The organism is Kosakonia sacchari SP1 (assembly GCF_000300455.3).
Taxonomy (GTDB): domain Bacteria; phylum Pseudomonadota; class Gammaproteobacteria; order Enterobacterales; family Enterobacteriaceae; genus Kosakonia; species Kosakonia sacchari.
The window spans coordinates 3,849,727-3,907,397 of record NZ_CP007215.2 but is presented as its reverse complement, the minus strand read 5'-3'; the positions used below and the strand labels follow the sequence as shown (position 1 = coordinate 3,907,397).

Below are 57,671 nucleotides of genomic sequence, written 5' to 3'. Positions count from 1 at the left end.
TACGCTTCCCTGGTGTACCGATCCGCATCGGTTATTGCAGGAAGTGGATCGTGTGTTAATTGACGACGGCTGGCTGGTGATGAGCGGTTTTAACCCGATTAGCCTGCTTGGGCTTTGCAAAGCGGTTCCTTTTGCGCGCCGATCACCTGCGGTAAAAAGCCGAATGTTCACCCTGATGCGCCAGTTTGACTGGTTATCGTTGCTCAATTTCGAGGTGTTACATTATAGCCGCTTTCGCGTCCTGCCCTGGACGAAACAGGGCGGGAAACTGCTTAGCACGCATTTACCGGCTTTAGGGTGTATGCAGCTTATTGTTGCGCGCAAACGCACCATTCCGCTTACATTAAACCCCATGAAATCGAGCCTCAGCAAACCCCGGGTTCGCCAGCCCGTGGGCGCAACCCGCCAGTCTTAACTCTCGGGCTGATAGCCCACATCTTCCTGAGTTGGGTTCATCGCGGCGGCGCGCGCCAGCTCATCGCAGCGTTCGTTTTCCGGGTGGCCTGCGTGGCCTTTTACCCATTCCCAGCGGATTTGATGTTGGCTGAGCGCCGCATCGAGCCGCTTCCAGAGATCGACATTTTTAACCGGTTTTTTTTCCGCTGTTTTCCAGCCGCGTTTTTTCCAGTTGTGGATCCACTGCGTGATCCCCTGGCGTACATACTGGCTGTCGGTGCTGAGCACCACTTCGCAATGCTCTTTTAACGCTTCCAGTGCCACAATAGCCGCCATCAGTTCCATCCGGTTATTGGTGGTGAGACGGTAGCCTTCGCTAAACAATCTTTCATGCTGACGATAGCGTAAAATCGCCCCGTAACCGCCCGGACCCGGGTTGCCAAGACAAGATCCGTCGGTGAAAATTTCTACCTGTTTAAGCATCTCTGGTAGACTTCCTGTGTTTAAAACGACAAGTCTGACATAAATGGCCGCTATGAGCACAGCAATTACACGACAGATCGTCCTCGATACCGAAACCACCGGTATGAACCAGATTGGCGCCCACTATGAAGGGCACAAGATTATTGAGATTGGTGCGGTGGAGGTGATCAACCGCCGCCTGACCGGTAACAACTACCATATTTATCTCAAGCCCGACCGGCTGGTGGATCCTGAAGCGTTTGGCGTTCACGGCATCGCTGACGAATTCCTGCTTGATAAACCGACGTTCGCCGACATCGCCGATGAGTTTATTGAATATATTCGCGGTGCGGAGCTGGTCATTCACAACGCGTCGTTTGATATCGGCTTTATGGATTACGAGTTCAGCAAGCTGAACCGTGGGATTCCAAAAACCGAAACGTTTTGCAAAATCACCGACAGCCTGGCGCTGGCACGTAAAATGTTCCCCGGCAAGCGCAACAGCCTTGATGCGCTCTGCTCGCGTTATGAAATAGATAACAGCAAACGTACGCTGCACGGCGCATTACTCGACTCCCAAATCCTTGCTGATGTCTATCTGATGATGACCGGCGGCCAGACATCAATGAAATTTGCGATGGAAGGCGAAGGGCAAACGCAAACAGGCGATGCGGGGATCCAGCGTGTTGTTCGTCAGGCAAACCGCTTGCGCGTGGTTTTAGCCAGTGATGAGGAGCTGATGGCCCATGAATCACGGCTTGATTTAGTGCAGAAGAAGGGCGGAAGCTGCCTGTGGCGTGGGTAAAATCGTTTTGTTAACGCAGGAAAATCACCGCACGGGTGATTTTTGCAGCAAACAATTCAAAACGATGGAAAAAACGTTGACGGCACCAGGTGCAATCCGTAATATGCGCCTCGTTCCCTAACAGGAACACAACGCGGAGCGGTAGTTCAGTCGGTTAGAATACCTGCCTGTCACGCAGGGGGTCGCGGGTTCGAGTCCCGTCCGTTCCGCCACTATTCAGAAGGCCTGAATCAGCAATGATTTAGGCCTTCGTCGTTTCTACTCCTTTGCCACCACGCGTTGGGCGGTAAATGATGTGCTGCTCACATCTTCACGTTCGTTACGCGCCAGAAAGCGGTAGCATCCCGCCCCGAGGAACGCGCCAATAAACCAGCTAAAATTGGCCACTTCATGCAGCGCCGGAATAAAGCTAATAATCAGCCCAACCGCCACCGACGGCACCAGCGCAGCAATTGCTTTCGGGTTAAAGCCGTTTTTGTACCAGTAACGCCCGTTTGGTGAGTCGGTAAACAGATCGTCGACAAACACATTTCCGCGTTTAATCAGATAAAAATCGGTCAGTAAAATACCGAACAACGGGCCAATAAACGCGCCGAGCACATCCAGCGTGTAGTGGATCAACTCCGGAGACTGGAACAAATTCCACGGTGTTAGCAGTACCGAGCCGACCGCCGCGATCATCCCACCGGTACGGAAACTGATTTTCTGTGGGGAACAGTTGGAAAAATCGAAGGCCGGGGAGACGAAGTTCGCCACAATATTGATACCGATGGTGGCGGTGATCATCGTCAGCAGCCCAATTGCCATTGCCAGGCTGCTGCCAACATGACTCACCGTTTCGATAGGATCGGTGATCATCTTGCCAAACAGCGATTGGGTGCCGGAAACAATCACTACTGTGACAATGGAAAACAGCAGGAAGTTAAACGGCAGCCCCCAGCGGTTGCCGCGGCGGATCTCCTGCATGCTTTTACCGTAACGGGAAAAATCGCCAAAATTGAGCAGCGGGCCGGAGAAGTAAGAAACCACTAACGCTGTCGCGGTGATCATCTGCCAGGTTTGCTCGCCTGCTGTGAGCTGTTTGCTGGCGAGCGTGAAAGAGATGCCGTCAATACCCGTTTGCCAGAGGATCCATCCCGCCAGCGCCATCATCACCACGTATACCGCCGGGCCGGCGATATCGATAAAACGTTTAATCGCGCTCATCCCGTGCCAGAACACCAGCGCTTGCAACACCCACATAATGCCGAAACAGATCCAGCCCAAATGCGACAGGCCCAGAAAGTGACCGTTGGTCAGGGGCGTAAGGGCAGGCCAAAATTTCAGGATCACCAGCATTAACGCGTTGGCTGCCAGATAGGTCTGAATGCCATACCACGCAAACGCAATCAGCCCGCGGATCACCGCCGGGATATTCGCGCCGAACACGCCAAATGCCTGACGGCAGATCACGGCATATGGCACACCGGCCATTTGGCTCGGTTTCGCCACCAGGTTTGCGCACAGCTGCACAATACAGATCCCCAACAACAGGCAAAGTAGCACCTGCCAGCTGGCAAGCCCTAAGGCGAAGAAGCTGGCGGCAACCACATAGCCGCCCATGCTATGCACGTCGGACATCCAGAAAGAGAAAATATTGTACCAGCTCCAGGTCTGATGGCGGGTCGGCGCCAAATCTTCATTGGTCAGGCGTGGGCTGTAGCGAGCATCGTAATTTGGTTCAAGGTTTGGCATGGATTCTGCTCCTCTGAATACAGATAGTGACATGTTGTCTGCTATCCCTCGTTGCATTAACCAGGCCAGGTTTTAATTTTTTTGTATACAAAATAAATTAACAGTGTATACAAAAATAGATGAATTGAGTAACAAAGGAATTGCGTTATGAACCAGCAAATAGGGCTGCGAACCCCTGCAGATCTGGAAGATAAAGAGCATCTCATTTGGCAATCTTTAATGACCGCCATCGTTGAACATCAATTGCCGCCGGGGAGTAAATTGCCGGAAGAAGCGCTGGCGGAGGTTTTTGGCGTCAGCCGTACCGGTATCCGCAAGGTATTAACCCGCCTTGCAACGGTGCAAATGATCACCATGACGCCCAGACGTGGTGCATTTGTCGCCAATCCCGGCGTTGAAGAGTCAAAAGCAATCTTCACTACCCGGAAAATGATCGAATGCGCCAACCTGCCGCTGGTGCTGGAACATCTTCAGCCGCCGCACCTTGCGGGGCTGGAAAAGATCATCGCGCAGGAAGAAGAGGCGCATCAAAACCATGATGGCGCGGCGGCTATTCGGCATTCTGCGGCGTTTCATATCCAGTTGCAGGCCATTTCCGGTAATGCGGTGGTGACCGACATTATCACCACACTGGCGCAGCGTTCATCGCTGGTAATAGCAGCCTGGGGTGCGCCCTGGCAGCGCGGTTGCCGCTGTGACGATCATGACCAACTGATTACGCTGTTGCGTAAAAAGGATCTATCAGGGCTTAGTGAGGCGATGGCTCACCACTTTGATCATGTTGTTTCCAGTCTGCGCTTCGAGCGCAGCGGCGAAACATTACCGGATTTTGCCCGCCTGTTTGGTGCGCCAGGAGAACACTGATGAGCCAGTTTTGTATACAAGTTATCAATCCCAATACCAGCCCTGAAATGACCGACACCATCGCCAGCGCGGCGCGCAGTGTGGCGGCGCCCGGCACCACCATTCTCGCCAGTTGCCCCTCGCAGGGAGTGGAATCCATCGAAGGGCATTTTGATGAAGCCATTGCGGCGATTGGCGTGCTGGAGCAAATCAAACAGGGCAAAACTCAGGGCGCACAGGGGCACGTAATTGCCTGTTTTGGTGACCCTGGATTACTGGCCGCACGCGAGCTGGCGAGCGGGCCGGTCATCGGTATTGCTGAAGCGGCTATGCACGTGGCAACGCTGGTGGCGACGCGGTTTTCAATTGTAACCACGCTGCCGCGTACGGTGATTATCGCCCGTCATTTACTGCGTCAGTATGGCTTCGAACACCACTGTGCCGCGCTGCACGCGATCGATTTACCGGTACTGGCGCTGGAAGATGGCACGGGTCTTGCTCAGCAAAAGGTACGCGAACGTTGTATACAAGCCAAACGGGAAGATCACAGCGGTGCCATTGTGCTGGGTTGCGGCGGTATGGCGAACCTTGCCAGCGAGTTGACGCAAGAGCTGGGCATGCCGGTGATCGACGGTGTAACGGCCGCGGTGAAGATGGTGGAATCTCTTCTCGCGCTGGGGCTTGGCACCAGCAAATACGGCGATCTCGCGTATCCCAATAAAAAGCCGCTTTCAGGATGTTTCGAACAGCTTTGCTGAAAGCGGCACCGTAAAGAGGTCGAATCAGCATGCAATCAGCAACGGACAAACCTTTCTGGCATTTCACCGCCAACTACCCCCGCGATATGGCAGGCTATGCGGGAAAACCGCCGCATGCCCGCTGGCCGGACGGCGCGCGCATTGCCGTCCAGTTTGTCCTTAATTTTGAAGAGGGCGGCGAGAACCATGTGCTGCATGGCGACGCGGGTTCAGAGCAATTTTTGTCGGATATTATTGGCGCGGCCAGCTATCCCGCGCGGCATATGTCGATGGACTCGCTGTACGAGTATGGGTCGCGCGCCGGATTCTGGCGTATTCATCAGGCTTTTCAGCAGCGTGGCCTGCCGCTCACGGTTTTTGGCGTAGCAATGGCGCTGGCGCGCAACCCGGAGATTGTCGCGGCGATCAAAGCGGCTGATTACGATGTAGTAAGCCACGGCTGGCGTTGGATCCATTATCAGGATCTCGATATCCAAACTGAACGCCAACATATGCAGCAGGCGATTGAAATCCTGCAAACGCTGTTTGGCAAAAAGCCGCTTGGCTGGTACACCGGGCGCGATAGCCCCAACACCCGCAAGCTGGTGGTCGAGCAGGGCGATTTTCTCTACGACAGTGACTATTACGGCGATGATTTACCCTTCTGGACCACGGTAGAAGGGAAGCCTCATTTGATTGTGCCGTATACGCTTGATGCCAATGATATGCGCTTTGCCACGGCGCAGGGTTTTAACACCGCCGAGCAGTTTTATACCTACCTGAAAGACAGCTTCGATGTGCTGTATGAAGAAGGCGAGCATGCGCCAAAGATGATGTCGATTGGCATGCACTGCCGCCTGCTCGGGCGGCCTGGGCGCTTTCGCGCACTGCAACGTTTTCTTGATTACGTGCAAAGCCACAGTGACGTCTGGATCTGCCGTCGCCAGGATATCGCCGAACATTGGCTGAAGCACCATCCGTATAAGGGCTAAAGAGAGGCGAAAAGCCCGCCACCGTGCGGGCTTTGCTCAGCGTGTCAGACGTAGCTGTTGTAAGTTGCCGTTCAGTTGCAGATCTGTTTGCAGACGCGCGACATCTCGACAGGTAAAGGCCATTGCTTTATGCGCTTCCAGTTTTTGCCGCCACTTTTCCGGCACGTCCGTGAGGTTCTCGTACAACGCTTCCAGCGTCGGGAAGGTGTTTAACAGTTGGGTGGCGCTTTTCGGGCCAATGCCAGCAACGCCTGGCACTTTAGAACTGCTGATCCCCGCCAGCCCCCAGTAATCCGGCAATTGCTCTGGCGTGACGCCATACTCCTGCGCGATAAAGGGCGCATCCAGCCAGCGTTTCTGGAAATAGTCGCGGATGCGAATGGTCGGGGAAAGCAACTGGCAATAGCCTTTGTCCGTGGAAACAATCGTCGCCTGCTGCCCGGCCTGCGCCATTTTCACCGCCAGCGTCGCGGCGAGATCGTCCGCTTCGTTACCCGGCGTTGCCCAGCAACGAATGCCGCGCTGCTCAAAGGCGCTGCGCAATGCGGGCATCTCGGCATGAAGTGTCTCCGGCATAGGAGGACGCCCGGCTTTATAGTCGGGCAATAACTGGTGACGCCACCCCTGGCTGCGGGCCTCATCATCGAACACCGCCACGGCGTGAGTCGGCTGGCTGTGAACCACAAGCTGTTCCAGCGCGTGCAGGCAGGTGTCTACACAGGGCGATCCCTGCACCGCGTGGATCCGGCGAATAAGATTAAGCGCGTCGACAATTAACAGATGAGCCACAGATACCCTCCTTGAAATCGTGCCTAAGGGTAACATCGCGTGCGGTGTGAGGCTATGAAGCGGGGGATAATCAGGAAGATGCCTCGCAAAACGAGGCATCTGGCACGGCTTAATCGCAGGTTACGATCTTCATCGCCAGGCCACCGCGTGAGGTTTCGCGGTACTTGGCGTTCATGTCTTTCCCGGTTTCGTACATGGTTTCGATGACTTTATCCAGGCAGACGCGCGGCTCGCTGGTACGGCGCAGCGCCATACGCGCGGCGTTCACCGCTTTCACCGACGCAATGGCGTTGCGCTCAATGCACGGCACCTGTACCTGGCCTGCGACCGGATCGCAAGTCAGACCGAGGTTGTGTTCCATACCGATTTCCGCCGCGATGCAGACCTGCGCCGGGCTTGCGCCGAGCAATTCCGCAAGGCCTGCGGCAGCCATCGAACAGGCAACACCCACTTCGCCCTGGCAGCCTACTTCCGCGCCGGAGATGGAGGCGTTCATTTTATAGAGCGAGCCAATCGCGCTGGCGACCAGCAGATAACGAGCCAGTGAATTCGCGTTCACCTGGCGAATAAACTTGTCGTAATAAGCCAGTACTGCCGGAACAATGCCGCACGCGCCGTTGGTTGGCGCGGTCACCACGCGACCACCGGCGGCGTTCTCTTCGTTAACCGCCAGCGCAAACATGTTGATCCAGTCGACGACCTGCATCGGATCTTTACTGGTGTTATCGCTGCTGACCAGCATGCGGCGCAGCGCGGCAGCGCGGCGCGGAACGCGTAATTTGCCCGGCAAAACGCCTTCGGTGGTAATTCCACGCTCAATACCGCCCTGCATCACTTCCCAGACGCGCGCGAGATGCTGTTCCAGCTCCTCTTTGCTGTGTAGCGCCAGTTCGTTCTTCATCATCAGGCCAGAGAGCGACAGCCCGCTTTCCTGGCAGTGACGTTGCAGATCCGCCGCATTTTTGTACGGGTAAGGTACGTCGACAGGCGCGTTGTTGGTCTGGCCAAAATGTTCTTCGTCGACAATAAAACCGCCGCCGATGGAGTAATAGGTCTGGCTATAGAGAACCTTGTCGCCCGCGAGCGCGGTAATACGCATGCCATTTTCATGTAGGGAGAGGTTATCGGCATGGAAGTTCATGCATTGATCGACCGGAAACTCGACTTCATGCTCGCCGTTAGCCAGCAGCAGACGACCGTGCGTATTTACGTCCTGAATAAATCCCGGGATGGCATCGATATCGACGCTATCCGGCAAGTTACCCGCCAGACCCATAATGATAGCGATATCGGTGTGGTGCCCTTTACCGGTCAGAGAGAGGGAACCGTAAACGTCTACCACCACACGGGTCACGTCGTGCAGCATGCTGCGAGTAATCAGATCGTCAGTGAATTGTTTACCGGCTTTCATTGGGCCAACGGTGTGCGAGCTGGAAGGGCCAATGCCGATTTTGAAAATATCGAATACGCTGATCATGACGCATTTTCCATTGCAATGAGAGTCGCGCCGCCCGTGGCGAGCGGCGCGAAAGAGATTAGCTGAACAGAGAGAAGAAGATCGCGGAGATAGCGATAAGGCCCATGATAACAATGAAGATATTGCTGATTTTACCGCTGTATTTACGCATTGCCGGTACTTTGGCGATAGCGTACATCGGCATCAGGAACAGGATCATCGCGATAATCGGGCCACCCAGGGTTTCAATCATTCCCAGGATGCTCGGGTTCCAGGTCGCCACAGCCCAGGTGGTCAGCAGCATAAACAGCGCGGTAATGCGGTTCAGCTTGTTGATTTCGATGCTTTTGCCTTTACCACGCAGAGACTTAATAACCATACCGTTGAAACCTTCACGCGCCCCCAGATAGTGGCCGAGGAAGGATTTGGTGATGGCGATCATCGCGATGATCGGCGCCATCCAGGCGATAATCGGTGCGTTAAAGTGGTTTGCCAGGTAAGAGAGAATCGAAATGTTCTGCTGTTTCGCCGACGCCAGATCAGCCGGAGAGAGGCTCAGTACGCAGCTGAACACGAAGAACATTACCGTCAGCACCATCATGATGTGTGCGAACGCCAGAATACGTGAACATTTGCTCTCTGCTTCGTTGCCGTACTCTTCACGTTTTGCCACCGCAAACGAGGAGATGATCGGCGAGTGGTTAAAGGAGAACACCATTACCGGAATGGCCAGCCACAGGGTCATCCACAGGCCGTTGCCGGTCGCAGACGTGCTGCTTAAAGACAGGGTATCGAGTGCCGCACCGTTCCACTGCGGGATCAGGTAAACCGCCAGCAACATCAGGGCGATAACAAACGGGAACACCAGAATACTCATCGCTTTTACGATCATCTGCTCGCCAAAACGCACGATGGTCATCATGCCGACAATCAGGATCAGCGACAGAATGGCGCGCGGCGGCGGCGTCATGCCCAACTGGTGGGTCATGAAGCTGTCAACGGTGTTGGTGATCGCCACGCTGTACACCAGCAGGATCGGGTAGATAGCGAAGAAGTAGAGCAGGGTAATCAGTTTACCCGCGCCGATACCAAAGTGCTCTTCAACCACTTCGGTGATGTCTTCGCCTGGGTTTTTACCCGACAGCACAAAGCGAGTCAGACCGCGGTGTGCAAAATAAGTCATTGGGAAAGCGAGGATAGCCATAATGATCAGCGGAATTAAACCGCCGACACCGGCGTTAATTGGCAGGAACAGTACACCAGCGCCGATGGCAGTACCGTACAGGCCCAGCATCCACATGGTATCCGTTTTGCGCCATGAACTTCGTGTAGCCGATGTGGCCAGCGTACTGGTTTGAGTGGTTTCCATTTATAAATCTCCTGGGAAAAGCAAAATGCTGGCATGACGGGCGAATACAATGCCTGACAGGCTGGCGGTAATATTAAATTCGGTCAATCACGGTTTTTTTATAATTTCTTTCCGCAATTATTTGCGGCGGAAAGATACATTTATGTTATGACTCTATCAGTGATCGGGATCGCAATTGCAATAAATCACTTTTTATGTGGATATATTTAGACCATCTATCTACTTAATGATCGAGAGATGAAATTTATGGGCGCGAAGGCTATCACCAGCAAGATTTGCGATCAAACGCACACCGTTGAAAGACGATAAATACCCTGTAAAAAAGCGCTATCGCAGTGATTTATCGACGTTTAAAGGCAACTGAAACGTAAGAATATGCTGGCGATATTGCTGAGTGTCAGACGGGGGAAAAGCCGAGGTATAAGGGCGACTTATGGGTCGCCCTGGAAGATCAGGCGCAGATTTCGTAGCAAGGAATGTACGCGCTGCCTGGCAGTTTCATACGATGCTGGGCGACAAAGCCCTGTAGCAGGTCATCCATACGGCGCATCATGTCGCTATCGCCATGAATTTTATACGGGCCGAACTCCTCAATCGCCCGAATGCCGTGTTCTTTCACGTTACCCGCCACGATGCCTGAGAACGCCCGGCGCAGATCCGCGGCTAACGTTTCTACCGGCTGATCCGGATAAAGTTTCAGGTTAGCCATATTTTCGTGCGTCGGTTCAAACGGCACCTGCAGATCCGGCGCGATACGGATAGACCAGTTGAAACTATAGGCATCCCCGGTTTCACGACGGTTCTCTTTCACGCGCGGCATCGCTTTTTTCATCTGCCGCGCCACTTCAGCCGCATCATTAATGATGATGGTGTAGTGTTGTCGCGCGGCTTCGCCCAGCGTGTTGACGATAAATTCGTCCAGCACACGGAAATAGTCCGCACTCTCTTTTGGCCCGGTCAGGATCAGCGGTAGTACCTGGTTTTTGTTGGCCGGGTTCATCAAAATCCCCAGCAGATACAACAACTCTTCCGCCGTGCCTACGCCACCCGGGAAGATGATGATGCCGTGCGCGATACGGACAAACGCTTCCAGACGTTTTTCAATATCCGGCATGATGATCAGTTCGTTGACCAGCGGGTTTGGCGGTTCAGCGGCAATGATCGACGGCTCGGTCATGCCAATAAAACGGCCCTCTTTATAACGTTGCTGCGCGTGACCGACGGCGGCACCTTTCATGGGCGCTTCCATCGCGCCCGGGCCGCAGCCCGTACAGATATTTAGCTCGCGCAGGCCAAGCTGGGTTCCCACGCGGCGAGCGTACAGGTACTCGGTTTCGTTAATGGAGTGACCACCCCAGCAGACCACCATGCTCGGCGCTTCGCCGACATGCAGCGCGCGGGCATTACGCAAAATGGAAAAGACCAGGTTGGTGATATGAATGGAGCTTTCCAGATTTAAATGCTGGACGCGTCCGGCGTTATGAATCTGCCCATTAACGAAGAGAATATCGCGCAGAACAGCAAACAGGTTGGCCTGTAGCGAGCGAATAATACGCCCGTCGACAAAGGCCTCTTCCGGTGGGTTGATCAACTCCAGCTTTACACCGCGTTCACGGCGTAACACGTTGATATCAAAACTTTCGTTACGGGAGAGCAGCTCTTTGCTGCTGTCGGTCTGGCTCCCTGAGTTCAGTACAGCGAGCGAGCAGTTGCGAAACAGTTGATACAGGTCGCTGCTGGCCGTGCGTTTAAGCATATCGACTTCCAGCTGCGACAGCATATCCATTGAGCCAAGCGGGCTAATATGTGTAATCAAGTGAACTCCTTTACGGGACGAAAATTTTATCTTTCCCGTGATTACAATAGCCCTGGCTTATGACGTTTAACAACCTGTCGCGTGGGATCTTCTACGCAGAGTCGTAAAATGTTGTGTTTTACTGACGTACTAACCGTCCGGTGGCCGGAACAAAGTCGGTGTTGGTACGCCAGGGGTTGATATCCAGCCCGCCGCGTCGGGTATAGCGCGCGTAAACGCTCAGTTTTTCCGGCTGGCAGAAACGTTGAATGTCCGTGAAAATGCGCTCGACACATTGTTCATGAAATTCATTGTGATGGCGGAAAGAGACCAGGTAGCGCAGCAATTTTTCACGGTCGATTTTCGCGCCACGATACTGGATTTGTACCGAACCCCAATCCGGCTGGTGGGTGATCAGGCAGTTCGATTTTAATAAATGGCTAACCAGCGTCTCTTCGACAACTTTACCGCTGGCGGCATCGGTTAACAGCGTGGCGTCAAAGTCGTAGTTATTGACCTCAATATCCTGATCGTCGATACAGGTGCCGTGAAAATGGGCGACCGGCTGCCCTTCCAGCTCATCAATACGGTACAGCACCACGCTGACGTCACCCTGGGCGCAGGCGCTCAAATCGCGCTGCAGCGTGTCGCGCACCTCTTGCCAGCTGGTAAAACGTGTCTGGTTAAAACTGTTGAGATAGAGCTTGAAGCTTTTCGATTCCACCAAATTGACGCTGGCGTGATCCAGCTCAACGTGGCCAACCGCCACCTGCGGCAAACCTTTCGCGTTGAGCCAGGAGAGCTCATACAACGTCCAGATATCCGCGCCGCGAAAAGGCAAGTTCTCAGCGTTTAAGCCTAACGGATCGCGGTTTAACGAACGGGGAACGCCCTGCAACAAGCTGGCGTCGTAGGTGTCGCGGTAATCGGTGGTTTTGCCAAGCGTCAGGCCAGCCAGCGCCTGGTGGTTATCATAAGAGGACATGTTTCATCGCCATTTTGCAGGTAAACTATGACGCAGAGTTTATCCTGGCTTATGTGAAGAGAGAAATCGGTGGAAAAAGAGACGGCGCATGCCCTGAAAGCCTTTACGGAACGTTACTGTAATGCGTGGCACGCAGAGCGAGACAGCTGGCCGCAAAGCGAAGAACTTTACGGTATTCCCTCGCCGTGCATTATTTCTTCCACTGATAAATACGTTATCTGGCAGCCAAAACCGTTCGTACCGGAACGAAATGTAAACCCCATTGAACAGGCCATGGAAATTGTGGTACAAACGCCGCTCCATACCTTTTACACCACACAATTTGCCGGTGATATGACCGCGCGTTTTGGCGAATTGACGCTGACGCTGCTGCAAACGTGGAGTGAAGATGACTTCGTGCGTATGCAGGAAAATCTGATTGGTCACCTTGTGACGCAGAAAAGACTGAAGTTATCACCTACACTTTTTATTGCCACGCTCGACAGCGAACTGGATGTGATTTCGCTGTGTAACCTCAGCGGTGAAGTGGTGAAAGAGACGCTGGGTACACGTCAGCGCACCGTTCTTGCCCCAAGCCTCGCCGTATTCCTCGACCAGCTCGAACCCGTTGTGTAATCCTCTATACTACTCATCTTGTGAGAGATCTCTTACACGACCTGTAAGAGATCGCCAGGTCTTTTTCCATACTTCTGATGCGCCTTCTCATTCATAATTAATATAAATCATGAGGTTAATCTAAAACCTTTCATCTTTTATAACTTCATTCAAAGGCGAATTTGCGTTAAGTATTCTTGTAAGACGCCACGTAATCGGTAATTCTATTTGAGTCGACACGGAGTCTGACAACGAAGCGTACATCAGGATGATGTTGTTTCGAGGACTCACCAGGATGGTGCTGCAAGGAAAGGCTTCAGGACGAAGCAAGGGGACATCGCTGGAATGCGTTAACGGACACCTCCAGGACGGAGAATGAGAGCCGGTAAGGATACCCGGCAGATCAGGAAGATCCAGGACACGCTTTACGGATGAGGCCATGTCACATCGGGGTGGTGTGAGCAAGATGCGCTGTTTAAGGATGAACGGGTCAGGAGACCGCAGGAAAAGTTTTCATGGATGAGCAGGGAGCACACGAGTAGCGGGACTGCTGCGAAACGAACCGGGAGCACTGTTTTTACAGTGCTCCCTTTTTTTATTTGTTCCGCTCTTTGGTATGCTGCGCGCCAGTCTGATTATTCCGGGGGGTTATATGACTCAACATCAACGCGTGCGCGAGCAACTTCATCTTCTCGAAGCGCAACTGCGCGAACAGAATCTTTGGCAAACCAGCGCGCCAGCGGCAAGCGCTTTCGAAAGCACACAGCCTTTTTGCATGGACACCCTTGAGCCGTTCGAATGGCTGCAATGGGTGCTCATTCCTCGCATGCACGCTCTGTTGGATGGTCAGCAGCCGTTGCCGCAGGCGTTTGCCATTGCGCCATACTATGAAATTGCCCTGGATGCGACCCATCCGTCCCGTGATGTGATGCTGGTGCATTTACAGCAACTTGATGCGCTGTTCAGCGACGAAAACGCCTGATGCTGGAGATTATTTACCAGGATGAGTGGCTGGTGGCGGTGAATAAACCGTCCGGCTGGCTTGTACATCGCAGCTGGTTGGATCGCGATGAAAAAGTGGTGGTGATGCAAACTGTGCGCGACCAAATCGGCCAGCACGTTTTTACCGCCCATCGCCTCGACAGACCCACTTCCGGCGTGTTGTTAATGGGCTTATCCAGCGAGGCCGGTCGCCGCTTATCGCAGCAATTTGAGCAACATCAGATTCAAAAACGCTATCACGCGATTGTGCGCGGCTGGCTGATGGAAGAGGCATTGCTTGATTATCCGCTGGTCGAAGAGCTGGATAAAGTGGCCGACAAGTTTGCCCGCGCCGATAAAGAGGCGCAGCCTGCCGTAACCCACTATCGCGGGCTGGCAACGTGCGAAATGCCGGTGGCGACGAGCAAATTTCCCACCACGCGCTATGGCCTGGTCGAACTGGAACCGAAAACGGGCCGCAAGCATCAATTGCGTCGCCATCTGGCACATTTGCGCCATCCGATTATTGGCGACAGTAAACACGGCGATTTGCGGCAAAATCGTAGTGCGGCGGAACACTTTGGCTGTAACCGCCTGATGCTGCATGCCAGCCAGTTAACGCTCACGCATCCATTTACCGGCGAACCATTAACGATTCGCGCCGGGCTGGATGAAACCTGGATGGGCGCGCTGTCGCACTTTGGCTGGCGCGGGCTTCTCCCTGAAAATGAAAGGGTTGAGTTCTTGCCAGTGAGCCGCCAGGATGAGGGCAATCAGGAATCACGCAAGGAGTGATGAGCATGGCGAAGGTCGGAATTTTTGTTGGCACCATGTACGGCAATTCGCTGCTGGTGGCGGAAGAAGCGCAGGAGATCTTACAGGCGCAGGGCCACAAGGCGACGGTATTTGAAGATCCCGAAGCCAGCGACTGGGAAAACAACAAAGGCAATTACGCGCTGATAGTGACCTCCACGACCGGTCAGGGCGATTTGCCGGAAAGCATTGCGCCGCTGTTCCACTATCTGCGCGACACCGTGGGTTATCAGCCCGATCTCCACTATGGCGTCATTGCCCTGGGCGATAGCACATACGCCCATTTCTGCGGCGGGGGTAAGCAGTTCGATGCCTTGCTGCAAGAGCAAGGTGCGCAGCGTATCGGGGAAATGTTGCTGATTGACGCCAGCGAAGACCCGGAACCGGAAACCGTTTCAAATCCGTGGGTTGAGCACTGGGCGACCCTGCTGAAATAACCTGTCTTCCTCTCCGTTCGCGGGGAGGAAACCTCTCTTTTTGCCGCGTCAAGCGACGCATTTCACACTCTTTAACGCTGCCTCTCTTTTGACCGCCTTCGGTCATGCTCCATTTTCATTTCCGTGAAGTACTCCCCATCCGCCTGGGCTAATGCCTTAAAGGGCATAGCCGCGCCCGGCGAATGTTGTGTTGTTGCACGGTGAGAGTTCAAAAGGCGCTCCATATACTTTTTCTTGCCAGTTAAAAAAACGCGGCCCGCCGGGTAGGGCAAACCCGGCAGGAGCAGCAAAAACACAATGACATCATCCTGTCTTCCCCTACAGGTTGCGCCGTACAGGATGAATGGACAAAAGAACATTTATGCTTCGGGAGTACAACCATGAGTACATTTAGCCAGGCGGCGAGCGGCGCTGAAAAGCGTACCAACGCCCGCTACTGGATAGTGGTGATGCTGTTTATCGTCACATCCTTCAACTATGGCGATCGCGCAACGTTGTCGATTGCCGGTTCGGAGATGTCCAAAGCGATAGGTTTGGATCCAGTCGGTATGGGTTATGTTTTCTCCGCGTTTTCATGGGCTTATGTGATTGGCCAGATACCGGGCGGCTGGTTGCTTGACCGCTTCGGATCAAAACGCGTCTATTTCTGGTCTATTTTCACCTGGTCACTGTTTACCTTGCTGCAAGGTTTCGTCGACATCTTTAGCGGCTTTGGCATCATCGTTGCGCTCTTCACCCTGCGCTTTATGGTCGGTCTGGCCGAATCCCCTTCCTTCCCTGGCAACAGTCGCATCGTTGCGGCCTGGTTCCCGGCGCAGGAGAGGGGCACGGCGGTGGCGATTTTTAACTCCGCACAATACTTCGCGACAGTGATCTTCGCGCCGATCATGGGGTGGCTGACGCACGCTGTGGGCTGGTCACATGTGTTCTTCTTTATGGGCGGTCTCGGCATTTTCATCAGCTTCCTGTGGCAGAAAATGATCCACGAGCCGAACCAGCATCCGGGCGTTAACAAAAAAGAGCTGGAGTACATTGCTGAAGGTGGCGCGCTGATCAACATGGATCAGGCGAAAAGCGCGCAGCATGTTCCGTTCTCAGAAAAATGGGGGCAGATCAAACAGCTGCTGGGCTCCCGCATGATGATCGGCGTCTATCTGGGCCAGTACTGTATTAACGCCCTGACCTATTTCTTTATCACCTGGTTCCCGGTTTACCTGGTACAGGCGCGCGGCATGTCGATTTTGAAAGCAGGCTTTGTTGCGTCAATCCCGGCGATCTGCGGCTTTGTGGGGGGCGTACTGGGCGGGATTATTTCCGACTGGTTAATGCGCCGTTACGGCTCGCTGAACGTGGCGCGTAAGACGCCAATTGTATTGGGAATGCTGCTCTCCATGAGCATGGTGTTCTGCAACTACACCGACTCCGAAACGCTGATTATCGCTTTCATGGCACTGGCTTTCTTCGGTAAAGGTATCGGTGCGCTGGGCTGGGCGGTGATGGCAGATACCGCGCCGAAAGAGATCAGCGGCCTGAGCGGCGGTCTGTTCAACATGTTCGGTAACATCTCCGGCATCGTGACGCCGATTGCCATTGGCTACATCGTCGGCACAACCGGCTCGTTTAACGGTGCGCTGATCTATGTCGGTATCCATGCGCTGGTGGCGGTACTGAGTTACCTGGTTCTGGTGGGTGATATCAAGCGTATCGTGCTGAAACCTGTGACAGGACGTGAATAATGAACACACAAGCAAGCCCCATTATCACAGAGATGAAAGTCATTCCCGTGGCCGGGCATGACAGCATGCTGATGAATATCGGCGGTGCGCATAACGCTTACTTTACCCGCAACATCGTGGTGCTTACCGATAACGCCGGAAGCACTGGCGTTGGTGAAGCGCCGGGCGGCGAAGTGATCTACAAAACGCTGGTCGACGCCACGCCGATGGTGGTGGGGCAGGAAGTGGCGCGGTTGAATAAAGTGGTGCAGCGCGTACACAAAGGCAACCAGGCGGCGGATTTCGACACCTTCGGTAAAGGCGCCTGGACCTTTGAACTGCGCGTGAACGCGGTGGCGGCGCTGGAAGCTGCCCTGCTGGATCTGTTAGGCAAAGCGCTGAACGTCCCGGTGTGCGAGCTGCTTGGCCCCGGTAAACAGCGCGATGCGGTGACGGTGCTGGGTTATCTGTTTTATGTTGGCGATCGCACCAAAACCGATCTGCCCTATCTGGAAGCGACGCCTGGCAGCCATGAGTGGTATCACCTGCGTCATCAGGAAGCGATGAACAGCGATGCGGTCGTGCGCCTGGCGGAAGCGTCGCAAGATCGCTACGGCTTTAAAGATTTCAAACTCAAGGGCGGCGTGCTGCCCGGCGAGAAAGAGATCGACACCGTGCGGGCGCTGAAAAAACGCTTCCCGGACGCGCGCATCACGGTTGATCCCAACGGGGCCTGGCTGCTCGACGAAGCCATCAGCCTGTGCAAAGGCCTTAATGATGTGCTGACCTACGCGGAAGATCCGTGCGGTGCGGAACAGGGCTTCTCCGGGCGTGAAGTGATGGCGGAGTTCCGCCGTGCCACCGGCTTGCCGGTTGCCACCAATATGATTGCCACCAACTGGCGTGAAATGGGCCATGCGGTGATGCTAAACGCGGTGGATATCCCGCTGGCGGATCCGCACTTCTGGACGCTTTCCGGCGCGGTACGCGTGGCGCAACTGTGCGACGACTGGGGCTTAACCTGGGGTTGTCACTCCAACAACCATTTCGACATATCACTGGCGATGTTCACCCACGTTGGCGCGGCAGCACCGGGAACGCCAACCGCCATCGACACCCACTGGATCTGGCAGGAGGGCGATGCGCGCCTGACCAAACAGCCGCTGGAGATCCGCCAGGGAAAAATCGCCGTACCCGATGCGCCAGGCCTTGGCGTAGAGATCGACTGGACGCAAATCGAAAAAGCGCACGCGGCATACAAGAAGCTGCCTGGCGGCGCGCGCAATGACGCAGGCCCGATGCAGTACCTCATCCCAGGCTGGACGTTTGACAAAAAACGCCCCGTTTTTGGACGTCATTGATAGACCAAAAGGATTAAAAAATGAGCACATACAGTTCGACACCCATTGTCTCCTCCATGCAGGTTATCCCGGTTGCGGGCCACGACAGCATGCTGATGAACCTGAGCGGCGCACACGCCCCGTTCTTCACCCGCAATATCGTGGTGATTAAAGACAATGCTGGTCACACCGGTGTCGGTGAAATTCCCGGCGGCGAGAAAATCCGTCAAACGCTGGAAGACGCTATTCCGCTGGTGGTCGGTAAGACGCTGGGAGAGTACAAAAATATCCTCAACACCGTGCGCAGTAACTTTGCCGACCGCGACGCTGGCGGCCGTGGCCTGCAAACTTTCGATCTGCGTACTACGATCCACGTGGTGACCGGCATTGAAGCGGCGATGCTTGATCTGCTCGGTCAGCACCTCGGTGTGAACGTCGCTTCCCTGCTTGGCGAAGGCCAGCAGCGCAGCGAAGTCGAGATGCTCGGTTATCTGTTCTTCGTTGGCGACAGCAAAAAAACGCCGCTGCCGTACCAGAGCCAGCCGGATGACAAATGCGACTGGTATCGCGTGCGCCACGAAGAGGCGATGACGCCAGATCGCGTGGTGCGCCTGGCGGAAGCTGCGTATGAGAAATACGGTTTTAACGATTTCAAACTGAAAGGCGGCGTGCTGGCGGGAATGGAAGAGGCCGAAGCGATTTCCGCGCTGGCAAAACGTTTCCCGCAGGCGCGCGTGACGCTCGATCCGAACGGTGCCTGGTCGCTGGATGAAGCGATCAAAATCGGTAAGCACCTGAAAGGCGTGCTGGCGTACGCGGAAGATCCGTGCGGCGCGGAACAGGGCTTCTCCGGTCGTGAAGTGATGGCGGAGTTCCGCCGCGCGACCGGCCTGCCGACGGCGACCAATATGATCGCCACCGACTGGCGTCAAATGGGCCATACGCTGTCACTGCAATCAGTGGATATCCCGCTGGCGGATCCGCACTTCTGGACCATGCAGGGTTCGGTACGTGTGGCGCAGATGTGCCACGAGTTCGGTCTGACGTGGGGCTCGCACTCTAATAACCACTTTGATATTTCGCTGGCCATGTTCACCCATGTTGCTGCTGCGGCACCGGGCAATATCACCGCTATCGATACACACTGGATCTGGCAGGAGGGCAACCAGCGCCTGACTAAACAGCCGTTCGAAATCAAAGGCGGGATGGTGCAGGTGCCGAACAAACCGGGTCTTGGCGTGGAGCTGGATATGGACCAGGTGATGAAAGCCAACGAGCTGTATCAAAAACACGGTCTCGGCGCGCGTGACGATGCAATGGGAATGCAATACCTGATCCCAGACTGGAAATTTGATAACAAACGTCCGTGCATGGTGCGTTGATGAAATTGCCAGTCCTTGCGGGGGCTGGCATTTCCTCATCTTTGCTGGGTGTATGCTTAAAGCCGTGAATATGCGTAAGGATGGCTTATGAAAATTGTGATCGCACCAGACTCTTACAAAGAAAGTTTAAGTGCCCTGGATGTGGCGACCGCGATTGAGAGCGGTTTTCGTGAAATTTTCCCCACGGCGGAATACGTCAAAATACCGGTGGCGGACGGTGGCGAAGGGACGGTTGAAGCCATGGTCGCCGCTACCGACGGGCGTATCGTTAAGGTCACGGTAAAAGGCCCGCTCGGTGAGCAGGCGGAAGGGTTCTACGGGATTTCTGGCGACGAACAATCCGCTTTTATCGAAATGGCCGCCGCCAGCGGGCTGGAAATGGTGCCGCCGGCCAAACGCGATCCGCTCATCACCACGTCGTGGGGCACCGGCGAGTTGATTCGCCATGCGCTGGATGCGGGCGTAAAACATATCATCATTGGCATTGGCGGCAGTGCGACCAATGACGGTGGTGCTGGCATGGTGCAGGCGCTTGGCGCAAAGCTGCTGGATGAGAACGGCCAGCAGATTGCGCTGGGTGGATCAGCGCTGGAAACCCTGGCGCGAATTGATACTGCACAACTGGATAAACGCCTTGCCGAGTGCCGTATTGAAGTGGCGTGTGACGTGACCAATCCCCTCACCGGAAAAGAGGGGGCGTCGGCGGTGTTTGGCCCGCAGAAAGGGGCGACGCCGGAGATGATCGCGCGTCTGGATAAAGCGCTCGGACATTATGCGCGGATCATTGCCCGCGACCTGGACCTGGACGTGCTGCACCTGGCGGGCGGCGGTGCGGCAGGGGGGATGGGGGCGGCGCTGTATGCGTTTTGCGGCGCTGAGTTGCGCCAGGGTATCGAGATTGTCACCGATGCGCTGGCGCTGGATGAGTACGTGATTGGCGCTGACCTAGTGATCACTGGCGAAGGCCGTATCGATAGTCAGACGGTGCACGGCAAAGTGCCAGTGGGCGTGGCGAAAGTGGCGAAGCGACATAATATTCCGGTGATCGGCATTGCCGGCAGCCTGACCGCCGATGTTGGCGTGGTGCACCATCACGGCATCGACGCGGTATTCAGTGTGATCTACAAGGTCTGTTCGCTGGAAGACGCGCTGGAAAATGCCGGAGAAAATGTCCGCATGACCGCACGCAACGTGGCAGCAGTGCTGAAAGCAGGGCAAAAGCTGTAGCCGCAAACCGCCCGATAGCATGCACGCTTATCGGGCTTGTTCTAACGCGTTCTCACTGGCCTGGTGGTGGCGTGTTGAGTGGATAATCAATGTGTCGTTTATCCACTCGCGGATAAACCGCGTCTAACCTCAATTCCCGTCATCGGTTATGCGCCTGACTACCCCAGCAATTTGTGTGCTTCGCGGGTGACGTTATCCATCTCATCGAGCAGTTCCAGAAACTCCGGCTCCAGCTCTTCGGCCGCAACGCCACTACGTAACTGCTGTTCAATCAACTGGCAGAGGTTTTTCAGCCGCGGTACGCCGCTGTAACCGCAACTGCCGTGCAACTTATGGATCCCTTCAGAAAGCCCTTGCGGCGCTTCGCCAACCAGCTGTTCTTCCACCATATTGCGGATCTCCGGCAGGAACTCGACCAGCATATGAAGCATCTCGCGCGCCAGATCCGTTTTCCCTGCCGCCTGACGCAGCGCCAGTTGCCAGTCGAGCGTGGTATCGGCGTCAACCACGATATCCGCAGGCGCTACTGCCTGTTCCGGTGGCGTCAGCCAACTGCCGATATCCGGGCCGGGTTTATAACGGCGTAGCAGACTGCGCAGCTTGTTCTCTTCAATGGGCTTCGCCAGATAGTCATTCATCCCGGCGCTGAGCAGTTTCTCTTTTTGTCCGGCCATTGCATGGGCAGTAACGGCGATGACCGGCGTTTGCTGCTGGTGCGGCAACTGGCGAATCAGCTCACAGGCGCGAATGCCATCCATGTCCGGCATCTGAATGTCCATCAGGATCAGATCAAACTGTAGCTGCCGGGCGCGCTCAATGGCCTGTATACCGCTTTCACACAGCTCGACATGCTGCACCTGATCTTCCAGCAACGCGCCGATGAGCTTCAGATTGGCCGGGTTATCGTCCACGGCCATTACCGTCATCGGCAGTTTTGTTTCATCTGGCGGCTGAGCCTGCGTAATGCGAGTCGCACGGCAATATTCCGTGAGCGCGGGCAGCAGGCGGGTGGTGGTCAGGGGTTTCAGCAGGCAGGCCGCCGCACCGTCTTGTTTCAGCTCCTCGGCATTCACCTGCGCATGGCAAGGCAGCGCTAACAGCAGGTAGTCAGTCATGGCGGCGGCTCGTGCGAGGCGGTCGTGCTGCATGTTGAGCGGCTCACGCACCGTCACCGGAATCGCCATCAGCAGAATGTCGTAATGCGCCTGCGGCAGCGCCGAGAACGACGGGCTGTAAATCACCTCCAGCGGCGTTTCGTGCAACACGTCCAGCGTGCTTTGCGCGGCTGTCGCATTGGGCTCGACATAGGCAAGGCGTTTGCCCGCCAGACAGCCGGTGGCTGGCGCTTCGCTGATGGCGTTTGGATTGAGATCGAGATTAATGTGGAACCAGAAGGTGGAGCCGCGATTCGGCTGGCTATGGAAGGAGATATCACCGCCCATTTCATTGACCAGTCTTTGGGTTATCACCAGCCCCAGCCCGGTACCGCCGTGGCGGCGAGAGATGCTGGCGTCGGCCTGACGAAACGCCTGGAACAACCGCGACTGATCGCGCTCGGGGATGCCGATGCCGGTATCGCGGATCTGCATCTCAACCTGCACTTTGTTGTTACTGATGGCGCGCTTCTCGACCACAATGTCGATATTGCCATGCTCGGTGAACTTGATGGCGTTGCCGACAAGATTGGTGATCACCTGTTGCAGACGCAGCGGGTCGCCAATCACGTTATCCGGCACATCGTTTTTGATGTTCAGCGTCAGTTCCAGCCCCTTGTCGTGCGCCGAGTGGGCCAGCAGGATAACCACTTCATCGAGCGTATTGCGCAGCGGGAACGGGATGCTTTCCAGAATTAACTTGCCCGCCTCGAGCTTGGAGAAATCCAGCACGTCGTTAATGATCGCCAGCAGGTTGTTCGCCGAACGTTCAATCGTCAGCAGGTGATCGCGCTGCGTAGGGTTAAGCTCAGATTTCAGCGTCAGGCGGGTAAAGCCAATCACCCCGTTCAGCGGCGTGCGCAGCTCATGGGACATATTGGCGAGGAACTCAGACTTGATGCGTGCCGCTTCCTGGGCGCGTTTTTTCGCCAGATCCAATTCGACGTTCTGGATCTCCATCTGCTCCAGCGTTTCGCGCAGATCGGAAGTGGACTGGTCAATGTTGTGCTGCATCTCTTCGTGGTAGGCCGCCAGCGACATCGCCATCGAGTTGATGCCGTTTTTCAGCATATCCAGCTCGCCGAGCATAAAGCCTTCAACACGGCTGTCGAGCTGCCCGCGTCGAATGCGGTCAACGGTGTTCACCATATTACGAATCGGGCTGGTCACGTCGCGCATTAAGCGCCAGCCGAAAATCAGCGCAATGCCAATACAGAACAAAATCATCAGGCTGGAGATAAAAATCTCTTTGTACTGCTGTAAACGTACCGATTTGAGATCCAGCTCCAGCGCCACATAACCGAGCATGTTGCCGGTAATTTTATCCGCCGGTAGCGCCGTGTTGGTTTGCGTAAACCCTTCGGAGAGGATGGGGGTGCGCAGGATCATCACATCGCCGCGCCGGGAGACGCTGAGCCTGCGCGGAAAAGGTTGCCCTTCCGCCAGCCGGAGATTATCGCCATCAAGCTGGAAATTAGAGGAAACGAATACGTTATTCTGCCCATCGTAAATGGAAATTGCCCGCACAATATCGGAATGACGGCGATGCAAAACGCTCACCAGTTGGCCTATCGCATCTTTGTCCTGCAACGTCATGCTGTATTCGCTCGAGACCGCCAGCGGCTCAATGATACTGGCTCCGGCGTCTTCCAGTTGACGCTGCAAATCGTTATAGCGGTGAACGACAAAGAAGATGCTGAGAAGCACACCGATAAGCACGGTGGGCGCCAGAATCAGGATCATCATGCGTGCGCGCAAGCTGTAGTTGGTCATGGAGTTCCGTTATGGGAGAATTAGGCCATTAATCTGTAAATGAGATAAATCCCTGCAATGGCGCAATTCTACTCTGCAAAACGACGTGTGACGACTAGTCAAAAAGTAACCGTAACCGTAACCGTAACTGATCTTGATCCCTTTGGGCAGGGGGTTGCGCGCCATAACGGGAAAGCGCTGTTCATCCCTGGGCTGTTACCCGGCGAAACGGCGGATATTGTGCTGAAAGAGGATAAGCGGCAGTTTTCACGCGGTGAGGTGAAACGCCGCCTGAATGATAGCGACGAGCGCGTTACGCCGCTGTGCCCGCATTTTGGCGTCTGCGGTGGCTGCCAGCAACAGCATGCCAGTATTGCCCTGCAACAGCGCAGCAAAAGTGCGGCGCTGGCGCGTTTGATGAAACGGGACGTCGATGAAGTGATTGCGGGCGAACCCTGGGGGTATCGCCGTCGCGCGCGGCTCAGCCTGAGCTGGCAGCCCAAAAGCCAGTGTCTGGAGATGGGGTTTCGCAAAGCGGGCGGCAACGACATTATTAATGTCACCCGCTGCCCGGTGTTGGTGCCCCGTCTTGAGGCATTACTGGCGCCGCTGCGCGAATGCCTGAGCGGGTTGCAGGCAGTGCGTCAACTTGGCCATGTTGAACTGGTGGAAGCCGATAATGGTCCATTAATGGTTTTGCGTCACACTGCTGCATTAAGTGCAACAGACAGAGAAAAACTGGAACAGTTTTCGCATTCTCAGGAACTCTCTCTGTATCTCGCGCCACAAAGCGAGATACTAGAACAGGTTAGCGGAGAATCTCCCTGGTACAGCTCTGACGGGCTACGCTTAACGTTCAGCCCGCGGGATTTTATTCAGGTTAACGATGGTGTTAACCAGCAGATGGTGGCGCGAGCGCTGGAATGGCTCGATGTGCAGCCCGGCGACCGGGTGCTGGACCTGTTCTGCGGCATGGGCAATTTCACGCTGCCACTGGCGAAACGCGCCGCCAGCGTGGTCGGTGTGGAGGGCGTCGCCGATCTGGTGGCGAAAGCGCAGGATAACGCGCAACAGAATGGCTTGCAGAATGTGACATTCTTTCATGAAAATCTGGAGGAAGATGTCACGAAACAGCCCTGGGCAAGCCGTGGTTTTGACAAAGTTTTACTCGATCCGGCACGCGCAGGCGCTGCCGGAGTGATGAAACATATTCTAAAATTGTCGCCGGGCAGAGTGGTGTACGTTTCTTGTAACCCCGCCACCCTTGCCCGCGACAGTGAAGCGCTATTGGATGCGGGTTACCAGATCCAGCGGCTGGCGATGCTGGACATGTTCCCGCACACTGGCCACCTGGAATCGATGGTGTTGTTTGTGAATCACAAATGATTAATTTCGGCTTGTCGAGTTCGACAGGCCCGGTCCCTGAAAGGAGAGGACAATGGTTGCGGTACGCAGTGCGCATTTGAACAAAGCGGGTGAATTCGATCCGGCCAAATGGATCGCGAGTCTGGGGATCACCAGTCAGCCGTCGTGTGAACGCTTAACCGAAACCTGGGCATATTGTCTGCGACAAACACAGGGACACCCGAACGCGGAATTACTGCTGTGGCGCGGTGTGGAGATGGTAGAGATCCTCTCCATGCTGAGCATGGATACCGACACGCTGCGTGCGGCGCTGCTGTTCCCGCTGGCCGATGCGGAAGTGGTCAGCGAAGAGGTGCTGCGTGAAAGCGTCGGCACGTCGGTGGTCAACCTGATCCATGGCGTACGCGATATGGCGGCTATCCGCCAGCTGAAAGCTACCCATACTGATTCCGTCTCCTCCGAACAAGTCGATAACGTTCGTCGTATGCTGCTGGCGATGGTGGATGATTTCCGCTGTGTAGTTATCAAGCTGGCGGAACGTATCGCCCATCTACGTGAAGTGAAAGATGCGCCGGAAGATGAGCGCGTACTGGCGGCGAAAGAGTGTACCAATATCTACGCGCCGCTGGCGAACCGGCTGGGAATCGGGCAGCTCAAATGGGAACTTGAGGATTACTGCTTCCGTTACCTGCATCCGGCGGAGTACAAACGCATCGCCAAGCTGCTGCACGAACGCCGTATCGATCGCGAACACTACATTGACGAATTTGTTGGGCATTTGCGTGCCGAAATGAAGACCGAAGGCGTCAAAGCGGAAGTGTATGGCCGCCCGAAACACATCTACAGCATCTGGCGCAAAATGCAGAAAAAACACCTCGCCTTTGATGAGCTGTTTGATGTGCGCGCCGTGCGTATCGTCGCTGAGCGTTTACAGGACTGCTACGCTGCGCTCGGGATCGTACACACCCATTACCGCCATCTGCCGGATGAGTTTGACGATTACGTCGCGAACCCAAAGCCGAACGGTTACCAGTCTATCCACACGGTGGTGCTTGGGCCGGGCGGTAAAACCGTTGAAATCCAGATTCGTACCCGCCAGATGCATGAAGATGCAGAGCTTGGCGTCGCTGCACACTGGAAATACAAAGAGGGCACGGCTACAGTTGGCGGCCCGCGTTCGGCGCACGAAGACCGCATTGCATGGCTGCGTAAACTGATCGCCTGGCAGGAAGAGATGGCCGATTCCGGCGAGATGCTCGACGAAGTTCGCAGCCAGGTGTTCGACGACCGTGTGTATGTCTTTACCCCGAAAGGCGATGTGGTGGACTTGCCTGCAGGTTCGACGCCGCTGGATTTTGCGTACCATATTCACAGCGATGTCGGGCACCGTTGCATTGGCGCCAAGATTGGCGGGCGCATCGTACCGTTCACTTATCAGTTGCAGATGGGCGATCAGATCGAAATTATCACCCAGAAGCAACCGAACCCAAGCCGCGACTGGCTGAACCCTAACCTGGGGTACGTGACCACCAGCCGTGGGCGCTCGAAGATCCACGCCTGGTTCCGGAAACAGGATCGCGACAAAAACATTCTTGCGGGGCGTCAGATCCTCGACGATGAGCTGGCCCATCTTGGCATTAGCCTGAAAGAGGCAGAAAAATTCCTGCTGCCGCGCTACAACTTTAACGAGCTGGACGAGTTGCTGGCGGCAATCGGCGGTGGGGATATCCGTCTCAATCAGATGGTGAATTTCCTGCAGTCGCAGTTCAATAAACCGAGCGCCGAGGAGCAGGACGCCGCCGCGCTGAAGCAACTGCAACAGAAAACGTACACACCGCAAAGTCGCAGTAAAGACAATGGCCGCGTCGTTGTCGAAGGCGTAGGCAATCTGATGCACCATATCGCGCGTTGCTGCCAGCCGATCCCGGGGGATGAAATCGTCGGTTTTATCACCCAGGGCCGCGGGATCTCCATTCACCGCGCCGACTGTGATCAGTTGGAAGAGCTGCGTAACGTGGCACCGGAACGTATCGTCGACGCCGTCTGGGGCGAAAGCTACTCGGCGGGTTACTCGCTGGTGGTGCGCGTCACGGCGAACGACCGTAGCGGTTTGCTGCGCGACATCACCACCATTCTCGCCAATGAGAAGGTGAACGTGCTCGGCGTTGCCAGCCGCAGCGACACCAAAGAACAGCTGGCCACCATCGATATGAATATCGAAATCTACAACCTGCAAGTGCTGGGCCGCGTGCTCGGCAAACTCAACCAGGTGCCGGACGTCATCGACGCTCGTCGCCTGCATGGTGGCTGATTTTCTCTTCATCCGAGCCTCGTCCTGATGGGCGAGGCTCAACACTCATTACCAGGGATTTCTCATGACTCAAATCGATCGTCTGCTCGGGATTATGCAACGCCTGCGCGATCCAGAAACCGGCTGCCCGTGGGACAAGGAGCAGACTTACGCCACCATTGCGCCTTACACGCTGGAAGAGACGTACGAAGTGCTGGACGCTATTTCGCGCGAAGATTTTGACGACTTACGCGGCGAACTGGGTGACCTGCTGTTCCAGGTGGTTTTTTATGCGCAGATGGCGCAGGAAGAAGGGCGTTTCGATTTCAACGACATTTGCGCCGCCATCAGCGACAAACTGGAGCGTCGTCACCCGCACATTTTCGGTGGCGCACATGCGGGAAACAGCACGGAAGTGCTGGCGCGTTGGGAGCAAATTAAAAGCGAAGAGCGTGCGGAAAAATCTCAGCACTCGGCGCTTGACGATATTCCCCACAGCCTGCCTGCGCTGATGCGTGCGCACAAAATTCAGAAGCGCTGCTCGACTGTCGGCTTTGACTGGACGTCGCTTGGCCCGGTGCTCGACAAAGTGTACGAAGAGATCGACGAAGTGATGGATGAAGCCAAACAAGCGGTGGTAGACGACGCGAAACTGGAAGAAGAGGTCGGCGATTTGTTGTTTGCGACCGTCAACCTTTCGCGTCATCTTGGCGTCAAAGCGGAAGTGGCGTTGCAAAAAGCCAACCTGAAATTTGAGCGGCGTTTTCGTGAAGTTGAGCGCATTGTGCGCGAACGCGGTCTGGAAATGACCGGTGTAGATCTGGAAACAATGGAAAATGTCTGGCAACAAGTAAAACGCCAGGAACATGATCTTTAAAGCATTTGTTCCAGTAAGCGCGATTTGTGTGATTTTTAAAATAACAAGCGCTTGATTTGCGTCAAAAACATTTACCCAAAAGTGGCTATTTTCACACTCCTTAAGTTTGTTGAAATGCCTTGAGAATCGCCTCTTCGAGTAATTCGGGTCGCAGCAAGGCGGCAACCGAGCGAATCTTCAGACGCAGCAAAATGTGCCGCGTCTGGGGTGAGCGACAGAAGCCAATGCAGATGCGGCCTGAAGAACAGAGGAGAGGGGCAATGAAAGTTTGTGGCGTAGACCATCATCGGGTATACTGCTTTCCCGTCTTGGTTATTCCATCGTCTTTTAAACCTAACTTCTCAGGTTCAGCATGACAACGAACTATATTTTTGTGACCGGCGGGGTCGTATCCTCTCTGGGTAAAGGCATTGCCGCAGCCTCCCTGGCAGCCATTCTTGAAGCCCGTGGCCTCAACGTCACCATGATGAAATTGGATCCCTACATTAACGTCGATCCAGGGACCATGAGTCCAATCCAGCATGGTGAAGTGTTCGTTACCGAAGACGGCGCTGAAACCGATCTGGATTTGGGTCACTACGAGCGTTTTATCCGCACCAAAATGACCCGTCGCAACAACTTCACCACTGGTCGTATCTACTCTGAGGTTCTGCGTAAAGAGCGTCGTGGCGACTATTTGGGCGCGACCGTACAGGTTATTCCGCACATCACCAACGCGATTAAAGAACGCATTATTGCCGGTGGCGAAGGTCATGACGTTGCGCTGGTTGAAATCGGCGGTACGGTGGGTGACATCGAATCCCTGCCGTTCCTTGAAGCTATCCGTCAGATGGCGGTAGAAGTGGGCCGTGAGCGCACTCTCTACATGCACCTGACGCTGGTGCCTTACATGGCGGCTTCCGGTGAAGTGAAAACCAAACCGACGCAGCACTCTGTTAAAGAGCTGCTCTCTATCGGTATTCAGCCAGATATTCTGATTTGCCGTTCCGATCGCGCGGTTCCTGCTAATGAACGCGCAAAAATTGCTTTGTTCTGTAACGTTCCAGAAAAAGCTGTGATTTCTCTGAAAGACGTCGATTCCATTTATAAAATCCCGGGCCTGTTGAAATCCCAGGGGCTGGACGATTATATTTGTAAACGATTCAGCTTGAACTGTCCGGAAGCAAATCTGGCCGAATGGGAACAGGTTATTTACGAAGAAGCGAATCCGTCAGGCGAAGTCACCATTGGTATGGTCGGTAAATACATTGAACTTCCGGACGCATACAAATCGGTTATTGAAGCACTGAAACACGGTGGCCTGAAAAACCGCGTAACCGTCAATATCAAGCTGATTGACTCGCAGGATGTTGAAACGCGCGGTGTAGAGATCTTAAAAGGTCTCGATGCGATTCTTATCCCTGGCGGCTTCGGCTACCGTGGTGTGGAAGGCAAGATCGCCACCGCGCGCTATGCGCGTGAAAACAATATTCCTTACTTGGGTATTTGCCTGGGTATGCAGGTTGCGTTGATTGAGTTCGCACGTAACGTAGTCGGGATGGAGAACGCCAACTCCACGGAATTTGTGCCAGACTGTAAATACCCGGTTGTGGCGCTTATTACCGAATGGCGTGACGAAGACGGCAACGTTGAGCAGCGTTCGGAGAAGAGCGATCTCGGTGGCACCATGCGCCTCGGCGCACAGCAGTGCCAGCTTGGTGATGACAGCCTGGTTCGCCAGTTGTATGGCGCGCCAACCATTATCGAACGCCATCGCCATCGTTACGAAGTCAACAATATGCTGTTGAAACAAATCGAAGCTGCGGGTCTGCGTGTTGCGGGCCGTTCCGGGGATGATCAGTTGGTCGAGATCATCGAAGTGCCGAATCATCCGTGGTTCGTCGCTTGTCAGTTCCACCCGGAATTTACTTCTACGCCGCGTGATGGACATCCGCTGTTTGCCGGTTTTGTCAAAGCCGCCAGCGAGTATCAGAAGCGCCAGGCGAAGTAAAAAAGTTACAACAGCAACGCGTACCATCGGTACGCGTTGTTTGTCTGGAGTTTTAGTTTAACTTGTACTGAGGAAAACCTAATGTCCAAAATCGTTAAAGTCATCGGTCGTGAAATCATCGACTCCCGTGGTAACCCGACTGTTGAAGCCGAAGTACACCTGGAAGGTGGTTTCGTAGGTCTGGCTGCTGCGCCGTCAGGTGCTTCCACTGGTTCCCGCGAAGCGCTGGAACTGCGCGATGGCGACAAATCCCGCTTCATGGGTAAAGGCGTACTGAAAGCGGTTGGCGCGGTTAACGGTCCGATCGCTCAGGCAATCCTGGGCAAAGACGCGAAAGACCAGGCCGGCATCGACAAAATCATGATCGATCTGGATGGTACCGAAAACAAATCTAACTTCGGCGCGAACGCCATCCTGGCTGTTTCTCTGGCTACCGCTAAAGCTGCTGCTGCCTCTAAAGGCCTGCCGCTGTACGCACACATCGCTGAACTGAACGGCACCCCGGGTAAATACTCCATGCCGGTTCCGATGATGAACATCATCAACGGTGGTGAGCACGCTGATAACAACGTCGACATTCAGGAGTTCATGATTCAGCCGGTTGGCGCGAAAACCCTGAAAGAAGCTGTACGTATGGGTTCAGAAGTGTTCCATAACCTGGCGAAAGTACTGAAATCCAAAGGCATGAACACGGCTGTGGGTGACGAAGGTGGCTACGCGCCGAACCTGGGTTCCAACGCAGAAGCACTGGCTGTTATCGCTGAAGCGGTTAAAGCTGCGGGCTACGAGCTGGGCAAAGACATCACTCTGGCGATGGACTGTGCAGCATCTGAGTTCTACAAAGACGGTAAATACGTTCTGGCTGGCGAAGGCAACAAAGCGTTCACCTCTGAAGAGTTCACTCACTTCCTGGAAGATCTGACCAAACAGTATCCGATCGTTTCCATCGAAGATGGTCTGGACGAATCTGACTGGGCTGGCTTTGCTTACCAGACCAAAGTGCTGGGCGACAAAATCCAGCTGGTGGGCGACGACCTGTTCGTAACCAACACCAAGATCCTGAAAGAAGGCATCGAAAAAGGCATCGTTAACTCCATCCTGATCAAATTCAACCAGATCGGTTCTCTGACCGAAACGCTGGCTGCGATCAAAATGGCGAAAGACGCTGGCTACACCGCTGTCATCTCTCACCGTTCTGGCGAAACTGAAGACGCTACCATCGCTGACCTGGCTGTTGGTACCGCTGCAGGCCAGATCAAAACCGGTTCTATGAGCCGTTCTGACCGCGTTGCTAAATACAACCAGCTGATTCGTATCGAAGAAGCGCTGGGTGATCAAGCACCGTTCAACGGTCGTAAAGAGATCAAAGGCCAGGCGTAATCGCTAAGCGTTGATCAAATAAAAATGCCAGTCAGTTGACTGGCATTTTTTTTGGCTTTTGACTATTTAAAATCGACTTCCATCTGCTGCGGTATCGTCAGACCGCGCGTTGTCTGCACGCAGCGGGCGATATAGTCAGTAAATCGCGGCGGCTTCGGCATACCCATACTGAGCAGCTTATCATTGCTGAAACGCACGTTAAGCGTGGCAAACGCTCCGTAAAGACGCATCGCTTTCAGCATCAGGCGCTCGTTGCACGGCCCGAAGATATCTTTCAGCTCGCGGCGCATTTTCACCAGCGTTTCATAACTAACCTGCGCGTATTTATCGCCAACCGGCGCTTTTTCCAGCGCTTTCGCCATTGCCCTGTCGATATCGGCAAAGCGGACGCTATTCTCTTCTCCGGCCGAGATATGCACCACTTCACCCTGTGCAATCTCTCCGCTAAGCAGCATCAGCAGCGCATCGGCGCAGTAATCCACCGGGATCACATCCACGCGATCTTCCAGCGAACACATAAATTTTTGCAGCATCAGCCCCATGCTGAACACCCAGAAGATACTGGTAGACGGCGTGCAACCGTGGCTGGTGTGGCCGACGACAATCGATGGCCGTGCGATCACCAGCGGCAACTGCGGGCACTCTTTGCGCATCAGTTGTTCGATAGTGGATTTGGAGTGCGTATAGGTCACCAGGTGCTCGGCATTCTCGCGAAACTCGCTGCTTTCCGGTACCAGTGAATCGGGCTCCGGGGTACACGACATCGCGGTGCCAACGTGCAGAAAACGCTGTAACCCGGCAACGTGCGACATCCGGCGTGCAAATGTCAACGTGCCTTCCACGTTGACTTTCCACACCAGCGGATTGTTACCAAAAGAGGCCACGGCTGCGCAGTTCAGCACGTGGGTGACATTTTCCAGACGTGGATCGGCAATAAAACCTTCTGGTTCGCCCAAATCGCCGAGCAGGATCTGCGACGTCGAAAGCGAGTTCAGCACCTCATCACTGAGGTTGAATTTGCGCATATTGCTTTTAACGCGCGCAAGCCCGGCTTCGCTATCTTCGGCGCGAACCAGCAGCAATAAATTCATCGGTAGATTGTCGTGAAGAATTTTTTCTAATACCGCCCCGCCAAGAAACCCAGTGACACCCGTAATCAATAATGTATTCATCAACGCTTTCTCATCATGGTTGTTGTGGCGGATTGTAGGCACAGAAAGCTAAACGCCATATCAATAAAATGACGTACAAAAACGGGGTTTCTTAAGCTGGTTTTAAGGAAGGAAGCGCAGGGGATTTGTCTACGACACCCAATAAAATAAAAGATTCCGCCACGTTTCGGAAAATATTTATATCGATGATATTTAATAGATTATTTTTAGTTTATTAGCCTGCGAATTATTCATGGATATAATTCAAAACGTAAAATAAATAATATCTTGTTACGTGTTTTTTTTGCGCTTTACGGCTCACCAATTTCCTGAAGAGCCGCTGCCGTCACTCGAACCGCCACCACCGCTGGAACTGTCGCTACTGCTATGCCCGGAACTTTCGCTGCTGGTGTAATGAGTTGTGTCGGTACTGGCCTCGCCTCCACGTGAATAATTGAGCTGCCTGCTCTCACGATATTTTTGCCGGCCTACGGCGGTAAGCCGCTGTGGGTAGAGCAACCATACGCACAACATCATCAGCAAAATAAAAGCGGGCACGGCAGCGCAGAATATCGTAAAAGGCAGCAGCAAAGGGTTTTGTTCACTGTACGCGAACAAAATCACGGCCAGAGGACAGGCGATAAAAAACAGTCCTGCCAGCGTGCGGATTTTGCCTTTGATCGTCAGGGCAATGATGACCACCGCCAACACAATCAAACTCTTCCACAGGGAAAACCAGGCGGCCATTTGCTGGAAAAATGACGGAGGTTGAGCTTTAGGTAGCGGCTGGCTGGCAAGCACGGTGCTGATCCCCTCAACGCCGCGCACAATTCCGGTATTCAGGTCATTCTGCCGGAAGGCTGGAATCATATATTCATCAATGATTTGCTTTGCCAGCGCGTTGGTTAACATGTCCTCAAGGCCGCTTCCCACTTCGATACGCACTTTTCTGTCCTGCCACGCGACCAGCACCAACACGCCGTCATTACGCCGGGCATCGCCAAGCTGCCAGCGGTTAAAAACCTCGTTGGCAAAGTGTTCGATGGTTTCGCCATTTGTCGTGGGTATCAGCAGTAGAGCGGTTTGTGTCCCTGTACGGGCATTCAGATCGCTTACCTGCTGGATAAGCGCTTTACGCTGCCAGAGGCTTAACTGATTTTCGGGATCGTTAACCACGCCATTCATCGGTGGAACAGGCACAGCCAGCGCCGGAAGGGTAAAACTCAGCACCAGCAGCAGTGCCAGTATGCGCGCCATTTGCATCATCCTTGCGAGGCAAATCAGGGAAAGAACCGTCATAGGATAGCGGCTGAAAGCCGGTAATGACAATTTGCCATAACTGATAGTTTTCATTATCAGGAAGTTAAATCGCCCGCTGTGCGCGGCGCAAATGGCACATGATCCCCTGAAGGTTATCTGCAATAATGGCGTTTTTCCCTGGTAATAAGAGCGACGATGCAGTACCCGATTAACGAGATGTTCCAGACCCTGCAAGGCGAGGGTTATTTCACCGGCGTTCCCGCCATTTTTATTCGTTTACAGGGATGCCCGGTTGGTTGCGCCTGGTGCGATACCAAACACACCTGGGATAAGCTCGCAGATCGGGAGGTGTCGCTGTACAGCATTCTCGCGAAGACCAAAGAGAGCGACAAATGGGGCGCGGCAAGCAGTGAAGATTTGCTCGCCATTATCCAGCGCCAGGGCTGGACAGCACGCCATGTGGTCATTACAGGTGGTGAGCCCTGCATACACGATCTCTCGGCGTTGACCACGCTGCTGGAGCACAACGGCTTTAGCTGTCAGATTGAAACCAGCGGCACGCACGAGGTTCGTACGTCGCACACCACCTGGGTCACCGTATCGCCGAAAGTGAATATGCGTGGTGGTTATGATGTCCTCCAGCAGGCGCTGGAGCGCGCCGATGAGATTAAGCACCCTGTTGGCCGCCTGCGCGATATTGAGGCGCTGGACGAGCTTTTGGCACAACTGCACGATGATAAACAGCGGGTCATCGCCTTGCAGCCGATAAGCCAGAAAGAGGATGCGACGCGCTTGTGTATTGAAACCTGTATCGCCCGCAACTGGCGACTGTCGATGCAGACACACAAATATCTCAATATTGCTTAATAGAAACCCGCCACTGGCGGGTTTTTTTATACAGAAAGGGAAAATAAAGTGATTATTCCGAAGTGAATTCTCGTGATAATTTAATTTTGACCTTTATCAAGTGCCATTTTATTTATCTGTGTTAGAAAACGTCCGGTCACGATATTTAAATATTGCAAAAGGTTGCTTCATTATTATGCGGCGCTGCCTTTTTTTCTAAAAGGATTTTGGAACAAGCAATGTCAATGAGATCAATTAATAATTTTTCGCTGGACTTTTTTTTCTTACAGGGGAAAACCGCTATTGTCACCGGCGGTAATAGTGGATTAGGACAGGCATTTTCCGTTGCGCTGGCAAAAGCCGGGGCAAATGTTTTTATTCCGGCGATTACTTCAGACGGTGGGGAAACAGAAGAAGCCATTAGGCAACAGGGCGTAGATGTTGAATTTATGGAAATTGATATTACCGCCGAAGGCGCACCGCAAAAGATCATCAGCGCCTGCTGTGAACGCTTCGGTACGGTTGATATTTTGGTGAATAATGCGGGCATCTGCAAAATGAATAATGTCTGGGCGTTTAATCGTGCTGACTGGGATCCGATGATTAATGTAAATCTTACGGCTGCCTTTGAATTATGTCATGAAGCTGCAAAAGTGATGGCGAAAAACCTGCGTGGCAAAATTATCAATATTTGCTCGGTGCGTTCATTTTTAGGTCAACAGGGATCGCCGGCCTATTCCGCGACAAAACATGCGTTGGCCGGTTTAACAAAAGCCTATTGCGATGAATTAGCGCAATTTAATATTCAAGTGAATGGTATTGCGCCGGGATATTTCTCCACGGATATCACGCAGATAATTCGTAACGATCGCAAGCAATATAAATGGGGAATTGATCACACACCGGCTATGCGCTGGGGAGATACGCAGGATTTAATGGGGGCGGTAATTTTTCTCGCCAGCCGCGCCTCGGATTATGTGAATGGTCATTTGCTGGTCGTCGATGGCGGTTATCTGGTGCGTTAAACACACTGGTGTCTGCGGGCGGAGCAGATAAAGCATGGGCAAATGTGCTGTCAACCCGCAGACTTGCTCGGCTCGCAGGTTGACGGTACAAAAGTTGTTTATTCGCCGCGATAAACGCAGCCTGCCGTGCAGGTCTCTTTTACCATCACCGCGCTCAGCAGCGGCACCACCGGTTTCATCTGATCCCAAATCCATTTCGCCAGCACTTCACTGGTAGGGTTTTCCAGCCCTGGGATCTCATTCAAATAGTAGTGATCCAGGCGCTCGTAAAGCGGCTTAAACGCAGCTTTCAGCTCGGCGAAGTCCATTATCCAGCCGGTATAAGGATCCACCTCGCCGGTGATCTCCAGGCGCACCATAAACGAGTGGCCATGCAGACGACCGCATTTGTGCCCCTGTGGGACATGCGGCAGATGATGAGCGGCTTCGAAAGTGAAATCTTTAAACAACGTGGTCGACATAATGAACTCTCAGGCTTACAAAAAACCGCCGCATGGTAGCGGAAATGACCTTTTTTAGCATTAATTAAAATCACTAAAAGCGGTTACGGCTTAAGCTGAACCGCAACACATTCATTTTGTGAATATAATTCAACGAGTTATTTAACCTGTTTTAGTGTTAACAACTATAACTAAAACAGGTTAGTTCTTTTGGTTATTTATTATTTCCAACCTTTCTTTAATTGTTATTATCCCCACCGTTAACCTTAGTTTCACTTCACTTTTTTAAAATTATATCCCCATGGATTTCGCGGCATTGGCGCGTTCACAAGCTGCGCGAAAGACGAAAGGGAATTGCTACTGGAACAATACGACGCATGACGACCCAGGTCCCACCTTCCGCGTTGCTTCCGCTTAATCCGGAGCAACTGGCTCGCCTCCAGGCGGCCACCACTGATTTAACACCCACTCAGCTCGCCTGGGTTTCCGGCTATTTCTGGGGCGTGCTGAATCAGCAGCCAACTGGCGCGACGGTCGCTGCGACGCCGGTAGCAGAAGCTTCCTCGATTACGCTGATTTCTGCCTCGCAGACCGGTAACGCCCGCCGTGTAGCCGAAGCACTGCGCGATGACTTATTGGCGGCGAAACTCAATGTCACGCTGGTCAACGCGGGCGACTACAAATTCAAACAGATAGCGAATGAGAAACTGCTGATCGTCGTTGCCTCTACGCAGGGTGAAGGGGAAGCACCGGAAGAAGCCGTTGCGCTGCATAAATTCCTGTTCTCGAAAAAAGCGCCAAAACTGGATGGCACCGCCTTTGCGGTCTTCGGTCTGGGCGACACCTCGTATGAATTTTTCTGCCAGGCCGGGAAAGATTTCGACAGCAAGCTGGCGGAGCTGGGCGCTGAACGTCTGCTGGATCGCGTCGATGCGGATGTCGAATACCAGGCCGCAGCAGCAGAATGGCGCGCCCGTGTGGTTGAGGTGCTGAAAGCCCGTGCGCCAGCCTCTACGCCTGCGCAAACCGCTGTCGCCGCCAGTGGTGCGGTGAATGAAATTTTCTCCAGCCCGTACACCAAAGAAGCACCACTTAGCGCAAGCCTGTCGGTTAACCAGAAAATCACCGGGCGTGATTCAGAAAAAGATGTGCGCCATATCGAAATCGATTTGGGCGACTCCGGTCTGCGTTATCAGCCGGGCGATGCGCTCGGCGTCTGGTATCAGAACGATCCTGCGTTAGTCAAAGAGCTTGTTGAGCTGCTGTGGCTGAAAGGCGATGAGCCCGTCACGGTCGATGGCAAAACTCTGCCGCTCGCCGAAGCGTTGCAATGGCATTACGAATTGACGGTCAACACCGCCAATATCGTGGAGAATTACGCCACCCTGACGCGTAGCGAATCGTTGCTGCCGCTGGTCGGCGATAAAGCGCAGTTGCAGCACTACGCCGCGACCACCCCGATTGTCGACATGGTGCGTTTCTCTCCGGCGCAGCTGGATGCGGATGCGCTGATTGGCCTGCTGCGCCCGCTGACGCCGCGCCTTTACTCGATTGCCTCTTCGCAGGCGGAAGTAGAGAGCGAAGTGCATATCACCGTCGGCGTGGTGCGTTATGACGTCGAAGGCCGCGCCCGTGCGGGCGGCGCCTCCAGCTTCCTCGCCGATCGCGTAGAAGAAGAGGGCGAAGTTCGCGTATTTATCGAGCATAACGATAATTTCCGCCTGCCAACGAATCCGCAAACGCCGGTGATCATGATTGGGCCGGGCACCGGTATCGCGCCGTTCCGCGCCTTTATGCAACAGCGCGCCGCCGATGAAGCGCCAGGCAAAAACTGGCTGTTCTTCGGCAATCCGCACTTTACCGAAGATTTCCTCTACCAGGTTGAGTGGCAGCGTTATGTGAAAGAGGGCGTGCTGAACCGCATCGATTTGGCCTGGTCCCGCGATCAAAAAGAAAAAGTTTACGTACAAGACAAACTGCGCGAGCAAGGCGCGGAACTGTGGCGCTGGATCAACGACGGTGCGCACATTTATGTCTGCGGCGACGCCAATCGCATGGCGAAAGACGTTGAGCAGGTTTTACTGGATGTGATTGCCGAATTTGGTGGCATGGACACCGAAGCGGCGGATGAATTTTTAAGTGAGCTGCGCGTTGAGCGCCGTTATCAGCGAGATGTCTACTAATGAGCGAAAAACACCCCGGCCCACTGGTGGTCGAAGGCAAACTGACCGACGCCGAACGTATGAAACGCGAAAGCAACTACCTGCGCGGTACGATTGCGGAAGATTTGCATGACGGTCTGACCGGCGGCTTCAACGGCGACAACTTTCTGCTGATCCGTTTTCACGGCATGTATCAGCAAGACGATCGCGATATCCGCGCCGAGCGTGCCGAGCAGAAACTGGAACCGCGCCACGCGATGATGCTGCGTTGCCGTTTGCCGGGTGGCGTCATCACCACTAAACAGTGGCAGGCGATTGATAAATTCGCCCACGACAACACCATTTACGGCAGCATCCGCCTGACCAACCGTCAGACGTTCCAGTTTCACGGCATTTTGAAGAAAAATGTGAAACCGGCGCACCAGATGCTGCACTCTGTTGGGCTGGACGCGCTGGCGACCGCCAACGACATGAACCGTAACGTGCTCTGTACTTCGAACCCGTACGAATCTGAACTGCACGCTGAAGCCTACGAGTGGGCGAAAAAGATCTCTGAACATCTGCTGCCGCGCACGCGCGCTTACGCCGAGATCTGGCTCGATCAGGAAAAAGTGGCGACCACGGATGAAGAGCCGATCTTGGGCCAGACTTACTTGCCGCGTAAGTTTAAAACCACAGTGGTTATTCCGCCGCAGAACGACATTGATCTGCACGCCAACGACATGAACTTCGTGGCGATTGCGGAAAACGGCAAGCTGGTGGGCTTTAACCTGCTGGTTGGCGGCGGTCTGTCTATCGAGCATGGCAACAAGAAAACGTACGCCCGCACGGCGAGCGAATTCGGTTATCTGCCGCTGGAACACACGCTGGCGGTCGCGGAAGCGGTGGTCACGACGCAGCGCGACTGGGGCAACCGCACCGATCGTAAAAACGCCAAAACCAAATACACGCTGGAGCGCGTTGGCGTTGAGACCTTCAAAGCGGAAGTTGAACGCCGCGCCGGGATCAAATTTGAACCGATCCGCCCGTACGAATTTACCGGTCGTGGCGATCGCATCGGTTGGGTGAAAGGCATCGACAATAAATGGCACCTGACGCTGTTTATTGAAAACGGCCGTATTCTGGATTACCCGGGCCGTCCGCTGAAAACCGGCTTGCTGGAAATTGCCAGGATCCACAAAGGCGAGTTCCGCATTACCGCTAACCAGAACCTGATCATCGCCGGTGTGCCGGAAAGTCAGAAAGCGAAGATCGAAAAACTGGCGCGCAGCCACGGGCTGATGGACGCGGTAAAACCGCAGCGCGAAAACTCAATGGCCTGTGTGTCGTTCCCGACCTGCCCGCTGGCGATGGCGGAAGCTGAGCGTTTCCTGCCTTCGTTTGTCGATAAAGTCGAAGCGGTGATGGAAAAACACGGCGTGGGCGATGACCACATTGTGCTGCGTGTGACTGGCTGCCCGAACGGCTGCGGTCGTGCGATGCTGGCGGAAATCGGCCTGGTCGGCAAAGCGCCGGGACGCTATAACTTGCATATCGGCGGTAATCGCAGTGGCACACGCATTCCGCGCATGTACCGCGAAAACATTACTGAACCCGAAATTCTGAGCGCTATCGATGAACTGGTCGCCCGCTGGGCGAACGAGCGTGAAGAGGGCGAAGGTTTTGGCGACTTCACCATCCGCGCTGGAATTATCCGCCCGGTGCTCGATCCGGCGCGGGATTTCTGGGAATAACGCCTGAATCCTTCCTCTCCGGCCGGGGAGGAAGAGGTGATAAGAGAGGTCAATATGTCCGTACTCGATCTGAACGCGCTAAACGAGCTGCCCAAAGTAGACCGCATACTGCAGCTTTCTGAAACCAACGCGCAGCTTGAGAAACTCAGCGCTGAAGAGCGTGTCGCTTGGGCGCTGGAAAACCTGCCGGGTGAATATGTGCTCTCCTCAAGCTTTGGCATTCAGGCGGCGGTGAGCCTGCATCTGGTAAACCAGGTGCGCCCGGATATCCCGGTGATCCTCACCGATACCGGTTATCTGTTCCCGGAAACCTACCAGTTTATCGACGAGCTAACGGACAAGCTCAAGCTGAACCTGAAAATCTACCGCGCCGAGCAAAGCCCGGCCTGGCAGGAAGCGCGCTACGGAAAACTGTGGGAGCAGGGCGTTGAAGGGATTGAAAAATATAACCACATCAACAAAGTCGAGCCGATGAACCGCGCGCTGGCCGAACTGAACGCCAAAACCTGGTTTGCCGGGCTGCGCCGCGAGCAATCCGGCAGCCGCGCCACATTGCCGGTGCTGGCTATCCAGCGCGGTGTGTTCAAAGTGTTGCCGATTATCGACTGGGATAACCGCACGGTTTACCAGTACCTGCAAAAACACGGGCTGAATTACCACCCGCTGTGGGATCAGGGCTACCTTTCGGTGGGCGACACGCACACCACCCGCAAATGGGAACCGGGCATGGCAGAAGAAGAGACCCGCTTCTTCGGCCTGAAACGCGAATGCGGGCTGCACGAAGGTTGATTTTCTCCCTCTCCTTTGACGGAGAGGTTTTTTGTTACCCCATCACACTCACATGCGCCGCCACAATGCGCCAGCCCCACGGGAACTTCACCCAGGTCTGCATCTGGCGGCCAATTTTCTCACTGTTTTCCCGCGTAAACTCGGTGCTCGCCACCGCCATATCATCGCCAAAAGTGGTGATAGTGGTATTGCGTAGCACGCGCTCAAGCCCGCTTGAGGGGCGCGCGTTGCGAAAATCTCGGATCGCGGCGATGCCGTACAGGTTTTCGGTCGCGCCGTAACGCACAGTGCGTGAGTCATCCCAGAACAGCTCGTCCAGCACATCAATATCGTTGCTGATAAGCGCCTGCTCATAGCGGTAAAACGCGGTGGTCACTTCATTGAGGATCGCCGGGCGATCAACATTATCTCGGTTCATGCTGCATCCTGTGGGAAAAGAAGACCGGCCTGCTCCAGCCGCCAGGCGGCCTGTAAACAGCGCGCTTCCTGCCAGGGCGCGCCAATAATCTGTACGCCTATCGGTAAACCGCTGGCGGTTTTCAGCGCCACGGTCACCACCGGCAAGCCAAGAAAGGAGATGGGCTGCGTCAGCATCCCCATGCTCGCTTTTATGGGTAAATCGACGCCGTTAATGTGCATGGTCTGCGCGCCAATCGGTGTGGCACAGCAGGGTGTTGCCGGGGCTAACAGCAGATCAACGTTATCAAAAAGCGGCAGCGTTTTGTCGCGAAACCAGGCGCGGAAGCGCTGTGCCTGCGTGTACCAGGCCGAGGGCGTCATCGCGCCCGCCAGCAGGCGTTCGCGTGAGTTGGGTTCAAACGTATCGGCATCGGTACGCAGGGCGGGTAAATAGTGGTTGCCGCCTTCCGCCGCCGACAGCAAAAAGGCTGCCGTTCGCGCCAGTTCTGCTTCCGGCAGCGTCATCGCATTGTCAGCATTCAGCGCTCGCGCCACACGGGCAACGGCCTGGCGCGCATCCTCATCGCACCAGCTTGTGAAATACCCCTCCAGCACGGCGCAGCGCAGCCTGTTTTCCCCATGCAACTGCGGCAAGGCCGCATCACAGGCACGATCCGATTGCCAGCGATCCTCGGGATCGTGCCCCTGCAAAGCGTCATACACCTGCGTCAGATCCTCAACGCTACGCGCCAGCGGGCCGATATGATCGAGGCTGGCGACAAACGGATGGCTACCGCTGCGCGACAGGCGGCCAAATGTTGGTTTCAGCCCGTTAATACCGCACAGCGAAGCGGGCACGCGGATTGAACCGTTGGTGTCGCTGCCAAGCGAAAAATTGACCATTCCCGCCGCGACAGCCGCCGCCGAACCGCCGGACGAGCCGCCCGCGATACGCTGCGGATCGCGTGGGTTGCGCGTTGCGCCGTAATGGCTATTTTCGGTGGTAAAACCATAAGCGTAGGCATCCATATTCAGCGCGCCAGCGAGCATCGCGCCCGCGCGTGTCAACCGGCGAAGCGCAAAAGCATCGGCCGTTGCGGGCGGTTGCTGGCTGAAGAGTTTCGCCCCGGCAAGCGTGGTGACACCTTCGATATCAAACAGGTTTTTCACCGCATAGGGTACGCCTGCCAGCGCGGGCAATGCTTCGCCCTTCGCGATTTGCCGGTCGATTTGCGCGGCCTCAGCCAGCATTCGCATGGCAGTGATGGTTGTGAAGGCGTTGATGCGCGGATTGTCGCGCTCAATACACACCAGCGTCTGCTGCGCCAGTTCACTGGCGCTAAAGGTTTTTTCCCGCAGGCCATGCTGAATATCAGCAATCGATAAATTCATAACCGGTACTCTCCTGCGCCTTCCTGGCGGTGCGGCAGCGTAAAAGCCATTAGCGGTTGCGCCATCGCGGCGATTCTGGCGAGCTGGATTTCCAGCTCGGCGCGGCGTGCGTTATCCAGCGGCACATTAAGCAGTTGTTCCATCAGCCGGATATAGGTCGGCCAGTCAAATGGTGTATTCATCATCGCCCCTTAAAATCCCGCCGCGCTGCCATTACTGCGCGGATCGTAAGCCCCTTCCAGCATGCCGCTGGTGTGGCGCACAATCGCCCCTGCGTGACCGGTCGCTTCGCTCATTCCCGGCAACCACTCAACCTCATGCCCCAACGCCCGCAGCGCCTGGAATGTCTCTTCGCTAAAGCGTCCTTCCAGTTTCAGGCTATCGGATAGCTGCCCCCATGTGCGACCCAGCAACCAGCGTGGGGCGCAAACCGCCTCCTGCAACGGCATGCCCTGCATTACATGGCGGGTAAAAATGGCGGCCTGCGTTTGCGGCTGACCGTCGCCACCCATGGTGCCGTAAACCAGCGTGCGCCCATCTTTCAGCCGCGCGGCGGCGGGGTTTAAGGTGTGGAACGGCTGTTTACCTGGCATCAGCGCCAGCAGATGCGCCGGATCAAGGCTAAAGGCCGCGCCACGGTTTTGCAGCAGCACGCCACTTTCCGGCAGCACCACGCCGCTGCCAAATTCGTGATAAATACTCTGGATAAACGACACCGCCAGCCCGTTTTTATCGATAACCCCCATCCACACGGTATCGCCCGGCCCTTTCCCCTGACCCCAGGGCGCGGCGCGTTGCTCATCAATGCTGGCCGCCAGTTGCTCCAGCGGCGCTTGTTCCAGCAGGCTCTGTACTGGCAGCGTGACGTGGCGCGGATCGGTGATGTAGCGATCGCGCAGGCCGAAGGCTTTCTTGGTCGCTTCCACAATGCGGTGAATGGTCTGCACTTCGCTGGCCTGCGCCATCTCCAGATGATCGGTAATGCCGAGGATGGCCAGCGATACCAGCCCCTGCGTCGGCGGTGTCATATTGAAAATGTCGCCCTGACTATGGCTGAGCTTCAACGGCACGCGGCGTTGGGCGCGATGGTTCGCCAGATCCTGGGCGGTTATGGGTAAACCCAACGCCTGCATTTCGCTGGCGATCAACTGCGCCAGCGGGCCACGGTAAAAACTCTCCAGCCCTTCGGTGGCAAGCTGGGTCAGCGTGCGGGCAAGTTTCGGCTGACAAAAACGGCTGCCTGCCAGCGGGGCATTGCCTTGCGGTAAAAAGGTGTCTGCAAAACCAGGGATATCCACCAGTTCCGCATATTTACTTTGCGTGGCGCTGGCCTGCGACTGGGTGACCGGAATGCCGTCGGCGGCGTAGCGAATCGCATCGGCCAGTAACCGTGAGAGCGGAAGCTGCCCGCCACCGAGCGCGGCAGAAACCTTCAGCGCCTCATCCCAGCCGCTGAGCGTGCCGGGTACGGTTAGCGCGGCAAGCGTCCCGCGATGGGGAATATTCGCGTGGCCTGCGTAAAACTCGCATGTTGCGTGTTGCCCGGCCGCACCGCTGGCGTCAATGGCGAGCGGTTCGCCCTCTGGCGGCACAATCAACCAGAAGCCGTCGCCGCCGATGCCGTTCATGTGCGGGTAGGCCACCGCAATGGTTGCTGCTGCCGCTACCATCGCTTCAATTGCGTCGCCACCGTGGCGCAGCACCGACAACGCCGATTCGCTGGCGAGATGGTGCGGTGTCACCGCCATGCCGGAGGGGGCCATATTACTTTGCATCGTCACGCTTCCTGTTTTCTGCGGGTAAGTGCAGAACACTAAGCAAGAGCTGTTCCAGATTGACGGCAGGTGTTTCACTGTGTCAGCTTAGCCTGAAACAAAAGTTGCAGGAGAAGCTATGCAGCAGCTGGATGAGCGTTTACGGGCGAGCTTTGACGAGCTATCCCCACAAGAACAACGAGTTGCCTCGTTTATCATTGATCATTTCGACGATCTGGTGAGCTACAACAGCGCCGAACTGGCGCGTTTGAGCGGGGTATCAAAAGCGACCGTCAGCCGTTTGTTTAAGCGCCTGGGCTACGATCGTTTCAAAGAGATGCGCGATGAACTGCGCACGCTGCGCCAGAGCGGTATGCCGCTGACCGAGAACCGCGACGCGGTGCAGGGCAACACACTGCTGGCGCGCCATTACAAGCAGGAGATGGCGAACCTGACGCTGTGGGTCAATACGCTGGATGCCGGGCAATTCGCCGACATCGTCACCGCACTCAACACGGCGAAGCGGGTTTTTATTTTGGGCCTGCGTAATAGCGCCCCCGTGGCGCTACATCTGCGCCAGCAACTGCTGCAAAGCCGTGGTCAGGTGCTGCTGATGCCGCAGCCGGGACAGACGCTGGCGGAAGAAGTGGTCGACATCACCCCGAACGATATGGTGGTGGTGGTGGCTTTTCGCCGCCGCCCGCGCGTAGTGCGCCCGCTGCTGGACGTGTTGCATCAGCAGGGTATTCCGCTGCTGGCAATCAGTGAACCGCAGGCGGCCAGCATTAAGCCGCTGTGCCGCTGGCACATCGGTTTGCCGCTGGAGAGCGTCTCCGCGTTCGACAGCTACAGCAGCGCCATGAGCCTGGTTAATTTGTTGTCCAATGCCGTGCTGCACACCGCGCTGAGCGAAGGGCGCCAGCGAATTCACCACATCGCTTCGCTGTACGATGAACTGGATGAGCTTGAACACCGTTAATGCACTATAACGGTGCTTATGCACCATTCTGATGTGTTATGACGGGGCGTTAAACGCCCCGTTTTCTTATGGTTTTCGCCATCAAATAGCGGCTAGCCAGCGCTGGTGTCGTTTTTTTGCCTGTGGCACATTAGTTGCAGAATTTAATTCAAAGAATCTTTTGTTTCATTTCTTACGCTGTCGCAGACTAAAGGACGCGCCCATGTTTGATTTCCAGCAGTTCCCGCAAATTAATCCGCCTTCGCGCCTGTTGATGGGGCCGGGGCCAATCAACGCCGACCCGCGTGTTTTGCGGGCGATGGCGAGCCAGTTGGTAGGGCAATACGATCCGGTGATGACCGGCTACATGAACGAAGTGATGGCGCTCTACCGCGAGGTATTTCGCACTGAAAACCGCTGGACGATGCTGGTGGATGGCACCTCACGCGCGGGTATCGAGGCGATCCTCGTTTCTGCCATTCGCCCGGGTGATAAGGTGCTGGTGCCGGTGTTTGGCCGTTTTGGTCATCTGCTGTGTGAAATTGCCCGCCGCTGCCGCGCTGAAGTCCATACCATTGAGGTGCCGTGGGGCGAGGTGTTTCGCCCGGGTCAGATTGAAGACGCCATCGTTCGCATCAAGCCGCGCCTGCTGTTAACGGTACACGGCGATACCTCGACCACCATGCTGCAACCGCTGGATCAATTAGGTGAAATTTGCCGCCGCCATGATGTGCTGTTTTATACCGACGCCACCGCCTCGCTCGGCGGTAACCCGTTAGAAAGCGATGCATGGGGCTTAGATGCCGTTTCCGCCGGGTTGCAGAAGTGTCTTGGCGGCCCGTCCGGTAGTTCGCCCATTACCCTCAGCCCGCGCATGGAAGCCGCTATACGCGCGCGCAAATGCGTAGAACAAGGCATTCGCACCGAGGCGCATCAGGATGGTGCAGAGGAGATGATCTACTCCAACTATTTCGACCTCGGCATGGTGATGGATTACTGGGGGCCGGAACGTCTGAACCACCACACGGAAGCGACCAGCATGCTGTTCGCCGCCCGCGAATGCGCGCGCATTATGCTTGAAGAGGGCATGGATAAGCTGATTGCGCGCCACGAACTGCACGGGCGCGCGCTGCTGGCGGGCATCCAGGGCATGGGGCTGGAAGTGTTCGGCGATATCCGGCACAAGATGAACAATGTTCTCGGTGTGCACATCCCGCAGGAAGTGCATGGCGAAGAGGTTCGTAAACGTCTGTTGGAAGATTTTCATATTGAAATTGGCACCTCGTTTGGCCCGCTGCAGGGCAAGATCTGGCGCATCGGCACCATGGGCTATAACGCGCGCAAAGATTGCGTGCTGCAAACGCTGACCGCGCTGGAAGCGGTGTTGAACCGGTTGGGTTTTCGCACCGTTCAGGGAGCGGGTATGCAGGCGGCATGGGATATTTACGAAGGAGTCAGTTAATGATGACGTCTTTCGATGCCGCGCAAGCCGCCAGCCGGGTTATGCAGCGCTGTGATGCGCTGGCGCAAATCAGCGAAACGCCGGGCCAACTCACCCGTGTTTATCTCTCGCCCCAGCATTTGCAGGCAAATGCGCTGGTTGCCGGGTGGATGCAGCAGGCGGGGATGCGCACCTGGCAGGATGCGGTCGGCAATATTTTTGGCCGTTACGAAGGTATCGAAGCGGGAAGCCAGGCGCTGCTGCTCGGTTCGCATCTTGATACCGTGCGCGATGCCGGGCGTTACGACGGTATGCTTGGTGTACTGGCGGCGATTGAGGTCGTTGATGGCCTGAACCGGGCCAACCTGCGCGGCAGGCAGGCGATCGAGATTGTCGGTTTTGCTGATGAAGAGGGCACGCGGTTTAACATCGCGCTGCTTGGCAGCCGTGGGCTGACCGGTAGCTGGCCGCAAACGTGGCTGGCCTGTGAAGATGCGCAGGGCGTCAGCGTGGCGCAGGCGCTGGAACAGGCCGGCCTGGATGCTGCGCAGATTGCTACTGCGCAGCGCCCGGTCGAGGATTTTTCCGCCTATCTGGAGCTACATATTGAACAGGGACCGGTGCTGGAAGACGCGGATCTGGCGCTCGGTGTGGTGACTGCCATCAATGGTGCGCGGCGGCTTAGTTGCCGTTTTACCGGTGAGGCCGGGCACGCCGGTACGGTGCCGATGCGTCATCGCCGTGATGCACTGACCGCTGCCGCCGAATGGATACAGATTATCGAGCAGGCAACGATAGATGCCGGCCCGGAGATGGTCGCCACCGTTGGCACATTGCAATGCGAACCCGGTGCGGTGAATGTGATCCCCGGCGCGGTTGGGCTTACGCTCGATATCCGTAGCCCGCAGGATGATAAGCGCGAAGCGTTGCTCAACCACTTGCTGGAGGAAGCCAACCGCATCGCCCGGCAACGCAGGCTTGAGTTCCGCCACGACATTTTTTACACCATCGCCGCCACGCCGTGCGATATGCCACTGCGTGAAGAACTGGCCGATGCGGTTCACACCGTGCAGGGGAAGGTGTTATCTCTGCCGAGCGGGGCAGGGCATGACGCTATCGCCATTGCGGAACGCTGGCCGTCGGCCATGTTGTTTGTGCGTTGTTATAAAGGCATCAGCCATCACCCGGCAGAAAGCGTGGCCTGTAGCGATGTCGCCCAGGCGCTGCGCGCCCTGAGCCTTGCGGTAGGAAAGCTGATTCACGCAGCGTAGCGTTAAGCTGTTACCACCGTGCCAGCGTGCGGTTATCGAGAATCACGGTAAAAATATCAACCTGCCATTCTGTTCGGGCACACCTGAACCGTGGCTGCTGTAATAGTGAATTCGCCATGCTGAGAGCAGGCCGGGTTTGCAGGCGCGGCAGGTTGTGTTGGTTTCTGTCTTCGACGTAGTGATTGAGAACGGGTTATTTTGCTTCCTCATCACTACGTCCCTGGCGCATTCAGGTTCTTCCCTCTTTGGTTCCTTTCTTCCCTTTTAGTGCATGGTTTGCACGCTAACTGTGCATTTCATCGCCTGTATCCACAGGTGCCTGCTACCTCCTCTGCGTTAGCAAAAAAATAAACATTAATAAATCAAAGTATTAACAAAAATTTATCGAACCAATGACGTATTGGTTCGCGAATTGCTTAGTAAATCACGGGGCATACAGACGGGATGATCAATAACTGTCTGTAATTAAATGAAAAGATAACGCGAAACGCGGATGAACCAATATGGAAAAACCGTCACGCTATCTGGCAAATTCCAGTACGGCGCTGGAACAACTTCGTGGGCTAATTCACCAGCATGAGTCAACACCAGGGACTCCTCTGCCCACGGAACGTGAACTGGCAGAAAACTTAGGCGTCGGGCGACGCGAAGTGCGTCGCGCGCTGGACGTGCTGGAAGAGGAGGGGCGGATCTGGCGCAAACAGGGCAAAGGCACCTTTATTGGCCCTGCGGCACCGGTTGCACCTCTTGCACTACAGGGACTGGTGCAACAAACCAATATGCTGGAAGTGATGGAAGCCCGTCTGCAAATTGAGCCCGGTCTTGCGCGACTGGCGGCGCTTCGCGCCAGCCCGGAAAACCTGGCGCTGATGCAGCGCATGCTGGAACGCATCGACAACGTTAACCCGGATGATCCGGATCTGAATGAGCTGTGGGACAGCGCGTTTCACCGGGCTATCGCCGAGGCGGCAGGAAACCGTCTGATGCTCGGTCTTTTTGACACGCTTGACGCGGTGCGGCGCGAACCTGCCTGGCACCATCTGCGGGAACTGGCGCGAACGCCAGCGAAAGTGGATCGCTACAACGATCACCACCACCGCATCATGATCGCTATTCGCCAGCGCCAGCCGCATGAGGCGGCGACGGCGATGCGCGAACATTTGCTCGACCTGCAACATGCGTTGATCCAGGCCATTCATCTTGAGGACGATACCCCATGACGACGATCCCGTTTAAAGAGACTGCGCCGGTGCTGCGTCTGCATAACCTGGAAGTGCAGTTTGCTGGCAGCCCGGTGAGCGTACTCGACAGGATTTCGCTCTCTGTCAAAAGTGGAGAAACGCTGGCGCTGGTTGGCGAATCCGGCTGCGGCAAAAGCATTACCTCGCTGGCGTTAATGGGGCTGCTGCCCGCCAGCGCGCAGATCCTTGGCGGTGAGATGCAGTTTCGCGGGCGTAACTTGCGCCAACTCTCCCCGCGCGAATATGCCGACCTGCGCGGTAACGAACTGGCGATGATTTTTCAGGAACCGATGACGTCGCTCAACCCGGCGTTTACGCTTGGCGACCAGCTCAGCGAAGCGGTGATACGCCACCAGAACGTGTCGGCGAACGCGGCGCGCGAGGCGGCGCTCCGCATCCTGGAAAAAGTGCAGATCCCGGCCGCGGAGATGCGTCTGAAAGCGTATCCGCACCAGCTTTCCGGCGGCATGCGCCAGCGGGTGATGATCGCGATGGCACTCATCAACAAGCCACGCCTGTTAATTGCCGACGAACCGACAACCGCGCTGGACGTAACGATTCAGGCGCAGATCCTCGCACTGCTCAACACTCTGAAAGCCGAAACCGGCACGGCGGTATTGATGATCACCCACGATCTCGGTGTGGTGGCGGAAGTGGCGCAGCAGGTGGCGGTGATGTATGCAGGACAAGTGGTGGAGCAGGGCAGTGTGGAGGCGATTTTTGCCGATCCGCAGCACCCGTACACCATTGGCCTGATGGGATCTATCCCTTCGCTGGGGGCGCGCAAAGGGCAACTGTCGACCATTCCCGGCGCAGTGCCGTTGCCGGAAGCGATGCCGCAAGGCTGTCGTTTTGCCACCCGTTGCCCGTTTGCGCAGACGCGCTGCCATCAGGAAAAACCCCCACTCACACCGCAGGGGCGCGGCCATCAGGTCGCCTGTTTTCGTGTCCCTCTTGAACAGCATATCGCGCTGGGAGAAACCGCATGAGCACGCCGATTCTTGAAGCTCAAGACCTGAGTAAACGCTTTGCCGGGCCAACCCGCTTGTTCGCGCCAAAACGGTATGTCACTGCGGTGGATCGTATTTCCCTGGCGGTTTACCCCGGCGAAACGCTGGCGATTGTGGGTGAGTCCGGTTCAGGAAAATCGACGCTGGGTCGCCTGCTATTGCGGTTGCTGGCGGCGTCCGAAGGGCGCGTTTACTACCAGGGAGAGGAGATCACCCATGCCAGCGGTGCGCGATTAAACCAGCTTCGGCGCGAGCTGCAAATTATCTTTCAGGATCCGTTTGCCTCGCTCAACCCGCGTATGACGGTAGAGCAGATTGTTGGTGAGCCGCTGTGGTTGCACCAGAAAATGGGGAAAGGAGAACGTCAGGCGCGAGTGGCGGAACTGCTCGGTACTGTCGGCCTGCCTGCGGCCTGGGCGCGACGCTATCCGCATGAGTTTTCCGGCGGCCAGCGCCAGCGTATTGGCATTGCCCGCGCGCTGGCTTCCGGGCCGAAATTGCTGCTTGGCGATGAACCGGTTTCCGCGCTGGATGTGTCGGTGCAAGCGCAGGTGGTCAACCTGCTGGAGACGCTGAAACAGCAGCTTGGTTTAACCATGATCATCGTCGCGCACGGGCTGGCGGTGATCCGCCATATGAGCGACCGCGTGGCGGTGATGTACCTTGGGCAAATCGTGGAAATGGCAACGGTGGATGAGATCTTCGATGCGCCGCTGCACCCTTACACCCAGGCGCTGATTGCGTCTGCTCCGCAACCGCAACCCGGCATTGTGCGCGAAACACCGCTGTTGCAGGGCGATTTACCCAATCCTGCAAGCCCGCCGCAGGGCTGCCGTTTTCATACCCGCTGCCCGTTTTCGACAGATGAGTGCCAGCAACGTGAGCCCATCACACAGGTACTCGAAGGCGGTCGCCAGGTATCGTGCCATCGCTGGCAAGAGATTAACCGCGACCGCAGCGTGATTCAGATTGCTCCCCCCTCAGCCGCGTTCTTGCGCCGTCGCGCGCTGTTTGAACACGCGGCCTCTCACTCCTCCCCTTAAAGGAAACAATAATGATGATGCGAAATTCGCTTTTGACCGTTCTGGGAAGTGCCATGTTGCTGGGCGCGGCGCTGCCTGCCCAGGCTGAAAGTGTGCTGCGCGTGGGTCTTGGCGCGGATCCGGATATGCTCGATCCGCACCTGGCGCGTACTTACTATGGCCGCTTTGTCTTCGCTTCTCTGTGCGACCGGCTGGTGGACGTGGATGAAAACCTGAAAGTGGTGCCCGGGCTGGCGAAGGCCTGGTCGTGGAGCGACGATGGCAAAACCTTGACCATGGATCTGCGTGAGGGTGTGACCTTCCACGATGGCGAGAAATTTGACGCCTCAGCGGCGAAATTCAGCCTCGATCGCGCGCTGACGCTGCCCGGTTCGCTGCGAAAAAGTGAAATCTCCTCTATTGAGTCCGTGGAGGTCAGCGGGCCGATGCAAATTAAGCTGCATTTGAAAACGCCGGACTCAGCGTTGCTGATGCAGTTAACCGATCGCGCTGGCGCGATGCTGGCGCCGGAGGCGGCGAAAAAGCCGGACTTCGCTGCGCATCCGGTGTGTTCCGGCCCGTATAAATTCGACAGCCGCGTCTCGCAAGACCGCATTGTGTTGTCGCGTTTTGACAACTACTGGAACAAAGGTGCGTACCACTTCGACAAAGTGATCTACCTGCCAATCCCGGATGCCTCCGTGCGACTGGCGAACCTGCGTGCAGGCGATCTCGATCTGACCGAAGGGATTGCTGCCAGCGATGTGAAAACCGTAGAGGCCGACAGCAAACTGCAACTGGCGAAAGTGACGGGGCTTGGGTATCAGGGCATCACGTTTAATATCAATAACGGCAACGTCCCGGCCAACGATCCGTTCAAAGATGCGCGCGTGCGCGAGGCGTTCTCGCTGGCGATTGATCGCGAGGCGCTCAACCAGGTGGTATTCGAAGGGTTATACGCCCCGGCGAACCAGGCGTTCTCACCGGTCAGCCCCTATCACGTCAAACTGCCTGTTGCGCCGCGCGATGTGGAAAAAGCCAAAGCGCTGCTGCAAGCGGCAGGGGTGAAGACGCCGATCACCGTCTCACTGCTGGTGCCGAACAACCCGACGTCACAGCAAGTGGGACAGGTGTTGCAGGCGATGACCGCCGAAGCCGGTTTCAATGTCAATCTGCAAATGACCGAGTTCGCCACGCTGCTCGACAGGCAGCAGAGCGGCGATTTTCAGCTTAGCTACTCCGGTTGGTCTGGTCGCCCCGATCCCGATGGCAGCATCTTTGGTTTCATTAATAGCAAAGGGACGCTCAACGATGGTCGCTACAGCAACCCGCAGGTCGATGAGTGGCTGACGCAGGCGCGTTTGCACAACGATCCGGCAACCCGTCAGGCGTTGTATGAAAAGGTCGTGAAGCAGTTGCAAACGGATATGCCGATTGCCTACCTCTACTTTGAACCGCGCCTGTTTGGGCTGAACAAAAAAGTGCAGGGCTTTAAACCTTACCCGGACGGCATTGTGCGTCTGGCGGGCCTGTCGCTCGCCAACTAAACGGCATCGCCTGGAGAAACCATGCTGGAATTGATTTGCAAACGCCTGCTGCTCGCCGTTCCGACTCTGCTGCTGGTCAGCATGATGGTGTTCGGTTTGCAAAAATTGCTACCCGGCGATCCGCTCACGGCGATGCTGGGCGAGGAGCGCGATCCGGCGGTCATCGCCCAGTTGCGCGCGGAGCTGAACCTGGATGCGCCGATCCCGGTGCAATATTTTCACTGGCTGACCCGCGCGTTGCAGGGCGATCTTGGCGTCTCGTTGCGTACGCAGGAACCGGTAACGCACCTGATTGCCACCAAGTTGCCGGTGACGCTGGAGATGTCGCTGCTGGCGATGGTTATTGCGCTGCTGTTCGGTATCAGCATGGGCATTCTGGCGGCGGTGAACAGGAATAGCTGGATCGATCACGGCGCTAATTTTGTCGCGATATCCGGTATTTCGGTGCCGCACTTCTGGCTGGGGATCCTGCTGATCCTCATCTTTTCCGTCAATCTGCAATGGCTGCCGGCGTCTGGTTTTGTGCCATTTAGTGAAGATCCAGTGCAGAACTTGCGCACGCTGTTGTTGCCCGCGCTGGTGCTGGGAACGGGGCTGGCGGCGACGTTAATGCGCCATACTCGCGCGTCGATGATTGCGGTGCTGAAAGCGGATTATATTCGCACCGCACGCGCGAAGGGGTTGCTGCCAAAAGCGGTGATCATGAAGCATGCGTTTCGTAATGCGCTGGTACCGGTGATCACCCTGACCACGCTGCTGTTTGGCGAGCTGCTGGGTGGCGCGGTGCTGACTGAGCAGGTGTTTACCATTCCCGGTTTCGGCAAGATGATTGTTGATTCGGTGTTCAACCGTGACTACGCGGTGGTGCAGGGTGTCGTGCTGGTGGTGGCAATCGGTTTTCTCGCGCTGAACCTGCTGGCGGATGTGCTGTATGTGTTAATCAACCCGAAAATGCGGAGCGAATAATGGCCGAACTGTCCACCACCGGCGTGGCGGCATCGCTGCCGCGTACGGAAAACCGGGTACTGAAAAAATTCCTCGCTAACCGTAGTGCGGTGATTGGCGCGGTGATTGTCGGCGTGTTTGTGCTGATTGCGCTGCTTGCGCCGTGGATCGCGCCGTTTGATCCGGTCAAAGCGAACTTTCTGGCAGTCCGCAAACCCCCGTCGGAGCTTTACTGGTTTGGCACCGACGAGCTGGGGCGCGATATTCTCTCGCGCATGATTTGGGGGGCGCGCACTTCACTGCTGGCGGGCTGCGTGTCGGTAGTGATCGCGGTCGCGATCGGTGTACCGCTCGGCTTGCTGGCGGGCTACTTCCAGGGCATCTGGGACGGTGTGATTTCCCGCGTTATTGAAGCGCTGCTCGCCTGTCCGTTTCTGATTATGGCCATTGCACTGGGCGCGTTTCTTGGCCCCAGCCTGACCAATGCGATGATCGCCATTGGCTTGTCGGCGATGCCGATCTTTGCCCGCCTGACGCGCGGCCAGGTGATCGCGATCCGCAACGAAGAGTATATCGACGGCGCGCGGGCGATTGGTCTGCCGGATCGCTGGATCATCCTGCGTTACGTGCTGCCGAATGTGATGTCGCCGATCCTCGTGCAGGCCACGCTGGCGATCGCTTCGGCGATCATTACCGAAGCGAGCCTGTCGTTTCTCGGCCTTGGCCAGCAACCACCCTATCCGTCGTGGGGCGCAATGCTGAACACCGCGAAGGGCTTTCTGGAACAGGCTCCCTGGATGTCTATTTTCCCCGGTGTAACCATTTTTCTGACCGTGCAGGGATTTAATTTACTCGGCGACGGGCTGCGCGACGCGCTCGATCCGCGCCACGACTAAGGAGTTCTGATGACCAAAGCGATTGATTTCAATGTAAATTATGCCTCCCATCGCGCGCCAATGATGGGCCGCAACGCGGTAGCCACCTCACAGCCGCTGGCGGCACAAGCCGGGATGCGGATGCTCGCGCTCGGTGGTAACGCGGTGGATGCGGCGATTGCCACCGCGATGGCGCTCACCGTTGTCGAACCGACCGGCTGCGGGATTGGTAGCGATGCCTTCGCCATTGTCTGGGACGGTAAGGAACTGCACGGGCTGAATGCATCCGGGCGTTCGCCCGCAAGCTGGCATGCGGATATGTTCGCGGGCAAAGCGGCAGTGCCAGAACTGGGCTGGGATGCCGTCACCGTGCCGGGCGCCGTGTCTGGTTGGGTGGCGCTGGCGGAACGTTTTGCCACACTGCCGCTGACCACGCTGGCGCAACCGGCCATTGAGTATGCGCGCCACGGTTTTCCCGTCTCGCCGCTGATTGGTCATCTATGGCAGCGCGGCTATAACAAACTCAAAGATCAGCCGGGCTTTAGCGCCTGCTTTGCGCCGGAAGGGCGAGCGCCGAAACCCGGAGAAATCTTTCGTAACCCGGCGCAGGCACGCACGCTGGCGTTAATTGCCGAAACTAATGGCGAGGCATTTTATCGCGGTGAGCTGGCGCAGAAGATTGCCGCCTTCGCCAAAGCACACGGCGCACACCTGAGCGAGGCTGACCTGGCGAACCACAAAGCCGATTGGGTCACGTTGTTGTCGCGTGAGTTTGCCGGTGGTTCTGTGCAAGAGTTACCGCCAAACGGACAGGGTATCGCCACGCTGATTGCGCTCGGCATCCTTGAGCAGTGCGATATTGGTCGTTATCACCCGGACTCGGTGCAGTCGCTGCACCTTGCGATTGAAGCCATGAAGCTGGCACTGGCCGATCTTGACCGCTATGTTGCCGATGATGCACACCTGGAGTTTGCCGCCGAACTGCTGCTCAGTGACGACTATCTGCAGTCGCGTGCGGCGCTGATCGACCCGGATAACGCGTCTGATTTTGTCTATGGTGCCCCAACGCAAAGCGGCACAGTTTACCTCTCTACCGCTGATGCCAGCGGCATGATGGTGTCGTTTATTCAGTCCAACTTTATGGGCTTTGGCTCCGGCGTTGTGGTGCCGGACACCGGTATCAGCCTGCAAAATCGGGGCTGCGGTTTTGTGCTTGATCCAAAACACCCGAATGCGCTGGCGGGCAGCAAGCGTCCGTTCCACACCATTATTCCCGGTTTTGCGATGGGCGCTGACGGTAAACCGCTGATGTCGTTTGGCGTAATGGGCGGGCCGATGCAGGCGCAGGGGCATTTGCAGATGGCGCTGCGCATAATGCTGCATGGACAGAACCCGCAGGCGGCGATTGATGCGCCGCGCTGGCGAGTGATTCAGGGGCGCGAAGTGGCGCTGGAGTCAAGCTTTGATCGCAACGTGATTGCGGCGCTGCGTGAGCGCGGGCATGTGATAACGGTGGAAGATCCGCTGGCGGGCTATAACTTTGGTGGTGCGCAGGTCATTTACCGCATGCCGGAAGGTCACTATGTGGCGGCGACAGAGAGCCGCAAAGACGGGCAGGCGTTAGTGAGTTGATTTGCACCCTCTCCCGGCAGGGAGAGGGGATCGCGTTACCCCAGCGTAAAGGGATCGGCATCCTGCCAGGCCGGGAACTTCTCACGGTACTCCCGTAACGCGCTGAGTGACAGCTCGGCGTCAATGCGCGTCGCCTGGTGCGGCTCGGCGGTGGCGATGATTTCGCCCTGCGGGCTGATAACCCGACTGTCACCACGATAGTGATGCCCGTTGCCATCGGTGCCGACGCGGTTGCAGCCCGCCACCCAGGCGAGGTTTTCAATCGCGCGGGCCACCAGCAGAGATTGCCAGTGCAGCGAGCGCGGCGCTGGCCAGTTGGCAACATAGAGCAGCAGATCGTAATCATTGCGGTTGCGCGACCACACCGGAAAACGCAGGTCGTAACAGACCAGCGGCAGAATGCGCCAGCCGCGCCACTCAAACACCACGCGCTCGTTACCCGCTTCGTAGTGGTGGTGCTCATCGGCCATGCGGAACAGATGGCGTTTATCGTAGAAGTGCACCTTACCTTGCGGTTCGACCAGCAAAAAGCGGTTCACCGGGCCGCGATCGGTTTGCAGCGCGGCGCTACCGGCGACCAGCGCATCGGTCTGGCGCGCTTTGCTCTGCATCCAGGCAATGACCTCATCTTGCGGCATGGATTGTTTCGCCGCCTCCATGGCAAAACCGGTGGTGAACATTTCCGGCAGCACAATCACATCACGCCCGGTGACGTCTTCTAACTGGATATCGAAATGGCGCAGGTTAGCGGGGCCATCCATCCAGACTAACGGTTGTTGTAACAGCGTAATTTTTAAACCAGGCACAATAGCAACTCCCCGTAAGACAGCATTTGCACACTGTAGCATGAGGATAAATAAAAAAACCCGCGTGATGCGGGTTTCGATAAGAGGAGAGCGTTTTCAGCCGCTTACTTCGTCAGGCAGCTTCCGGTTTACGCACTTTCTCCGGCGTTTTTACCACCGGCTGAGTCGCCAGTGCCTCCGGTTCAAAGTCATCAACGTTGATACTGCGCAAGCGGCTGACTTCGGCTTTGTTCAACAGTGTGGCCTCTTCCTGATTAATCAGTCCGCTTGCCAGCGCCTGCTGAGCCAGCACGTCCAGACGGGTAAACGGCA

Annotated in this window: 51 protein-coding genes and 1 tRNA gene (2 of these 52 only partly in view); 34 read left to right on the top strand and 18 right to left on the bottom strand. The window is 55.8% G+C overall.

Annotated features, from left to right (window positions below):
• Positions 1 to 415: the 3' portion of a class I SAM-dependent methyltransferase gene (locus tag C813_RS41515; RefSeq protein WP_017458723.1), read on the top strand. Its footprint begins 293 nt before the window's first position; the window shows 415 of its 708 coding nt (coding positions 294-708); the start codon falls outside the window, past its left edge; its stop codon occupies positions 413 to 415.
• Here the strand turns inward: C813_RS41515 and rnhA are convergent.
• The gene (gene rnhA, locus C813_RS41510) at positions 412 to 978 is read right to left on the bottom strand and encodes a ribonuclease HI (RefSeq protein ID WP_161796289.1); all 567 of its coding nucleotides are present in this window, start codon (positions 976 to 978) and stop codon (positions 412 to 414) included. The two genes, C813_RS41515 and rnhA, sit on opposite strands and share 4 nt — an antisense overlap.
• On the opposite strand from rnhA, the gene dnaQ reads away from it, so the two are divergent.
• Both dnaQ and C813_RS41500 read left to right on the top strand, forming a co-directional pair.
• Positions 932 to 1,663, top strand: a complete 732-nt coding sequence (gene dnaQ, locus C813_RS41505) for a DNA polymerase III subunit epsilon (RefSeq protein ID WP_017458725.1) — start codon at positions 932 to 934, stop codon at positions 1,661 to 1,663. The genes rnhA and dnaQ overlap by 47 nt on opposite strands.
• A 135-nt stretch (positions 1,664 to 1,798) precedes the next feature.
• Positions 1,799 to 1,875 (top strand) — tRNA-Asp (locus tag C813_RS41500).
• A 46-nt stretch (positions 1,876 to 1,921) separates the two neighbouring features.
• Here the strand turns inward: C813_RS41500 and C813_RS41495 are convergent.
• The gene (locus C813_RS41495; RefSeq protein ID WP_017458726.1) at positions 1,922 to 3,397 is read right to left on the bottom strand and encodes an NCS1 family nucleobase:cation symporter-1; all 1,476 of its coding nucleotides are present in this window, start codon (positions 3,395 to 3,397) and stop codon (positions 1,922 to 1,924) included.
• 147 nt (positions 3,398 to 3,544) lie between these two features.
• Here C813_RS41495 and C813_RS41490 point away from each other — a divergent pair, with 147 nt between their 5' ends.
• The 3 genes from C813_RS41490 to puuE are packed head-to-tail and all read left to right on the top strand — an operon-like array spanning position 3,545 to position 5,969.
• Positions 3,545 to 4,261: a GntR family transcriptional regulator gene (locus C813_RS41490; RefSeq protein ID WP_017458727.1), complete on the top strand. Its 717-nt coding sequence runs from the start codon at positions 3,545 to 3,547 to the stop codon at positions 4,259 to 4,261.
• Positions 4,261 to 4,998, top strand: coding sequence for an aspartate/glutamate racemase family protein (locus C813_RS41485; protein WP_017458728.1), 738 nt, complete (start codon positions 4,261 to 4,263; stop codon positions 4,996 to 4,998). Before C813_RS41490 ends, C813_RS41485 begins: the two co-directional genes overlap by 1 nt.
• A 29-nt stretch (positions 4,999 to 5,027) precedes the next feature.
• Entirely contained in the window at positions 5,028 to 5,969 is a 942-nt protein-coding gene (gene puuE / locus C813_RS41480) for an allantoinase PuuE (RefSeq protein ID WP_017458729.1), read from the top strand.
• 36 nt (positions 5,970 to 6,005) lie between these two features.
• On the opposite strand, the gene xni is transcribed toward puuE, so the two are convergent.
• The 5 genes from xni to queF all read right to left on the bottom strand — a co-directional run bounded on the left by xni (position 6,006) and on the right by queF (position 12,363).
• A complete protein-coding gene (gene xni, locus C813_RS41475; protein WP_017458730.1) occupies positions 6,006 to 6,794 on the bottom strand; it encodes a flap endonuclease Xni in 789 nt (262 codons plus the stop codon).
• Positions 6,795 to 6,867: 73 nt separating this feature from the next.
• Complete coding sequence (locus C813_RS41470; protein WP_017458731.1) at positions 6,868 to 8,235, bottom strand: L-serine ammonia-lyase; 1,368 nt, start codon at positions 8,233 to 8,235, stop codon at positions 6,868 to 6,870.
• A gap of 58 nt (positions 8,236 to 8,293) precedes the next feature.
• Positions 8,294 to 9,583 (bottom strand): HAAAP family serine/threonine permease, encoded by a 1,290-nt coding sequence (locus tag C813_RS41465; protein WP_017458732.1) that lies wholly within the window; start codon positions 9,581 to 9,583, stop codon positions 8,294 to 8,296.
• Between the two features lie 451 nt (positions 9,584 to 10,034).
• Positions 10,035 to 11,399 carry a nucleotide 5'-monophosphate nucleosidase PpnN gene (ppnN, locus tag C813_RS41460; protein WP_017458733.1) on the bottom strand — a complete coding sequence of 455 codons (1,365 nt, stop codon included), beginning with the start codon at positions 11,397 to 11,399 and terminating at the stop codon, positions 10,035 to 10,037.
• Positions 11,400 to 11,517: 118 nt separating this feature from the next.
• Positions 11,518 to 12,363, bottom strand: a complete 846-nt coding sequence (gene queF / locus C813_RS41455; RefSeq protein WP_017458734.1) for an NADPH-dependent 7-cyano-7-deazaguanine reductase QueF — start codon at positions 12,361 to 12,363, stop codon at positions 11,518 to 11,520.
• Positions 12,364 to 12,432: 69 nt separating this feature from the next.
• Between queF and syd the strand changes: the two genes are divergently transcribed.
• The 4 genes from syd to C813_RS41435 all read left to right on the top strand — a co-directional run bounded on the left by syd (position 12,433) and on the right by C813_RS41435 (position 15,188).
• Positions 12,433 to 12,978 carry a SecY-interacting protein gene (gene syd / locus C813_RS41450; RefSeq protein WP_017458735.1) on the top strand — a complete coding sequence of 182 codons (546 nt, stop codon included), beginning with the start codon at positions 12,433 to 12,435 and terminating at the stop codon, positions 12,976 to 12,978.
• Positions 12,979 to 13,609: 631 nt separating this feature from the next.
• Positions 13,610 to 13,939, top strand: a complete 330-nt coding sequence (locus tag C813_RS41445; protein WP_025263719.1) for a YqcC family protein — start codon at positions 13,610 to 13,612, stop codon at positions 13,937 to 13,939.
• Positions 13,939 to 14,733, top strand: coding sequence for a tRNA pseudouridine(65) synthase TruC (gene truC, locus C813_RS41440; protein WP_017458737.1), 795 nt, complete (start codon positions 13,939 to 13,941; stop codon positions 14,731 to 14,733). The genes C813_RS41445 and truC overlap by 1 nt, the downstream gene beginning before the upstream one ends.
• A gap of 5 nt (positions 14,734 to 14,738) precedes the next feature.
• Positions 14,739 to 15,188, top strand: coding sequence for a flavodoxin (locus C813_RS41435; protein ID WP_020456654.1), 450 nt, complete (start codon positions 14,739 to 14,741; stop codon positions 15,186 to 15,188).
• A gap of 71 nt (positions 15,189 to 15,259) precedes the next feature.
• On the opposite strand, the gene C813_RS41430 is transcribed toward C813_RS41435, so the two are convergent.
• Entirely contained in the window at positions 15,260 to 15,547 is a 288-nt protein-coding gene (locus tag C813_RS41430) for a hypothetical protein (protein ID WP_017458739.1), read from the bottom strand.
• 21 nt (positions 15,548 to 15,568) lie between these two features.
• Between C813_RS41430 and C813_RS41425 the strand changes: the two genes are divergently transcribed.
• The 4 genes from C813_RS41425 to C813_RS41410 all read left to right on the top strand — a co-directional run bounded on the left by C813_RS41425 (position 15,569) and on the right by C813_RS41410 (position 20,852).
• Positions 15,569 to 16,924, top strand: a complete 1,356-nt coding sequence (locus C813_RS41425; protein ID WP_017458740.1) for an MFS transporter — start codon at positions 15,569 to 15,571, stop codon at positions 16,922 to 16,924.
• Positions 16,924 to 18,264 carry an enolase C-terminal domain-like protein gene (locus C813_RS41420; RefSeq protein ID WP_017458741.1) on the top strand — a complete coding sequence of 447 codons (1,341 nt, stop codon included), beginning with the start codon at positions 16,924 to 16,926 and terminating at the stop codon, positions 18,262 to 18,264. Before C813_RS41425 ends, C813_RS41420 begins: the two co-directional genes overlap by 1 nt.
• A gap of 20 nt (positions 18,265 to 18,284) precedes the next feature.
• The gene (gene gudD / locus C813_RS41415) at positions 18,285 to 19,625 is read left to right on the top strand and encodes a glucarate dehydratase (RefSeq protein WP_017458742.1); all 1,341 of its coding nucleotides are present in this window, start codon (positions 18,285 to 18,287) and stop codon (positions 19,623 to 19,625) included.
• Between the two features lie 87 nt (positions 19,626 to 19,712).
• Entirely contained in the window at positions 19,713 to 20,852 is a 1,140-nt protein-coding gene (locus C813_RS41410) for a glycerate kinase (protein ID WP_017458743.1), read from the top strand.
• Between the two features lie 158 nt (positions 20,853 to 21,010).
• On the opposite strand, the gene barA is transcribed toward C813_RS41410, so the two are convergent.
• Entirely contained in the window at positions 21,011 to 23,779 is a 2,769-nt protein-coding gene (gene barA / locus C813_RS41405; RefSeq protein ID WP_017458744.1) for a two-component sensor histidine kinase BarA, read from the bottom strand.
• Positions 23,780 to 23,836: 57 nt separating this feature from the next.
• Here barA and rlmD point away from each other — a divergent pair, with 57 nt between their 5' ends.
• The 5 genes from rlmD to eno all read left to right on the top strand — a co-directional run bounded on the left by rlmD (position 23,837) and on the right by eno (position 31,660).
• Entirely contained in the window at positions 23,837 to 25,144 is a 1,308-nt protein-coding gene (rlmD, locus tag C813_RS41400) for a 23S rRNA (uracil(1939)-C(5))-methyltransferase RlmD (RefSeq protein WP_017458745.1), read from the top strand.
• 52 nt (positions 25,145 to 25,196) lie between these two features.
• Complete coding sequence (relA, locus tag C813_RS41395) at positions 25,197 to 27,434, top strand: GTP diphosphokinase (RefSeq protein ID WP_017458746.1); 2,238 nt, start codon at positions 25,197 to 25,199, stop codon at positions 27,432 to 27,434.
• A 64-nt stretch (positions 27,435 to 27,498) separates the two neighbouring features.
• Positions 27,499 to 28,290, top strand: coding sequence for a nucleoside triphosphate pyrophosphohydrolase (mazG, locus tag C813_RS41390; protein WP_017458747.1), 792 nt, complete (start codon positions 27,499 to 27,501; stop codon positions 28,288 to 28,290).
• 352 nt (positions 28,291 to 28,642) lie between these two features.
• Positions 28,643 to 30,280: a glutamine hydrolyzing CTP synthase gene (gene pyrG / locus C813_RS41385; RefSeq protein WP_017458748.1), complete on the top strand. Its 1,638-nt coding sequence runs from the start codon at positions 28,643 to 28,645 to the stop codon at positions 30,278 to 30,280.
• An 81-nt stretch (positions 30,281 to 30,361) separates the two neighbouring features.
• Positions 30,362 to 31,660, top strand: coding sequence for a phosphopyruvate hydratase (gene eno, locus C813_RS41380; RefSeq protein WP_017458749.1), 1,299 nt, complete (start codon positions 30,362 to 30,364; stop codon positions 31,658 to 31,660).
• Between the two features lie 62 nt (positions 31,661 to 31,722).
• On the opposite strand, the gene C813_RS41375 is transcribed toward eno, so the two are convergent.
• Complete coding sequence (locus tag C813_RS41375; protein WP_017458750.1) at positions 31,723 to 32,832, bottom strand: SDR family oxidoreductase; 1,110 nt, start codon at positions 32,830 to 32,832, stop codon at positions 31,723 to 31,725.
• Between the two features lie 297 nt (positions 32,833 to 33,129).
• Positions 33,130 to 34,068: a TPM domain-containing protein gene (locus C813_RS41370; protein WP_017458751.1), complete on the bottom strand. Its 939-nt coding sequence runs from the start codon at positions 34,066 to 34,068 to the stop codon at positions 33,130 to 33,132.
• 198 nt (positions 34,069 to 34,266) lie between these two features.
• Here C813_RS41370 and queE point away from each other — a divergent pair, with 198 nt between their 5' ends.
• Both queE and C813_RS41360 read left to right on the top strand, forming a co-directional pair.
• Positions 34,267 to 34,938: a 7-carboxy-7-deazaguanine synthase QueE gene (gene queE / locus C813_RS41365; RefSeq protein ID WP_017458752.1), complete on the top strand. Its 672-nt coding sequence runs from the start codon at positions 34,267 to 34,269 to the stop codon at positions 34,936 to 34,938.
• A gap of 218 nt (positions 34,939 to 35,156) precedes the next feature.
• Positions 35,157 to 35,942 carry an SDR family oxidoreductase gene (locus C813_RS41360; protein WP_025263717.1) on the top strand — a complete coding sequence of 262 codons (786 nt, stop codon included), beginning with the start codon at positions 35,157 to 35,159 and terminating at the stop codon, positions 35,940 to 35,942.
• Between the two features lie 98 nt (positions 35,943 to 36,040).
• Here the strand turns inward: C813_RS41360 and queD are convergent, their stop codons facing one another.
• A complete protein-coding gene (gene queD / locus C813_RS41355; protein ID WP_017458754.1) occupies positions 36,041 to 36,403 on the bottom strand; it encodes a 6-carboxytetrahydropterin synthase QueD in 363 nt (120 codons plus the stop codon).
• Between the two features lie 356 nt (positions 36,404 to 36,759).
• Between queD and cysJ the strand changes: the two genes are divergently transcribed.
• Genes cysJ through cysH form a run of 3 tightly spaced genes read left to right on the top strand, consistent with a single transcriptional unit; the run spans position 36,760 to position 41,066 of the window.
• A complete protein-coding gene (cysJ, locus tag C813_RS41350) occupies positions 36,760 to 38,565 on the top strand; it encodes an NADPH-dependent assimilatory sulfite reductase flavoprotein subunit (protein WP_017458755.1) in 1,806 nt (601 codons plus the stop codon).
• Complete coding sequence (gene cysI, locus C813_RS41345; protein ID WP_017458756.1) at positions 38,565 to 40,277, top strand: assimilatory sulfite reductase (NADPH) hemoprotein subunit; 1,713 nt, start codon at positions 38,565 to 38,567, stop codon at positions 40,275 to 40,277. The genes cysJ and cysI overlap by 1 nt, the downstream gene beginning before the upstream one ends.
• A gap of 54 nt (positions 40,278 to 40,331) precedes the next feature.
• Positions 40,332 to 41,066, top strand: coding sequence for a phosphoadenosine phosphosulfate reductase (gene cysH, locus C813_RS41340; protein ID WP_017458757.1), 735 nt, complete (start codon positions 40,332 to 40,334; stop codon positions 41,064 to 41,066).
• Between the two features lie 34 nt (positions 41,067 to 41,100).
• Here the strand turns inward: cysH and hpxZ are convergent, their stop codons facing one another.
• The 4 genes from hpxZ to ggt are packed head-to-tail and all read right to left on the bottom strand — an operon-like array spanning position 41,101 to position 44,632.
• Positions 41,101 to 41,484, bottom strand: coding sequence for an oxalurate catabolism protein HpxZ (gene hpxZ, locus C813_RS41335; RefSeq protein WP_017458758.1), 384 nt, complete (start codon positions 41,482 to 41,484; stop codon positions 41,101 to 41,103).
• On the bottom strand, positions 41,481 to 42,857 hold the full coding sequence (locus C813_RS41330; RefSeq protein ID WP_017458759.1) for an AtzE family amidohydrolase: 1,377 nt from the start codon (positions 42,855 to 42,857) through the stop codon (positions 41,481 to 41,483). The genes hpxZ and C813_RS41330 overlap by 4 nt, the downstream gene beginning before the upstream one ends.
• Positions 42,854 to 43,039 carry an oxalurate catabolism protein HpxX gene (gene hpxX, locus C813_RS41325; RefSeq protein ID WP_017458760.1) on the bottom strand — a complete coding sequence of 62 codons (186 nt, stop codon included), beginning with the start codon at positions 43,037 to 43,039 and terminating at the stop codon, positions 42,854 to 42,856. The genes C813_RS41330 and hpxX overlap by 4 nt, the downstream gene beginning before the upstream one ends.
• A 9-nt stretch (positions 43,040 to 43,048) precedes the next feature.
• Positions 43,049 to 44,632, bottom strand: coding sequence for a gamma-glutamyltransferase (gene ggt, locus C813_RS41320; protein ID WP_017458761.1), 1,584 nt, complete (start codon positions 44,630 to 44,632; stop codon positions 43,049 to 43,051).
• 118 nt (positions 44,633 to 44,750) lie between these two features.
• Here ggt and C813_RS41315 point away from each other — a divergent pair, with 118 nt between their 5' ends.
• The 10 genes from C813_RS41315 (at position 44,751) to C813_RS41270 (ending at position 56,553) form a co-directional block, all read left to right on the top strand.
• Positions 44,751 to 45,590, top strand: a complete 840-nt coding sequence (locus C813_RS41315; RefSeq protein WP_017458762.1) for a MurR/RpiR family transcriptional regulator — start codon at positions 44,751 to 44,753, stop codon at positions 45,588 to 45,590.
• Positions 45,591 to 45,792: 202 nt separating this feature from the next.
• A complete protein-coding gene (locus C813_RS41310) occupies positions 45,793 to 47,031 on the top strand; it encodes a pyridoxal-phosphate-dependent aminotransferase family protein (protein WP_017458763.1) in 1,239 nt (412 codons plus the stop codon).
• Positions 47,031 to 48,281 carry an allantoate amidohydrolase gene (gene hpxK / locus C813_RS41305; protein ID WP_017458764.1) on the top strand — a complete coding sequence of 417 codons (1,251 nt, stop codon included), beginning with the start codon at positions 47,031 to 47,033 and terminating at the stop codon, positions 48,279 to 48,281. Before C813_RS41310 ends, hpxK begins: the two co-directional genes overlap by 1 nt.
• Positions 48,282 to 48,784: 503 nt before the next feature.
• Positions 48,785 to 49,501, top strand: coding sequence for a FadR/GntR family transcriptional regulator (locus C813_RS41300; protein ID WP_017458765.1), 717 nt, complete (start codon positions 48,785 to 48,787; stop codon positions 49,499 to 49,501).
• A complete protein-coding gene (locus C813_RS41295; protein WP_017458766.1) occupies positions 49,498 to 50,511 on the top strand; it encodes an ABC transporter ATP-binding protein in 1,014 nt (337 codons plus the stop codon). Before C813_RS41300 ends, C813_RS41295 begins: the two co-directional genes overlap by 4 nt.
• Complete coding sequence (locus C813_RS41290; RefSeq protein ID WP_017458767.1) at positions 50,508 to 51,575, top strand: ABC transporter ATP-binding protein; 1,068 nt, start codon at positions 50,508 to 50,510, stop codon at positions 51,573 to 51,575. Before C813_RS41295 ends, C813_RS41290 begins: the two co-directional genes overlap by 4 nt.
• Positions 51,576 to 51,586: 11 nt before the next feature.
• Positions 51,587 to 53,101 carry an ABC transporter substrate-binding protein gene (locus C813_RS41285; protein ID WP_017458768.1) on the top strand — a complete coding sequence of 505 codons (1,515 nt, stop codon included), beginning with the start codon at positions 51,587 to 51,589 and terminating at the stop codon, positions 53,099 to 53,101.
• Positions 53,102 to 53,122: 21 nt separating this feature from the next.
• Positions 53,123 to 54,067 carry an ABC transporter permease gene (locus C813_RS41280; protein WP_017458769.1) on the top strand — a complete coding sequence of 315 codons (945 nt, stop codon included), beginning with the start codon at positions 53,123 to 53,125 and terminating at the stop codon, positions 54,065 to 54,067.
• On the top strand, positions 54,067 to 54,942 hold the full coding sequence (locus C813_RS41275; protein WP_017458770.1) for an ABC transporter permease: 876 nt from the start codon (positions 54,067 to 54,069) through the stop codon (positions 54,940 to 54,942). Before C813_RS41280 ends, C813_RS41275 begins: the two co-directional genes overlap by 1 nt.
• A 9-nt stretch (positions 54,943 to 54,951) precedes the next feature.
• On the top strand, positions 54,952 to 56,553 hold the full coding sequence (locus tag C813_RS41270) for a gamma-glutamyltransferase family protein (protein WP_017458771.1): 1,602 nt from the start codon (positions 54,952 to 54,954) through the stop codon (positions 56,551 to 56,553).
• Positions 56,554 to 56,588: 35 nt separating this feature from the next.
• Here C813_RS41270 and C813_RS41265 read toward each other — a convergent pair whose 3' ends face one another.
• Positions 56,589 to 57,359 carry an amidohydrolase gene (locus C813_RS41265; RefSeq protein ID WP_017458772.1) on the bottom strand — a complete coding sequence of 257 codons (771 nt, stop codon included), beginning with the start codon at positions 57,357 to 57,359 and terminating at the stop codon, positions 56,589 to 56,591.
• Between the two features lie 112 nt (positions 57,360 to 57,471).
• On the bottom strand, positions 57,472 to 57,671 hold the end of the coding sequence (gene fadE, locus C813_RS41260; RefSeq protein WP_017458773.1) for an acyl-CoA dehydrogenase FadE. The gene runs 2,248 nt beyond the window's last position; the window shows 200 of its 2,448 coding nt (coding positions 2,249-2,448); its start codon lies off the right edge, out of view; its stop codon occupies positions 57,472 to 57,474.

Bases quoted from the DNA above. Each gene is read 5' to 3' on its own strand.
- C813_RS41430 (WP_017458739.1), bottom strand. From the start codon at position 15,547: ATGTTCTTTTGTCCATTCATCCTGTACGGCGCAACCTGTAGGGGAAGA.
- C813_RS41315 (WP_017458762.1), top strand. From the start codon at position 44,751: ATGCAGCAGCTGGATGAGCGTTTACGGGCGAGCTTTGACGAGCTATCC.
- hpxK (WP_017458764.1), top strand. From the start codon at position 47,031: ATGATGACGTCTTTCGATGCCGCGCAAGCCGCCAGCCGGGTTATGCAG.
- truC (WP_017458737.1), top strand. From the start codon at position 13,939: ATGCTGGAGATTATTTACCAGGATGAGTGGCTGGTGGCGGTGAATAAA.
- C813_RS41290 (WP_017458767.1), top strand. From the start codon at position 50,508: ATGAGCACGCCGATTCTTGAAGCTCAAGACCTGAGTAAACGCTTTGCC.
- C813_RS41310 (WP_017458763.1), top strand. From the start codon at position 45,793: ATGTTTGATTTCCAGCAGTTCCCGCAAATTAATCCGCCTTCGCGCCTG.
- C813_RS41490 (WP_017458727.1), top strand. From the start codon at position 3,545: ATGAACCAGCAAATAGGGCTGCGAACCCCTGCAGATCTGGAAGATAAA.
- C813_RS41280 (WP_017458769.1), top strand. From the start codon at position 53,123: ATGCTGGAATTGATTTGCAAACGCCTGCTGCTCGCCGTTCCGACTCTG.
- C813_RS41295 (WP_017458766.1), top strand. From the start codon at position 49,498: ATGACGACGATCCCGTTTAAAGAGACTGCGCCGGTGCTGCGTCTGCAT.
- C813_RS41300 (WP_017458765.1), top strand. From the start codon at position 48,785: ATGGAAAAACCGTCACGCTATCTGGCAAATTCCAGTACGGCGCTGGAA.
- queD (WP_017458754.1), bottom strand. From the start codon at position 36,403: ATGTCGACCACGTTGTTTAAAGATTTCACTTTCGAAGCCGCTCATCAT.
- C813_RS41285 (WP_017458768.1), top strand. From the start codon at position 51,587: ATGATGATGCGAAATTCGCTTTTGACCGTTCTGGGAAGTGCCATGTTG.
- C813_RS41420 (WP_017458741.1), top strand. From the start codon at position 16,924: ATGAACACACAAGCAAGCCCCATTATCACAGAGATGAAAGTCATTCCC.
- ggt (WP_017458761.1), bottom strand. From the start codon at position 44,632: ATGCAAAGTAATATGGCCCCCTCCGGCATGGCGGTGACACCGCACCAT.
- C813_RS41495 (WP_017458726.1), bottom strand. From the start codon at position 3,397: ATGCCAAACCTTGAACCAAATTACGATGCTCGCTACAGCCCACGCCTG.
- queE (WP_017458752.1), top strand. From the start codon at position 34,267: ATGCAGTACCCGATTAACGAGATGTTCCAGACCCTGCAAGGCGAGGGT.
- dnaQ (WP_017458725.1), top strand. From the start codon at position 932: ATGAGCACAGCAATTACACGACAGATCGTCCTCGATACCGAAACCACC.
- C813_RS41360 (WP_025263717.1), top strand. From the start codon at position 35,157: ATGTCAATGAGATCAATTAATAATTTTTCGCTGGACTTTTTTTTCTTA.
- C813_RS41410 (WP_017458743.1), top strand. From the start codon at position 19,713: ATGAAAATTGTGATCGCACCAGACTCTTACAAAGAAAGTTTAAGTGCC.
- barA (WP_017458744.1), bottom strand. From the start codon at position 23,779: ATGACCAACTACAGCTTGCGCGCACGCATGATGATCCTGATTCTGGCG.
- relA (WP_017458746.1), top strand. From the start codon at position 25,197: ATGGTTGCGGTACGCAGTGCGCATTTGAACAAAGCGGGTGAATTCGAT.
- C813_RS41375 (WP_017458750.1), bottom strand. From the start codon at position 32,832: ATGAATACATTATTGATTACGGGTGTCACTGGGTTTCTTGGCGGGGCG.
- C813_RS41270 (WP_017458771.1), top strand. From the start codon at position 54,952: ATGACCAAAGCGATTGATTTCAATGTAAATTATGCCTCCCATCGCGCG.
- queF (WP_017458734.1), bottom strand. From the start codon at position 12,363: ATGTCCTCTTATGATAACCACCAGGCGCTGGCTGGCCTGACGCTTGGC.
- hpxX (WP_017458760.1), bottom strand. From the start codon at position 43,039: ATGAATACACCATTTGACTGGCCGACCTATATCCGGCTGATGGAACAA.
- C813_RS41445 (WP_025263719.1), top strand. From the start codon at position 13,610: ATGACTCAACATCAACGCGTGCGCGAGCAACTTCATCTTCTCGAAGCG.
- C813_RS41465 (WP_017458732.1), bottom strand. From the start codon at position 9,583: ATGGAAACCACTCAAACCAGTACGCTGGCCACATCGGCTACACGAAGT.
- C813_RS41275 (WP_017458770.1), top strand. From the start codon at position 54,067: ATGGCCGAACTGTCCACCACCGGCGTGGCGGCATCGCTGCCGCGTACG.
- C813_RS41470 (WP_017458731.1), bottom strand. From the start codon at position 8,235: ATGATCAGCGTATTCGATATTTTCAAAATCGGCATTGGCCCTTCCAGC.
- xni (WP_017458730.1), bottom strand. From the start codon at position 6,794: ATGTTACCCTTAGGCACGATTTCAAGGAGGGTATCTGTGGCTCATCTG.
- puuE (WP_017458729.1), top strand. From the start codon at position 5,028: ATGCAATCAGCAACGGACAAACCTTTCTGGCATTTCACCGCCAACTAC.
- pyrG (WP_017458748.1), top strand. From the start codon at position 28,643: ATGACAACGAACTATATTTTTGTGACCGGCGGGGTCGTATCCTCTCTG.
- cysH (WP_017458757.1), top strand. From the start codon at position 40,332: ATGTCCGTACTCGATCTGAACGCGCTAAACGAGCTGCCCAAAGTAGAC.
- gudD (WP_017458742.1), top strand. From the start codon at position 18,285: ATGAGCACATACAGTTCGACACCCATTGTCTCCTCCATGCAGGTTATC.
- C813_RS41370 (WP_017458751.1), bottom strand. From the start codon at position 34,068: ATGGCGCGCATACTGGCACTGCTGCTGGTGCTGAGTTTTACCCTTCCG.
- C813_RS41435 (WP_020456654.1), top strand. From the start codon at position 14,739: ATGGCGAAGGTCGGAATTTTTGTTGGCACCATGTACGGCAATTCGCTG.
- C813_RS41425 (WP_017458740.1), top strand. From the start codon at position 15,569: ATGAGTACATTTAGCCAGGCGGCGAGCGGCGCTGAAAAGCGTACCAAC.
- rlmD (WP_017458745.1), top strand. From the start codon at position 23,837: ATGGCGCAATTCTACTCTGCAAAACGACGTGTGACGACTAGTCAAAAA.
- mazG (WP_017458747.1), top strand. From the start codon at position 27,499: ATGACTCAAATCGATCGTCTGCTCGGGATTATGCAACGCCTGCGCGAT.
- cysJ (WP_017458755.1), top strand. From the start codon at position 36,760: ATGACGACCCAGGTCCCACCTTCCGCGTTGCTTCCGCTTAATCCGGAG.
- hpxZ (WP_017458758.1), bottom strand. From the start codon at position 41,484: ATGAACCGAGATAATGTTGATCGCCCGGCGATCCTCAATGAAGTGACC.
- cysI (WP_017458756.1), top strand. From the start codon at position 38,565: ATGAGCGAAAAACACCCCGGCCCACTGGTGGTCGAAGGCAAACTGACC.
- eno (WP_017458749.1), top strand. From the start codon at position 30,362: ATGTCCAAAATCGTTAAAGTCATCGGTCGTGAAATCATCGACTCCCGT.
- C813_RS41485 (WP_017458728.1), top strand. From the start codon at position 4,261: ATGAGCCAGTTTTGTATACAAGTTATCAATCCCAATACCAGCCCTGAA.
- C813_RS41330 (WP_017458759.1), bottom strand. From the start codon at position 42,857: ATGAATTTATCGATTGCTGATATTCAGCATGGCCTGCGGGAAAAAACC.